The organism is Paracoccus pantotrophus, from assembly GCF_008824185.1.
Taxonomy (GTDB): Bacteria; Pseudomonadota; Alphaproteobacteria; order Rhodobacterales; family Rhodobacteraceae; genus Paracoccus; species Paracoccus pantotrophus.
Genome location: NZ_CP044423.1, coordinates 1,361,205 through 1,416,762 on the forward strand (window position 1 = coordinate 1,361,205; position 55,558 = coordinate 1,416,762).

General features: G+C 68.0%; 55 protein-coding genes, 1 other RNA gene and 1 pseudogene (2 of these 57 only partly in view). 20 read left to right on the forward strand and 37 right to left on the reverse strand.

The window, feature by feature from the left end:
* Together ESD82_RS06570 and ESD82_RS06575 are read left to right on the forward strand one after the other, a co-directional pair.
* Positions 1-545: the 3' portion of a dihydrodipicolinate synthase family protein gene (locus tag ESD82_RS06570; RefSeq protein ID WP_024845754.1), read on the forward strand. Its footprint begins 346 nt before the window's first position; only the last 545 of its 891 coding nucleotides appear in the window; its start codon lies beyond the left edge, outside the window; its stop codon occupies positions 543-545.
* A gap of 12 nt (positions 546-557) precedes the next feature.
* A complete protein-coding gene (locus ESD82_RS06575) occupies positions 558-1,697 on the forward strand; it encodes an alpha-hydroxy acid oxidase (RefSeq protein WP_147428726.1) in 1,140 nt (379 codons plus the stop codon).
* Between the two features lie 61 nt (positions 1,698-1,758).
* On the opposite strand, the gene ureG is transcribed toward ESD82_RS06575, so the two are convergent.
* The 8 genes from ureG to ESD82_RS06615 are packed head-to-tail and all read right to left on the reverse strand — an operon-like array spanning position 1,759 to position 7,199.
* The gene (ureG, locus tag ESD82_RS06580) at positions 1,759-2,388 is read right to left on the reverse strand and encodes an urease accessory protein UreG (RefSeq protein WP_147428725.1); all 630 of its coding nucleotides are present in this window, start codon (positions 2,386-2,388) and stop codon (positions 1,759-1,761) included.
* Positions 2,385-3,014: an urease accessory protein UreF gene (locus ESD82_RS06585; protein WP_024845757.1), complete on the reverse strand. Its 630-nt coding sequence runs from the start codon at positions 3,012-3,014 to the stop codon at positions 2,385-2,387. Before ESD82_RS06585 ends, ureG begins: the two co-directional genes overlap by 4 nt.
* Entirely contained in the window at positions 3,004-3,510 is a 507-nt protein-coding gene (locus ESD82_RS06590) for an urease accessory protein UreE (protein ID WP_147428723.1), read from the reverse strand. The genes ESD82_RS06585 and ESD82_RS06590 overlap by 11 nt, the downstream gene beginning before the upstream one ends.
* A gap of 2 nt (positions 3,511-3,512) precedes the next feature.
* Positions 3,513-5,204 carry an urease subunit alpha gene (gene ureC / locus ESD82_RS06595; protein WP_147428722.1) on the reverse strand — a complete coding sequence of 564 codons (1,692 nt, stop codon included), beginning with the start codon at positions 5,202-5,204 and terminating at the stop codon, positions 3,513-3,515.
* 1 nt (position 5,205) lies between these two features.
* A complete protein-coding gene (locus ESD82_RS06600) occupies positions 5,206-5,511 on the reverse strand; it encodes an urease subunit beta (RefSeq protein ID WP_024845759.1) in 306 nt (101 codons plus the stop codon).
* A 1-nt stretch (position 5,512) separates the two neighbouring features.
* The gene (locus ESD82_RS06605; RefSeq protein WP_024845760.1) at positions 5,513-6,067 is read right to left on the reverse strand and encodes a HupE/UreJ family protein; all 555 of its coding nucleotides are present in this window, start codon (positions 6,065-6,067) and stop codon (positions 5,513-5,515) included.
* An 11-nt stretch (positions 6,068-6,078) separates the two neighbouring features.
* On the reverse strand, positions 6,079-6,381 hold the full coding sequence (locus tag ESD82_RS06610) for an urease subunit gamma (protein ID WP_147428721.1): 303 nt from the start codon (positions 6,379-6,381) through the stop codon (positions 6,079-6,081).
* Positions 6,382-6,389: 8 nt separating this feature from the next.
* Entirely contained in the window at positions 6,390-7,199 is an 810-nt protein-coding gene (locus tag ESD82_RS06615) for an urease accessory protein UreD (RefSeq protein WP_147428720.1), read from the reverse strand.
* A 340-nt stretch (positions 7,200-7,539) separates the two neighbouring features.
* Here ESD82_RS06615 and ESD82_RS06620 point away from each other — a divergent pair, with 340 nt between their 5' ends.
* The 3 genes from ESD82_RS06620 to ESD82_RS06630 all read left to right on the forward strand — a co-directional run bounded on the left by ESD82_RS06620 (position 7,540) and on the right by ESD82_RS06630 (position 10,521).
* Complete coding sequence (locus tag ESD82_RS06620) at positions 7,540-7,857, forward strand: hypothetical protein (RefSeq protein ID WP_147428719.1); 318 nt, start codon at positions 7,540-7,542, stop codon at positions 7,855-7,857.
* Positions 7,858-7,859: 2 nt separating this feature from the next.
* On the forward strand, positions 7,860-10,157 hold the full coding sequence (locus tag ESD82_RS06625) for a caspase family protein (protein WP_147428718.1): 2,298 nt from the start codon (positions 7,860-7,862) through the stop codon (positions 10,155-10,157).
* A 61-nt stretch (positions 10,158-10,218) separates the two neighbouring features.
* On the forward strand, positions 10,219-10,521 hold the full coding sequence (locus tag ESD82_RS06630) for an aldo/keto reductase (protein WP_244314465.1): 303 nt from the start codon (positions 10,219-10,221) through the stop codon (positions 10,519-10,521).
* Between the two features lie 101 nt (positions 10,522-10,622).
* On the opposite strand, the gene putP is transcribed toward ESD82_RS06630, so the two are convergent.
* A complete protein-coding gene (gene putP / locus ESD82_RS06635; RefSeq protein ID WP_208852033.1) occupies positions 10,623-12,116 on the reverse strand; it encodes a sodium/proline symporter PutP in 1,494 nt (497 codons plus the stop codon).
* A 708-nt stretch (positions 12,117-12,824) separates the two neighbouring features.
* On the opposite strand from putP, the gene ESD82_RS06640 reads away from it, so the two are divergent.
* Positions 12,825-13,972, forward strand: a protein-coding gene (locus tag ESD82_RS06640) for an IS3 family transposase (RefSeq protein WP_407672796.1) whose coding sequence is annotated in 2 segments (ribosomal slippage) — positions 12,825-13,113 and positions 13,113-13,972 — 1,149 coding nt in all. Because the reading frame shifts where the segments join, the coding sequence is not laid out codon by codon here.
* Here the strand turns inward: ESD82_RS06640 and ESD82_RS22430 are convergent.
* The 6 genes from ESD82_RS22430 to ESD82_RS06665 form a co-directional block, all read right to left on the reverse strand.
* The gene (locus ESD82_RS22430) at positions 13,969-14,091 is read right to left on the reverse strand and encodes a hypothetical protein (RefSeq protein WP_276330384.1); all 123 of its coding nucleotides are present in this window, start codon (positions 14,089-14,091) and stop codon (positions 13,969-13,971) included. The two genes, ESD82_RS06640 and ESD82_RS22430, sit on opposite strands and share 4 nt — an antisense overlap.
* A 243-nt stretch (positions 14,092-14,334) precedes the next feature.
* Complete coding sequence (locus tag ESD82_RS06645) at positions 14,335-15,183, reverse strand: EamA family transporter (protein ID WP_024843512.1); 849 nt, start codon at positions 15,181-15,183, stop codon at positions 14,335-14,337.
* Between the two features lie 43 nt (positions 15,184-15,226).
* Entirely contained in the window at positions 15,227-15,895 is a 669-nt protein-coding gene (locus ESD82_RS06650) for a TetR/AcrR family transcriptional regulator (RefSeq protein ID WP_024843511.1), read from the reverse strand.
* Positions 15,896-15,926: 31 nt separating this feature from the next.
* On the reverse strand, positions 15,927-16,772 hold the full coding sequence (locus ESD82_RS06655; protein ID WP_147428716.1) for a sugar phosphate isomerase/epimerase family protein: 846 nt from the start codon (positions 16,770-16,772) through the stop codon (positions 15,927-15,929).
* The gene (locus ESD82_RS06660) at positions 16,772-18,508 is read right to left on the reverse strand and encodes a hydantoinase B/oxoprolinase family protein (RefSeq protein ID WP_147428715.1); all 1,737 of its coding nucleotides are present in this window, start codon (positions 18,506-18,508) and stop codon (positions 16,772-16,774) included. Before ESD82_RS06660 ends, ESD82_RS06655 begins: the two co-directional genes overlap by 1 nt.
* An 11-nt stretch (positions 18,509-18,519) precedes the next feature.
* On the reverse strand, positions 18,520-20,604 hold the full coding sequence (locus ESD82_RS06665) for a hydantoinase/oxoprolinase family protein (protein WP_208852034.1): 2,085 nt from the start codon (positions 20,602-20,604) through the stop codon (positions 18,520-18,522).
* A 221-nt stretch (positions 20,605-20,825) separates the two neighbouring features.
* Here ESD82_RS06665 and ESD82_RS06670 point away from each other — a divergent pair, with 221 nt between their 5' ends.
* Genes ESD82_RS06670 through ESD82_RS06680 form a run of 3 tightly spaced genes read left to right on the forward strand, consistent with a single transcriptional unit; the run spans position 20,826 to position 23,402 of the window.
* Positions 20,826-21,806: an ABC transporter substrate-binding protein gene (locus tag ESD82_RS06670; protein WP_123130233.1), complete on the forward strand. Its 981-nt coding sequence runs from the start codon at positions 20,826-20,828 to the stop codon at positions 21,804-21,806.
* A gap of 10 nt (positions 21,807-21,816) precedes the next feature.
* Positions 21,817-22,614: an ABC transporter ATP-binding protein gene (locus tag ESD82_RS06675; protein ID WP_024843506.1), complete on the forward strand. Its 798-nt coding sequence runs from the start codon at positions 21,817-21,819 to the stop codon at positions 22,612-22,614.
* On the forward strand, positions 22,611-23,402 hold the full coding sequence (locus tag ESD82_RS06680) for an ABC transporter permease (RefSeq protein WP_208852035.1): 792 nt from the start codon (positions 22,611-22,613) through the stop codon (positions 23,400-23,402). The genes ESD82_RS06675 and ESD82_RS06680 overlap by 4 nt, the downstream gene beginning before the upstream one ends.
* An 88-nt stretch (positions 23,403-23,490) precedes the next feature.
* Here ESD82_RS06680 and ESD82_RS21960 read toward each other — a convergent pair whose 3' ends face one another.
* From ESD82_RS21960 to ESD82_RS22440, 4 genes and pseudogenes are all read right to left on the reverse strand, one after another.
* On the reverse strand, positions 23,491-24,099 hold the full coding sequence (locus tag ESD82_RS21960; RefSeq protein WP_147428713.1) for a hypothetical protein: 609 nt from the start codon (positions 24,097-24,099) through the stop codon (positions 23,491-23,493).
* 5 nt (positions 24,100-24,104) lie between these two features.
* Positions 24,105-24,398: an ABC transporter permease subunit gene (locus ESD82_RS22100; RefSeq protein WP_322789430.1), complete on the reverse strand. Its 294-nt coding sequence runs from the start codon at positions 24,396-24,398 to the stop codon at positions 24,105-24,107.
* Positions 24,399-25,416: 1,018 nt separating this feature from the next.
* Positions 25,417-25,881, reverse strand: coding sequence for an ABC transporter substrate-binding protein (locus ESD82_RS22435; protein ID WP_322789432.1), 465 nt, complete (start codon positions 25,879-25,881; stop codon positions 25,417-25,419).
* A gap of 55 nt (positions 25,882-25,936) precedes the next feature.
* Positions 25,937-26,509 (reverse strand): annotated as a pseudogene (locus ESD82_RS22440) (ABC transporter substrate-binding protein); the annotation flags it as partial.
* Between the two features lie 736 nt (positions 26,510-27,245).
* Here ESD82_RS22440 and ESD82_RS22110 point away from each other — a divergent pair.
* Entirely contained in the window at positions 27,246-27,659 is a 414-nt protein-coding gene (locus tag ESD82_RS22110; RefSeq protein WP_244314504.1) for a FadR/GntR family transcriptional regulator, read from the forward strand.
* A 16-nt stretch (positions 27,660-27,675) separates the two neighbouring features.
* Here the strand turns inward: ESD82_RS22110 and recN are convergent, their stop codons facing one another.
* The 15 genes from recN to ESD82_RS06775 all read right to left on the reverse strand — a co-directional run bounded on the left by recN (position 27,676) and on the right by ESD82_RS06775 (position 43,876).
* A complete protein-coding gene (recN, locus tag ESD82_RS06705) occupies positions 27,676-29,334 on the reverse strand; it encodes a DNA repair protein RecN (RefSeq protein WP_147428712.1) in 1,659 nt (552 codons plus the stop codon).
* Between the two features lie 7 nt (positions 29,335-29,341).
* The gene (locus ESD82_RS06710; protein ID WP_024843501.1) at positions 29,342-30,184 is read right to left on the reverse strand and encodes an outer membrane protein assembly factor BamD; all 843 of its coding nucleotides are present in this window, start codon (positions 30,182-30,184) and stop codon (positions 29,342-29,344) included.
* Positions 30,185-30,312: 128 nt separating this feature from the next.
* The gene (gene lpxC / locus ESD82_RS06715; RefSeq protein ID WP_024843500.1) at positions 30,313-31,251 is read right to left on the reverse strand and encodes a UDP-3-O-acyl-N-acetylglucosamine deacetylase; all 939 of its coding nucleotides are present in this window, start codon (positions 31,249-31,251) and stop codon (positions 30,313-30,315) included.
* A 235-nt stretch (positions 31,252-31,486) separates the two neighbouring features.
* Complete coding sequence (gene ftsZ / locus ESD82_RS06720; RefSeq protein WP_147428711.1) at positions 31,487-33,097, reverse strand: cell division protein FtsZ; 1,611 nt, start codon at positions 33,095-33,097, stop codon at positions 31,487-31,489.
* Positions 33,098-33,317: 220 nt separating this feature from the next.
* Positions 33,318-34,652 (reverse strand): cell division protein FtsA, encoded by a 1,335-nt coding sequence (gene ftsA / locus ESD82_RS06725; RefSeq protein WP_147428710.1) that lies wholly within the window; start codon positions 34,650-34,652, stop codon positions 33,318-33,320.
* Between the two features lie 22 nt (positions 34,653-34,674).
* The gene (locus tag ESD82_RS06730; RefSeq protein WP_024843497.1) at positions 34,675-35,709 is read right to left on the reverse strand and encodes a cell division protein FtsQ/DivIB; all 1,035 of its coding nucleotides are present in this window, start codon (positions 35,707-35,709) and stop codon (positions 34,675-34,677) included.
* Positions 35,697-36,620: a D-alanine--D-alanine ligase gene (locus ESD82_RS06735; RefSeq protein WP_024843496.1), complete on the reverse strand. Its 924-nt coding sequence runs from the start codon at positions 36,618-36,620 to the stop codon at positions 35,697-35,699. The genes ESD82_RS06730 and ESD82_RS06735 overlap by 13 nt, the downstream gene beginning before the upstream one ends.
* 132 nt (positions 36,621-36,752) lie before the next feature.
* The gene (gene murB / locus ESD82_RS06740) at positions 36,753-37,673 is read right to left on the reverse strand and encodes a UDP-N-acetylmuramate dehydrogenase (protein WP_024843495.1); all 921 of its coding nucleotides are present in this window, start codon (positions 37,671-37,673) and stop codon (positions 36,753-36,755) included.
* 115 nt (positions 37,674-37,788) lie between these two features.
* Positions 37,789-38,283 carry a cell wall hydrolase gene (locus ESD82_RS06745; protein WP_147429171.1) on the reverse strand — a complete coding sequence of 165 codons (495 nt, stop codon included), beginning with the start codon at positions 38,281-38,283 and terminating at the stop codon, positions 37,789-37,791.
* A 50-nt stretch (positions 38,284-38,333) separates the two neighbouring features.
* Positions 38,334-38,705 carry a hypothetical protein gene (locus tag ESD82_RS06750; RefSeq protein ID WP_024843493.1) on the reverse strand — a complete coding sequence of 124 codons (372 nt, stop codon included), beginning with the start codon at positions 38,703-38,705 and terminating at the stop codon, positions 38,334-38,336.
* A gap of 12 nt (positions 38,706-38,717) precedes the next feature.
* Entirely contained in the window at positions 38,718-38,993 is a 276-nt protein-coding gene (locus tag ESD82_RS06755) for a DUF2484 family protein (RefSeq protein WP_024843492.1), read from the reverse strand.
* Positions 38,990-40,417: a UDP-N-acetylmuramate--L-alanine ligase gene (gene murC, locus ESD82_RS06760; protein WP_024843491.1), complete on the reverse strand. Its 1,428-nt coding sequence runs from the start codon at positions 40,415-40,417 to the stop codon at positions 38,990-38,992. Before murC ends, ESD82_RS06755 begins: the two co-directional genes overlap by 4 nt.
* Complete coding sequence (locus ESD82_RS06765; RefSeq protein ID WP_147428709.1) at positions 40,414-41,502, reverse strand: UDP-N-acetylglucosamine--N-acetylmuramyl-(pentapeptide) pyrophosphoryl-undecaprenol N-acetylglucosamine transferase; 1,089 nt, start codon at positions 41,500-41,502, stop codon at positions 40,414-40,416. Before ESD82_RS06765 ends, murC begins: the two co-directional genes overlap by 4 nt.
* Entirely contained in the window at positions 41,499-42,668 is a 1,170-nt protein-coding gene (locus ESD82_RS06770; protein ID WP_024843489.1) for a peptidoglycan glycosyltransferase FtsW, read from the reverse strand. Before ESD82_RS06770 ends, ESD82_RS06765 begins: the two co-directional genes overlap by 4 nt.
* A 227-nt stretch (positions 42,669-42,895) precedes the next feature.
* Positions 42,896-43,876, reverse strand: a complete 981-nt coding sequence (locus ESD82_RS06775) for a TerC family protein (protein ID WP_147428708.1) — start codon at positions 43,874-43,876, stop codon at positions 42,896-42,898.
* 271 nt (positions 43,877-44,147) lie between these two features.
* On the opposite strand from ESD82_RS06775, the gene ESD82_RS06780 reads away from it, so the two are divergent.
* The 7 genes from ESD82_RS06780 to ESD82_RS06810 all read left to right on the forward strand — a co-directional run bounded on the left by ESD82_RS06780 (position 44,148) and on the right by ESD82_RS06810 (position 50,860).
* Positions 44,148-45,050: a hypothetical protein gene (locus ESD82_RS06780; RefSeq protein ID WP_024843487.1), complete on the forward strand. Its 903-nt coding sequence runs from the start codon at positions 44,148-44,150 to the stop codon at positions 45,048-45,050.
* Positions 45,050-45,976, forward strand: coding sequence for a homoserine O-succinyltransferase (locus ESD82_RS06785; RefSeq protein WP_024843486.1), 927 nt, complete (start codon positions 45,050-45,052; stop codon positions 45,974-45,976). The genes ESD82_RS06780 and ESD82_RS06785 overlap by 1 nt, the downstream gene beginning before the upstream one ends.
* 2 nt (positions 45,977-45,978) lie before the next feature.
* Complete coding sequence (gene ppk2 / locus ESD82_RS06790) at positions 45,979-46,896, forward strand: polyphosphate kinase 2 (RefSeq protein ID WP_051419747.1); 918 nt, start codon at positions 45,979-45,981, stop codon at positions 46,894-46,896.
* 21 nt (positions 46,897-46,917) lie between these two features.
* Complete coding sequence (locus tag ESD82_RS06795; protein WP_147428707.1) at positions 46,918-47,865, forward strand: TPM domain-containing protein; 948 nt, start codon at positions 46,918-46,920, stop codon at positions 47,863-47,865.
* Between the two features lie 72 nt (positions 47,866-47,937).
* Complete coding sequence (locus tag ESD82_RS06800) at positions 47,938-48,990, forward strand: ABC transporter substrate-binding protein (protein WP_024843483.1); 1,053 nt, start codon at positions 47,938-47,940, stop codon at positions 48,988-48,990.
* A 174-nt stretch (positions 48,991-49,164) separates the two neighbouring features.
* Positions 49,165-49,518, forward strand: a transfer-messenger RNA (tmRNA) gene (ssrA, locus tag ESD82_RS06805).
* A gap of 70 nt (positions 49,519-49,588) precedes the next feature.
* On the forward strand, positions 49,589-50,860 hold the full coding sequence (locus tag ESD82_RS06810; protein WP_147428706.1) for a glutamate-5-semialdehyde dehydrogenase: 1,272 nt from the start codon (positions 49,589-49,591) through the stop codon (positions 50,858-50,860).
* Positions 50,861-50,903: 43 nt separating this feature from the next.
* Here the strand turns inward: ESD82_RS06810 and ESD82_RS06815 are convergent, their stop codons facing one another.
* On the reverse strand, positions 50,904-51,560 hold the full coding sequence (locus ESD82_RS06815) for a histidine phosphotransferase family protein (protein ID WP_147428705.1): 657 nt from the start codon (positions 51,558-51,560) through the stop codon (positions 50,904-50,906).
* Positions 51,561-51,600: 40 nt separating this feature from the next.
* Here ESD82_RS06815 and ESD82_RS06820 point away from each other — a divergent pair, with 40 nt between their 5' ends.
* Positions 51,601-51,795: a DUF3553 domain-containing protein gene (locus tag ESD82_RS06820; RefSeq protein WP_024843480.1), complete on the forward strand. Its 195-nt coding sequence runs from the start codon at positions 51,601-51,603 to the stop codon at positions 51,793-51,795.
* A gap of 24 nt (positions 51,796-51,819) precedes the next feature.
* Here the strand turns inward: ESD82_RS06820 and ESD82_RS06825 are convergent, their stop codons facing one another.
* Entirely contained in the window at positions 51,820-52,428 is a 609-nt protein-coding gene (locus ESD82_RS06825; protein ID WP_147428704.1) for a hypothetical protein, read from the reverse strand.
* A 278-nt stretch (positions 52,429-52,706) separates the two neighbouring features.
* Here ESD82_RS06825 and ESD82_RS06830 point away from each other — a divergent pair, with 278 nt between their 5' ends.
* Both ESD82_RS06830 and ESD82_RS06835 read left to right on the forward strand, forming a co-directional pair.
* Complete coding sequence (locus ESD82_RS06830; protein ID WP_024843478.1) at positions 52,707-53,486, forward strand: GNAT family N-acetyltransferase; 780 nt, start codon at positions 52,707-52,709, stop codon at positions 53,484-53,486.
* Positions 53,483-54,316, forward strand: coding sequence for a lysophospholipid acyltransferase family protein (locus tag ESD82_RS06835; protein WP_147428703.1), 834 nt, complete (start codon positions 53,483-53,485; stop codon positions 54,314-54,316). Before ESD82_RS06830 ends, ESD82_RS06835 begins: the two co-directional genes overlap by 4 nt.
* 148 nt (positions 54,317-54,464) lie before the next feature.
* Here the strand turns inward: ESD82_RS06835 and ESD82_RS06840 are convergent, their stop codons facing one another.
* Positions 54,465-55,558: the 3' portion of an SLC13 family permease gene (locus tag ESD82_RS06840; protein WP_147428702.1), read on the reverse strand. It continues 685 nt past the right edge of the window; only the last 1,094 of its 1,779 coding nucleotides appear in the window; its start codon lies beyond the right edge, outside the window; it ends in the stop codon at positions 54,465-54,467.

Consider the following 55,558-nt stretch of genomic DNA (forward strand, 5'->3'; position numbering starts at 1 on the left):
CACCGGCCGGGCTGCGCGACTATTTCATGCGCTATGCCGATGCCTCGCCGGTGCCGGTGCTGCTCTACGAGATCCCCTATCGCACCCGCATCGCCATCCCGCCCGAGGTCACGCATGAGCTGTCGCGGCACCCCAACATCATCGGCATGAAGGCGTGCAACACCGACATGTATCACTTCCTGCAGGTCGCGGCGGGGGTCGGCGACGACTTCGCCATCCTCGGCGGCGAGGACTCGCTGTTCCCCCTGCACATGGCCGCGGGCGCGAAGGGCGGGATCATCGTCACCGCCTCGATGCTGCCGGCCTTCTGGGTCCGGATGCACGACATGCTGGCCGCGGGCGACCTGGCCGGCGCGCTGGCCCTGCACCGCCGGGCCCAGCCGATGATGAACGCGGCCTTCGGCGAGACCAATCCCGGCCCGATGAAATCGGTGCTGGACCTGTTCGGCATCGACGCGCAAAAGGTGCTGATGCCGCTGGATGCCTGCCAGCCCGAACGCTCGGCCCGGCTGCGGGCCGAGGTCGAAAAGCTGCTGGCCGCATAGGGAGCGCCGCGGATGGCGCCGCTGAACACGGACGATTTCCGCGCGGCCGCACGGCGGCGCCTGCCCAAGGGGCTGTTCGACTATATCGACCGCGGCACCGAGGACGAGGTTTCGCTCTCTCGCATCCGCGCCTCGCTGGACGGGATCCGGCTCCGGCCGCGCATCCTGAACGGCGATTGCCCGGCCTCGCTGGAGACCGCCCTGCTGGGCCGGAGCCGCCCGACCCCGCTGGTGATCGCGCCGACCGCGCTGGCCGGCATGGTGGCGGATCGGGGCGAGACGAAGCTCGCCCGCGCCGCCAGCCGCTTCGGGATCCCCTTCACCGTCTCGACGCAATCGGTCGAGCCGATCGAGGACATCCGCCGCGGCGCCCCCGAGGCCGAGCTGTGGTTCCAGCTTTACGTCTGGAAGGACCGCGCCCGCACGGCCGATCTGCTGCACCGGGTCGCGGCTTGCGATTGCGATACGCTGGTGCTGACCGTGGACACGCAGATGCCGCCCAAGCGCGAATACAACCAGCGCAACGGCTTCGGCGTGCCGTTCCGGCCGACGCCCGGCAATGTCGCCGACATGCTGTGCCACCCGCGCTGGCTGTGGCGGGTGATCCTGCGGCCGGGCCTGCGCCGGGGGATGCCCAGCTATGGCCATTACCCGCCCGAGTTCCGCGCCGGCCTGCTGTCGCCGGTGATGGCCGAAGACCTGCGCCTCGACCCGGCGCTGACATGGCAGGATTTCCGCGCGCTGCGCGACGGCTGGCAGGGCCGGATCATCCTCAAGGGCGTACTGAGCGCCGAGGATGCCCGCCGCGCCAGGGCCGAGGGTGCCGATGCCATCGTCGTCTCGACCCATGGCGGGCGCAATTGCGACGCCCTGCCGACCACCGCCGAGGCCCTGGCGCGCATCGCCGCCGATCCCGGCGCGGTGCCCGAACTGCTGGCCGACAGCGGCGTCCGGCGCGGCTCGGACGTGCTGAAATACCTCGCGCTCGGCGCCGCGGCCGTGCAGCTGGGCCGCGCGCCGCTCTGGGGCCTTGCCGCCGGGGGCGAGGCCGGCGCCGCGGCGCTGCTGGACATGCTCCTGGCCGAGATGCGGACGGCGATGGGCTTTCTGGGCGCGCGAACGCCCGGCGATCTTGGCCCTTTCGAGGGCTGAGGCCACTGGCGAGGACAGAAAACACCCGCCCGGCCCGTCATCCCGCCCGGCAGCAGGACCGTCAGGCGCGGGCCGGATCGCCCAATCCGCCCAGCCTGCGAATCTCGGCCACGACCTCGGCCACGCCCTCGCCGGTGCGCAGGGAGCAGAAGCGCACCGGGCGCTCGCCCCTCTGGCGGGCCGCGTCACGGGCCATGCGCATGCGGTCGCAGCCGACGGCTTCGGCGATATCGATCTTGTTGACGACCAACAGGTCCGAGCGCGTGACGCCCGGCCCGCCCTTGCGCGGGATGTCGTCGCCCATGCCGCAATCGATCTGATAGACCGTCAGGTCCGCCAGTTCCGGCGAGAAGGTGGCCGAGAGATTATCGCCCCCCGACTCGATCAGGATCACGTCGAGATCGGGAAAGGCCGTCGTCAGTTCCTCGACCGCCGCCAGGTTGATCGAGCAATCCTCGCGGATCGCCGTATGCGGGCAACCGCCGGTCTCGACGCCGCGGATGCGCTCCAGCGGCAGGGCCTGGACGCGCATCAGGTATTCGGCATCCTCGCGCGTATAGATGTCATTGGTGATCGCGGCGACGGAGAGGTCTTGCGAAAGCGCCCGGCAAAGCGCCTCGGTCAGGCGGGTCTTGCCCGCGCCGACCGGGCCGCCGATGCCGATGCGAAGCGGGCCGTTCGGGCTGGTCATGTGCGATAGATCCTCGGTTGCAGCGTTTCGTGGCGGATGGCGGCCAGGTCGCCGCGCAGGGCGCAGCCGCCCAGCTCGTCCAGGCCGGCGGTCTCGGCCTCGGCCGCGACCGCCCGGATCAGCGGCATCAGCTCGGCCAGGACGCGCTGGCCCTGGAGCGGGCCGATGGGCACAGATTTCACGCAGGCGGTGACAAGGTTCGATGCGAAGGCTTGCAGGAAAAGCGCCAGCGTCTCGGCAAGCGGCACCCCCGCCCGCGCGGCGGCGATGCCGATGGCGACGGGATAGGGGGCGGCGGGCAGCGCATCCTCGACGGCCGAGACGGCGCGGGCGAAGCTTGCCCCCTGCTCGGCCGTCTCGCGGCGGCGCTCGGCGCAGCCCGACAGCGCCAGGGCAAGCTCGGCCACGTCCTCGCCCCGCCAGGCATGGGCCAAGAGGATGGCGTCGTTGCGGCCCGCCCCGTGGCGCAGAAGATCGGCGATCCAGTCCCGCACCGTCTCCGGCCCCGTCAGCCAGCCGTCGGCGATGGCCTGCTCGATCCCGTGCGAATAGGCGAAGCCGCCCACCGGCCAAGCGGGCGACAGCCAGGCGAACAACCGTTGCAGCGCGACAAGCTCAGCCGTCATGGGGGTGGGCCTGGCCATGCGCATGGTGGTGCCCGTACCCATGTCCATGCTCATGTCCATGCGAATGCGAATGACCCATGACCTGGGCCGGGCCATAGGCGCCGCCTTCGGGGATGAAAGGCTGCCGCGCCTCGGTCACGGTCGCGCCCAGGCCCTGCAGCATGGCGCGCAACACGTGATCGGCGCGGATAACTAGGTGGAAGGGCTCGATCTGGCAGGGCGTGTGGCGGTTGCCGATATGCCAGGCCAGGCGCGGCAGGTCGCCGGTGACGATCAGCACCGGCTCGGCTGCGGCGACGACCTCGACCGGGCCGGCATCGGTCAGCAGCGCATCGCCATGGGCCAGCGCGGTGACTTTCGGCAGATCGACCAGCAGGTCGGCGCCGGCTCGGGTGCGCAGCAGCTTGCGGCGCAGGAAGCGGGCATCGTAGTCCAGCTCGACCCGGTCGACTGGTCGGCCGGCAAGCGGGGGGCGAAGGACGGCGGTGGCTTTCATCGTCAGAACAGGAAATAGCGTTGGGTCATGGGCAGGCTTTCGGCGGGCTGGCAGGTCAGCAATTCGCCATCCGCGCGCACCTCGTAGGTTTCGGGGTCGACATGGATCTCGGGGGTGGCATCGTTCAGCACCATCTGCGCCTTGCCGATGCCGCGCGTGCCGCGCACGGCGACCGTGTCCTTGGCCAGCCCCAGCCGGTCCAGTTCGGCATCGCGGCTGACAAAGGTCACGGCGCTGCGTTCGACCGAGCGCCCGAAAGCCCCGAACATGGGCCGCGAATGCACCGGCTGCGGCGTCGGGATCGAGGCGTTCGGATCGCCCATCTGCGCCATGACCACGCTGCCGCCCAAGAGCACCATCTCGGGCTTGACGCCGAAGAAGGCGGGGTTCCACAGCACCAGGTCGGCGCGCTTTCCGGGCTCGACCGAGCCGATCTCATGCGACAGCCCATGCGCGATGGCGGGGTTGATGGTGTATTTCGCGACATAGCGGCAGACGCGGAAATTGTCGGCCGGGCCATCGCCCAGGGAGCCGCGCTGCACCCGCATCTTGTGGGCGGTCTGCCAGGTGCGGATCAGCACCTCGCCCACCCGGCCCATGGCCTGGCTGTCGGACGAGATGATCGACATGGCACCCATGTCGTGCAGGATGTCCTCGGCCGCGATGGTCTCGCGCCGGATGCGGGATTCGGCAAAGGCGATGTCTTCCGGAACCCGGCGGTCCAGGTGATGGCAGACCATCAGCATGTCCAGGTGTTCCTCCATCGTGTTGACGGTGAAGGGCCGCGTCGGGTTGGTCGAGGACGGGATCACGTTCGCAAGCCCGGCCACCCGGATGATGTCGGGCGCATGGCCACCGCCCGCGCCCTCGGTGTGGAAGGCGTGGATGGTGCGGCCGGCAATGGCGGCGATGGTATCCTCGACGAAGCCGCTTTCGTTCAGCGTGTCGGTGTGGATCATCACCTGCACATCCATGCGGTCGGCGACGGAAAGGCAGCAGTCGATGGCGGCAGGGGCGGTACCCCAGTCCTCGTGCAGCTTCATCGCGCAGGCGCCGGCGCGGACCTGTTCCTCAAGCGCCGCAGGCAGCGAGGCATTGCCCTTGCCCGCGAAGGCGAGGTTCATCGGGAAGGCGTCGGCGGCCTGCAGCATCCGCCCGATATGCCAGGGCCCCGGCGTGCAGGTGGTGGCCAGCGTGCCATGCGCCGGGCCGGTGCCGCCGCCCAGCATGGTGGTGATGCCCGAATGCAGCGCGTCGTCGATCTGCTGGGGGCAGATGAAATGGATATGCGCGTCCATGGCACCGGCGGTCAGGATGCGGCCCTCGCCCGCGATGATCTCGGTCCCCGGCCCGATCAGCACGGTCACGGCGGGCTGGGTGTCGGGGTTGCCCGCCTTGCCGATCACGGCGATGCGCCCGTCGCGCAGGCCCACGTCGGCCTTGTAGATGCCGGTCGCATCCACGATCAGCGCATTGGTGATCACGGTGTCCATCGCGCCCTCGGCGCGGGATTTCTGCGACTGGCCCATGCCGTCGCGGATGACCTTGCCGCCGCCGAACTTGACCTCCTCGCCATAGGTGGTCAGGTCGCGCTCGACCTCAATGACCAGCTCGGTATCGGCCAGGCGGACACGGTCGCCGGTGGTCGGGCCATAGATCGCCGCGTAATCGGCGCGGGAGAGGGTCACGGGCATCCTACAGCTTCCCCATCACGGCGGCACGGAAGCCGAAGACGCGGCGGTCGCCCGCGAAGGGGATCAGGCCGACGTCGCGGGTCTGGCCCGGCTCGAAGCGGATCGCGGTGCCGGCGGCGATGTCGAGGCGCATTCCCCGCGCGGCCGCGCGGTCGAAATCCAGCGCCGGGTTGGTTTCGGCGAAATGGTAATGGCTGCCGACCTGCACCGGGCGGTCGCCGGTATTGGCCACGGTCAGGGTCAGCCGGGGGCGGCCGGCGTTCAGCACGATCTCGCCCGCGGCGGGGATGATCTCTCCGGGGATCATGTCAGGCCACCGCCAAGGCAAGGCCGGCCGCGGCCGTCGCCGCCCCCAGCCAGCGCGCCAGCGGCAGCCGGCCCAGCGCGATGCCCGCGCCATGCAGGCCCGCCGTCGCCAGCGCAAAGCCCGCGGCATAGGCGGCCAGCCCTTCGGCCGGCCCCTCGACCCCATGCGCATGGCCGTGCATCAGGCCGAAGACCGCGATCACCGGCAGCGCCATGGCCAGGCCCGGCCGCAGGGCCAGCGCGATCGCCGCCCCGATGACGATGGACGAGGCCAGGATCGCCGGCTCGACCAGCGGCAGGTGGACCCCCGCCGCGCCCAGACCGCCGCCGGCGACCATCGCCGCGACGAAGGCCAGCGGCAACGCCCAGACCGCGCGCCCGCCGATGCCGGCCGCCCACAGGCCCACGGCCACCATGGCCAGCAGGTGATCGGCCCCGCCCAGCGGATGGGACAGGCCCGCCACCAAGGGCGCGCCCCCGGCATGGCCGGTATGGGCGCCGGTATGGGCAAGGGCTGCGGTCGGTGTCAGCAACAGGGCGGCAGAAAGCTTTTTCATCGCGGAGTCCTTCAGCGGATGGGATGGTGGACCGTCACCAGCTTGGTGCCGTCGGGAAAGGTGGCCTCGACCTGGATCTCGGGGATCATCTCGGGCACGCCTGGCATGCAGTCCTCGGCGCGCAGGATCTCGGCGCCATGGGACATCAGATCGGCGACCGAGCGGCCGTCGCGGGCGCCCTCGACCACGGCGTCGGTGATGATGGCGACGGCCTCGGGGTGGTTCAGCCTGACCCCGCGCGCCATGCGGTTGCGGGCGACGATGGCGGCCATGGCCACCAGCAGCTTGTCCTTTTCGCGGGGTGTCAGGTTCATCTCTTGCCTCACAATTGCCAGACGCGCGGCGGCGGGCCGGCGCGGAAATGCGCGATGAGCGGCACCAGCGCCGCCCGCAGGGCCTGGGCCGAGGGCGCCAGGAACCGCGCCACCAGCAGGCCCGGCAGCGCGCTGACGCCGGCCTCGGCGCCCTGGGGGATGGCCGCGCGGGCCGCGTCGAGCCCATGCTCGGCCCCCGGCGCGGCAAGGATCACGGTCGCGGCGGCGCGCACCCCCGCCAGAGTGGCCGGACCCGAGGGCATCCCGTCCAGCCGCACCGCCTCGGCATGGATCAGGCGCTCGCCGCGGCGGATGCGCCAATGGTCGCGCAGATGGAACCGGCACAGCGTTTCCCCATGCGCCGCGCGCCCGAAGACCAGGCTTTCGGCGGCCAGCAGCGTCGCGCCAGCCGCCATGTCCACGCTCAGCCGCCGCTCGAGGGCCGAGCCCTCGAACAGGATCGTCTCCTGCGGCAGCCAGTCGATACGCGCGCCTTCGCCAAGCGTCAGGAGGTTCGACACCTGCCCGGCCCCGCCCGCGCTGCGATAGATGCGCTCGGCCGCCTGCGTCGTCACCGTCAGGCTTTCGCCCCGGCCCGCATGGATGTCGAGCGCCAGCCGGTCGCCCCCGGTGATGCCCCCGGCGGTGTTGACGACCACCGCCTCGGACCGGCCCCGCATGCATTGGATCCGGGGCATCAGGATCTTCAGGCAGCCTTGCTGATGCAGCCGGCACAGCCGCCCCCGGTCGCGCGACAGCCCGGCCGAGCCATGGCTGCGCGGCAATGCCCGAACTGAACTGGAAAGGTCCAAAGCCATCAGCGGATCCCGGTATGCTGCCCCGACCTCGGCCACGAAACATGCCGCCGATCAACCGGCGGGCAGCCGCCGCGATGCGGCCAGGGCCAAATCGCCGGGCAATCTGCCCGAAACTTCGACAGGCAGACCGCTTTCCGGGCAGCCGCCGAACGCATGCCGCACGCCCGCTAGCGCCAAGCCAATCCAGCCCAGCGCAAGGGAACTGCCTGGCGGACGGTCGCGACCGGCATGCCGGACCGGGCCGCCCCTGGCTGGGCAGGGTGCGGCCGGGGCCAGGAATCTCTGGCTGGATTGCGCGATTCGGGCTATCATCGGTGCATTGCAATGCGGGGCGGCGGCGATGCGTACCCTTCTGGCACTCACGTTCTCGACAGCAACGATCGCGCTTGTTTCCGGTTGTGCCGAGGTTCCCGCTGCATCCGAACCCGGCCAGCAATCGCAACCGAGCGTTTCCTCGGCAGGGCCCGACGACACGGCAGGCAGCAGCGGCAGCGCGGGTGGCCGCAGCAATGGCGGCGGCAATGGCGGTTCCAGCGGCGGCAGCAGCGGCGGCGGCAACGGTAGCGGCGGCGGCAATGGCGGCAGTGGCAATGGCAGTGGCAATGGCAATGGGGGCGGTGGCAGCGGCGGCGATGACGGTGGAGGAGGCTGGAGCTAGCGATGTCCCCCAGGCGACCAGCACGCTCCCTGCTGCTGGCGGCGGCAGTCTCGTTGGGCCTGGCGACCTTGGCCGGGGCCGAAGGCGCCCGCATCGCGCTGGTCGTCGGCAATGGCAATTACCAGCGCATCCCGGCCCTGGACAATGCCGTGCGCGACGCCCGCGACATCGCCGATATGCTGCGCGGCTTCGGCTTTACCGTGCAGGAGGCCCATGATCTCGACCGGCCCGGCTTCGAAACCTTCCTGCGCACGGCCTTGCTCAACATTCCCGAAGGATCGGAACTGGTTTTCTTCTATGCGGGCCACGGCATCCAGATCGGGCGGCGGAACTATCTTCTGCCGACCGACGTGGCCTTTGAAAGCGTCTATGACCTGCCGGTGCAGTCCGTCACCCTGGACCGGGTGGTCGAACTGCTCTCGGCCCGCGGCGCAAGCCATGTCGCCATGATCGACGCCTGCCGCGAAAATCCCTTTCCGAACCTGCGCCTGGCGGCAAACCTTGATGCGACGCTGTTCGAGACCAAGTCCGGCTTCGAGGTTTTCTCGACCCCGATCAATTCGCTGGTCGCCTTTTCGACCTCGCCCGGACAGGTGGCCTATGACGGCGAAGCCGGCGGAAACGGGCCCTATACGCAGGCGATCCTGGCCTCGGCGGGGCAATATTCGGATGAAAACATCCTGACCATGCTGGCCGACGTGCGCCAGCGCGTCTATCAATCGACCAGCGGCCGGCAGGTGCCCTGGGAAAGCTCGACCCTGGTGCAGCCCTTCTATCTGGTCCAGGGCGGGACGGCCCCTGCCCCGGCCGCCCCGGAGGCCGCGATCTCCCAGCCCGACCGCAGCGCCGCGCCCGTGCAGGCGCTGGCCATAGACCTGACCCTGCCCTTTGCGCGCGAATTGCCGCTGGGCGACAAGCTGGCCGAGCAGGCCGGCATCCCGCTGGGCGATGTTTCGGTGATCGAGGCGCCGCAGCACGGGCAGATCGACCTGGCCGGCGGCGCCGTGACCTATCGCCCGCATCTGGCCGAGACCCCGATGGCGGACAGGACGGACCATATGCTGCGCGACCGCTTCAGCCTTGGCATCGGCGGTGCCGGGCCGGGCATCCTGAATGTCTCGGTCGGGATGCCGGCCCTGGCCTGCGACGTCCAGGCGGGCGACGCGCTGGACCTTCAGGGCGTGGGCCTTTACCGCCTGCCGAACCAGATCGAGCCCCGCCGCGCGCTGGCCGCCTGCGCGCAGGACGTGGCTGAAAACCCCGGCATGGCGCGGCTTCTCTACCAGCTGGGCCGTGCCCAGCAGGCCTCGGGCGACCTGCAATCGGCCCATGACAGCTTTCGCGCCGCAGCCGCGGCCGGCCATATCCGCGCCCGCCATGCCGCCGCCATGCTGCTGCTCAGCCCGCGCCTGGACCGCGCCGTGGTGCCCATTCCGCTGGACGAGGCGCAGGGCAATGCGCTTCTGGACGAGGCCATCGCCAGCGGCGATCCCTTTGCCATGCATAGCCGCGGCCTGCGCCTGCTGCGCAACGGCCCGACGGAAGCCGACCGCCAGCGCGGCTTCGAACTGCTGGAGCGTGCCGCCGAGCTTGGCCACACCTATTCCATGAACGAGCTGGGCGCCTATTTCCTGGATCCCGACAGCCGCTGGTTCCGCCCGGAGCGCGGGCTGACCTATCTGCGCGCCTCGGCCGAGCGCAAGGACATCTACGGCTACAACAACCTGGGGCTGGTGGCGTTGCGCGGCTATGGGGAGGTGAAGCCGGACCATGCCGCCGCCCGCGCCTGGTTCGAACGCGCGGCCGAGGGCGGGCATCCCTTTGCGCCTGCAAACCTGGGACGGATGATCATGCGCGGCCAGCTGGGCAAGCCCGATCCGCGCGCGGCGCTGCGCTGGTATGACATGGGCCTGGCGCGGGGCGACGGCTGGGGCGGTGCCAATGCCGCCGACATCATCCTCGGCGGCAATGCCCGGCCCCTGGGCCCCGCCGATGCCGCCCTGCGCGCCGCCAAGGCGCTGGACCTGCCGGCCGCCGAGGCCGCCAGCCGGGCGCAGGCATTGCTGGACGGGATGGCCGCCGCCGATCTGGACCGCGCGACGCAGATGATCCTGAACGAGCTGGGCGAAGCGGTCGCCGTGGACGGCCGGGCCGGACCCGTGACCATCGAGGCGCTGGCACGGGCCGGCAGCCGGGCGGGGCTGGAAGCCTTGCCAGCCGATGCGGGGGCGCAAGAGCGCCTGCGGATGGCGGCCCGGATCTGGTGGGCGCAAAATCCGCCGCGCGTCGATCTGTTCTGATGCAGGCCGGCGGCGTCGAGCCGGGCCCGGCGGGCGACGCGCCGGCTTCGACGTCCCGCCGGTGGCTCCGGGGCGCGGCGACGCCGCCATCGGCGTGATACGCGGCATCGCCGGGGAAAAGGGCTGCACGGTGGCCCAGGTGGCGCTGGCCGGGCTCCTGCACCAGCCGGTCGCGCCCGGCATCATCGTCGGCGCCAGGCGGGTCGGGCAGCTGCAGGGCAATATCCGCACAACCGAGGGGGCGCTTGCCCCGGACGATCTGGCGGCGCTGGACCCTGTGACCCGGCTTCCCGCAGGGTATCCGGGCTGGATACCCGAGCGGCAGGCACAATACCGCGCCCCTTTCCCGGCGCCGCAGCCCTGAGCCCGGACAGGAAGCCGGCCGATCCCAGGACAGGGCCTGGCCCGGCCCCGCCTTGTGCCGGCGGGCGCTCCTGTCGCTCCGCCGCCGGGTCGCGTGCTGTCCTAGATCTTGCCCAGGGCCGCCTGGCTGGCCTGCGTGAACTCGCGCTCGATTTCCTCGTTGTGGCGATAGGTCAGCCGGCTGACCACCACGCAGGTCGCCATGGCCAGCACGAAAGCGGGCAAGAGCTCGTAAAGCCCGGTATCCATCGCTTTCCAGACGAAAACCGTAACCGAGCCGACCACCATCCCCGCAAGGGCGCCAAAATTGGTCAGCTTGCGCCAATAGAGGCTGAGCAGCACGATGGGACCGAAAGCGGCGCCGAAACCGGCCCAGGCAAAAGCCACGAGGCCCAGGATGGTATCGTTGGGGCTGACCGCCAGCATCGCCGCGATGATCGCCACCACCAGCACGCCGGCGCGTCCCAGAACGATCAGCACGCGCTGGCTGGGAACGGGCCGGCTGATGGCGCGATACATGTCCTCGACCAGCGCCGAGGAGCACACGATCAGCTGGCTCGACAGCGTGCTCATGATCGCGGCAAGCACCGCCGCCAGCACGAAGCCCGCGACCAGCGGATGCAGCAGCACCTGCGACATCAGCAGGACAACGGTTTCGGCATCACGGGGTGCGTTGCCGAACTTGCTGAAATAGGCGATGCCGATCAGCCCGCTGGCAACCGCGCCCGACAGCGAGACGAACTGCCAGCTCGTGCCGATGATGCGGGCGGAGCGGGCCTCTTGCGGGGTGCGCAGGGCCATGAAGCGCACGATGATATGGGGCTGGCCGAAATAGCCCAGGCCCCATGCCAGCCCGGACAGGATCACCAGGATCGCGGCGCCCGGACTCATATGGCCCGCCCCGGTCAGCGACAGGTTGCCAGCGCCGACCTCGGTGACAAGACCGGCGGTCTCGGTCCAGCCGCCGATGGCCAGGATCGCGACGGCGGGCACGACGACCAGCGCCACGACCATCATCAGCCCCTGGACCACATCGGTCAGGGACGCGCCCAGAAAGCCGCCGAACAGCGTATAGGCCAGCGTCACCGCCGTCACCAGCAGCATGCCGGTCAGGTAATCGCCCCCGAAGGCGCTTTCGAAGAACTTGCCGCCCGCGACCATCCCCGACGAGGCGTAGAGCGTGAAGAACACCAGGATCACGATGCTGGAAAGGCTGCGCAGCAGGCGCGAGTTGTCGCGCAGGCGATTCTCGAAAAAGCTGGGCAGGGTGATGGAATTGCGCGAAACTTCGGTATAGGCGCGCAGATGCGGCGCGACCAGCCGCCAGTTCAGATAGGCGCCGATCAGCAGCCCGACCGCGATCCAGCCCTCGATCAGCCCGGTGGTGTAGATCGCCCCCGGCAGGCCCATGATCAGCCAGCCCGACATGTCCGAAGCCCCTGCGCTCAGCGCCGCGACCCAGGGCGGCAGGCCCCGGCCGGCCAGCATGTAGCCCTCGTGATCGCTGGTTTTCAGATAGGCCAGGTAGCCGATCAGCAGCATCACGCCGAAATACAGCGCCAAAGCGGCGTAGGTGTAGAGATTTCCAGACATCATGAATGACCTTTTGTGAATCCATCGGGTGACGAAGCCGGATGGCATTCCTGCGGTGCAAGCCGAGAAATGCCGCTGGCCAGTCGCTTCCGTGCCGGGTTTTGCCCGCCAGGATTACCGATTTTGTCCGGCAACCGAAAGTTCTTTTCATGCGCTTTCATGGCGCATCTCGGCCAAGCGGAGGATGCTCGCCCGCCGGCTTGGGGAGAGGCGCGCGCGACCGCTTCGCCCCACCAGCCCGCCGGATCCGGGAAACGATCCCGCGCGATGCGGGCGCCCGACGCCCCGTCCCCCCGGCGAACGAAACCGGAAGGCGGCGCCCCGGATCGTGCCGGTCCACGCTTCGGATCGCGCCTTGCCCAGGCCATGCCGCCCGATCCCGTCGCGCCGGGCAATGGCGGCTCCGCCCCTGTCCTTCGCCCTGCGGCCCGCCGGGCAATGGCCGGACGACGGAATGGCATTGCCATCCCAATGGAATATCTGCATACTATAGTATGTGACTTTACCTGCCCGGCTTGGGCATGCCCCGTCTTTCGGGCAGAGCAAGCCCGCCGGGGCCGAACGAGGATGGAATGGCGGCAAAGAAGCCCGATCCCACGAATGCCGCTGCACGGCACGGGTCCGAGACGAATGAGCTACTCCCCTGAAATCGGACAGTGACGGAAGCTACGATCTGACGTTTGCTGGTCTCCACGGACAAGGAGATTAGGAATGCGGAAGCGCAGGAACCATGACGCGGGCTTCAAGGCGCGCGTGGCGCTTGAGGCCGTGAAGGGCGAGCGCACTGTGTCTGAGCTGGCCGCCGAATACGGCGTGCATCCGACGATGATCCACCAGTGGAAGAAGGCGCTGCTCGACGGGGCTGCGGATATCTTCGAGCGCGGCGGCAGAAAGCCCGTTGCGGAAGTGGATGAGGAGACGGTCCGGTCGCTGCACGCCAAGATCGGGGAGCTGGCCGTCGCCAACGATTTTTTGTCACGAAAGCTCAAGCCGTGGACCGGCAAGTGAGGCGTGGGATGATTGAGCGGGACCATCCCGCGCTGTCGATCGTGGCGCAGTGCCGCCTGCTGTCGATCTCGCGCTCGTCGTTCTATCATGAACCGGCCGGAGAGACGGAGCGGAACCTCGGGCTGATGCGGCTGATCGACCAGCAGTTCCTCGATACGCCCTTCTACGGCGTCCGGCAGATGACCTGGCATCTGCAGAATGAAGGCCATGGCGTGAACCAGAAGCGCATCCGGCGGCTGATGCGGCTCATGCGCCTGATGCCGATCTACCAGAAGCCCAACACCAGCAAGCCGAGAAAGGGCCACAAGACCTGGCCCTACCTTCTGGGCGGGCTGCGGGTGGATCGTCCCGGCCAGGTCTGGTGCGCCGATATCACCTACCTGCCGATGCGGCGCGGCTTCCTGTATCTGGTGGCCATCATGGACTGGTTCACCCGCAAGGTTCTGGCCTGGCGCATCTCGAACACGCTGGAGGCCGACTTCTGCGTTGAGGCGCTGAACGAGGCCATCCACCGCTTCGGCGCGCCGGGGATCATGAATACGGACCAGGGTTCACAGTTCACGTCCTTCGCCTGGACTGATCGGCTGAAGCGCGTTGGCACCCGGATCTCGATGGACGGCAAAGGGCGCTGCATCGACAACGTCTTCATCGAGCGCCTCTGGCGATCCCTGAAGTATGAATGCGTCTACCTGCACGCCTGGGGCACAGGATCCCAGGCAAAGTCTGCCATCGGTCGATGGATGACCTTCTACAATCACCGACGGCCCCACACCGCCCATGGCGGGCAGCCGCCCGCCGTGGTCTACTTCAACAGCATCGAAACCGATCAGCAGACGAAGGCAGTAGCTTAAATCAGCCGGAAAGCTGTCCAAGGATCGGGGAGTAGCTCACGAGCAGGATGGCCGCGCAGCACATCAAGCCGCCGCAGCTTCGTCACGATCTCGTCGGGCTTGTGTCGCTTCTCGGCCATGATCGTCCTCCTTCACGGTCGGAACCGCACCGGGACGCCGAAGGAAGCCGAGCCCGGCCCCTGCACCCTTGCAGGCCGGGAAAACAGCCTGGTGGGCCGTTTTCCGCTCTGCCCTGCTCCATCCCGCCCGTCCGGGTCCGGGCTTCCCGACCGGCAGGCTTGCCTTTCGTCGGCACGGGCATCGCCATGATCTTCGCCGGCGGCGGGAAATGCCGGCGGCATCGGCTTGCCCGGCAGGCGACCTTATGCCCGACCCCTTACCGAAAGGCCGATGGACAGGAAAACCAGCACCACGCCCAGCACCTGCTGCACGTCCAGCGTCTCATCCATGATGCCGATGCCAAGGACCAGCGCCACCACCGGGCTGAGAAAGGCCAGCACCGAAACCCGGCTGCCCAATCGCTGCACCCCGCCCACCCAAAGCCAATAGCCCAGGGCGGTTGCGAACAGCACCAGATAGCCCAGGCCCAGCGTGTTTCGCATCTCCCAATGCACGGGCAAGCCCTCGACCAGCAAGGCAAAGGGCAGGATCAGGATACCGCCGATCAGCAATTGCCATGTCGTCATCTGCACCGGCGGCGCAAGATCGCGCCAGCGTTCCATCAGCACGATGCCGAGCGCCATGGACAAGGCCGCACCGATCCCCGCCAGCACGCCGGTCGGGTCGAAGGCAAGGCCGCCGTTCAGCACCATCAGCCCGACGCCGGCCATGCCCAGCACCGCCAGCCCGATCTGGCCCATCCCTGGCCGCCGTCCCAGCAGCGGCCATGCCAGCAGCGCGACCAGCAGCGGCTGGCAGGCGGCCAGCGTGGCGGTGATCCCGCCCGGCAGCCGGGCCGCGCTGATCAGCAGCAACGCGAAGAACAAGCCGATATTGGTCAGCGCCAGGACGGTGACGGGAAACAGGATGCGAAGCGGCGGCAGGCGCCGGACCAGCAGCAGCATCAGGAGCCCGGCCGGCAGCGCCCGCAGGGCAGAGATCAGGACCGGGTGATCCGTCGGCAATGCCCCGACAAAGACGACATAGGTCGTGCCCCAAAGCATCGGCCCGATGGCGGTGCCGATGAAGCGGCCGGCATTCCGGTCAGCCATGCCAATCCTCGCGGTCGGGATGATCCTTGCCGGCGCGCCGGGTTCAGCGCGCCAGGTCCGGCGTCCAGTCTCCGGGCTCGGGCTTGCGCGTCAGATAGCTGATCACCATGTCGACCAGATGCGCCTGGCGGTGCTCGATATTCTCGGGGGCGCTCAGCTTCCGATTGAACAGCATCGACAGCGTGTGCCGGTTCGACAGGTAGAAATAGCCCAGGCCCGAGATCGAGATATACAGCTCGACCGGATCGACGCCCTTGCGGAAGACGCCCTGTTCTTCGCCCTGGCGCAGGATCTCGCGCAGGTTTTCCGACAGCCGGTCATACATGCTGCGGATGATCGTCGACTTGGCGATATGCCGGGCGCGATAGAGGTTCTCGGTGTTCAGCATCACGATCACGTCCGGCTCCTCGACGAAGACCCGGAAGGTGTTCTCGCACAGCCGGATCATCGCGCTGAGCGGGTCGAGTCCGTTCACCGGAACATCGCTCTGCCGGCGGCGGAGCGTCTCGTAGGTGCGTTCGAGGATGCGGATATACAGATCCTCCTTGCCGCGGAAATAGTGGTAGAGCAGGTTCTTGCTGACCTTGGCCCGGGCCACGATGGCATCCACGCGCGCGCCGTCATAGCCGCGGCGCGCGAATTCCGCCTGCGCTGCCGCCAGGATCCTTTCCTGCGTCCGGATCGCATCCCGGATAGCGGGTTTCTCCGCCATCTGCCCCCCACCACTTGCATCGAAGGGCCGTTCAGCACGGCACCTTCCGCCTTTCCGCCACGAAGGGCGCACAACGCTCGACCGAAGCGGCGACCGTTTCGTCGCCGTCGCGCAGCCACCAGTCGAACTTCGAGAACAGCTCGATCTCGAAGGGACCGTCATAGCCGATCTCGTCGAGAAGCGCCTTGTAAGCCGCGAAGTCGACCACGCCGTCGCCGATCATGCCCCTGTCATGGTATAGATCGCGGGTCGGCACAAGCCAGTCGCAGAGGTGGAAGGTCAGGATATTTTCCGGCCCCGCCTCGCGCAGCCCCGGCATGAAACCGGCATCCCACCAGCAATGATAGGTATCGGCGACGATGCCCGCGCTGTCGCCCAGGCTGCGGCAAAGATCCAGGCAATGCGCGAAGTTGTTGAGGCAGCTGCGATCGGCGGCATACATCGGATGCAGGGGCTCAAGGCCCAGCTTGACCCCGACCTGCCGGGCATGGGGCAAAAGCTCTTCCAGCGCCCCGATCACCCGCGACCGCGCCGCCGCCAGATCCTTTTCGCCCGTCGCCAGCCCGCCCGGCACGATCACCAGGCAAGGCGCGCCGATCTCGGCCGCCGCGTCCAGGCGGCGACGGTTTTCGGCAAGAGCGGCGGCAAAGCCGCCCTTGTCCGCGATATTGACCCAGGCGCTGGTGCAGAGGCAGGGCACGAACAGCCCGGCATCGCGGATCAGCCGGGCGCCCTGCCCGATCCCGGCGGCGTCCAGATATTCCATCCAGACCCCGATCCCGGCGACGCCCTGCCGGGCATAGCCGTTCACCGCCTGCTCAAGGGTCCAGTCGCGCGTGGTGATCTGGTTGATCGCAAAACGGCGCAGATCGGGCATCAGGCCAGTTCCGGTTGCAGGTTGCGCAACTCGGCCGTGGCCTTCTCGTTGATGCGGCCATCCTCGATCACGACGCGATAATGCTCGCGGGCAAAGGCCGGGGTGATCTTGCCGTCCAGCGCGTCCTCCAGCACCTGCTCCAGCGGGCGCAGCAGCGGGTCGCCATAGCCGCCGCCCCCGGCCTGTTCGTGCCGGATCACGTCGCCTTTTGCGACATTGCGCGTGACCTTGCTGTCCAGCAGTTCGAACGCGCCACCGTTCAGGCTGAGCAGGTTGCGCGAGGGCGCCGCCGGATTGCCGCCGAACAGCCCATAGGGCCGATGCTCGTAGCGGTCGGCGCGCAGCTGCAGCACCGCGTCTTCGGCCAGCAGGCGATACTGGCGCACCACGCCCAGGCCGCCCCGCTGCCTGCCCGCCCCGCAGGAATCGGTGCGCAGCGAATATTCCTCGATGCGGATCGGATAGGTCGATTCCATCAGCTCGACCGGCATGTTCGACATGTTCTGCGAGGGGTTGGTGATCGCGTCGATGCCGTCCTTGCTGGCGCGCGCGCCCAGGGCGCCGTTGATCATGTCGACCATGACGAAGGGCTGGCGGGTCTCCTTGTCATAGCCGCCCAGACAGACCACCGAGTTGCCGCCTTCGCCCGCCGCGGCGACGCGCGTCGGCACGATCTTGGAAAGCGCGCCCAGCACGGTATCGACCACGCGATAGCCGGTCAGGGCGCGCGCCGCCACCGGCGCCGGGAAATGCGGGTTCAGGAAGCAGCCCTTGGGGGCCGCGATGTCGATGGCGCGATACATGCCGGAATTGTTCGGCACCTCGCTGTCCAGCGTGCAGCGGATCGCCAGATAGGTCGCCGATTTCACGAAGGACAGGGTCGAGTTGATCGCGCCCTTGACCTGCGGCGATGAGCCGGTGAAATCCACGTCCAGATGGTCGCCCTTGACGGTGATCGTCACCTTGATCGGGATCGGCGCCGGGTCGAAGCCGTCACCGTCGATGTAATCGGTGAACTCGTAGCTTCCATCCGGCCAGTTGGCGATCTCGTTGCGGGTCAGGCGCTCGCCGTAATCGAGGAAATCGGCCAGGAACCGGTTGAAGGTCGGCGCACCGTATTTGTCGACGATGCGCAGCAACTCGCGCTCGCCAAGCGCGCAGGTCGCCAACTGCGCTTCGAGGTCGCCGATGACCAGATCGGGCAGGCGCACGTTGCGCTCGATGATCTGGAACACGATGTCGTTGCGGACCCCGCGGTCATAAAGCTTCAGCGGCGGCAGGCGCAGCCCCTCCTGGAAGATCTCGGTCGAGTCGCTGGCGTTCGAGCCGGGCACGCGGCCGCCCACGTCGCAATGGTGGCAGATCACCACCGAGAAGCCGAGATGTTCGTCGCCGTGGAAGATCGGCTTGAACATGAAGATGTCGGGCAGGTGCATGCCGCCGTCATAGGGATCGTTGAAGATGATGACGTCGCCGGGATGCAGGTCGCCCTGGAACCGCGCCAGCAGCGCCTCCATGGCGTCGGGCACGGCCCCCAGATGCAGCGCCACGGTCTTGGCCTGCGCCAGGATGCGGCCCTTGGCGTCGCACATGGTGGTCGAATAATCCAGCACGTCGCGGACGATAGGCGAACGCGCCGTCCGCATCACCGTATAGGCCATGTCGTCGACGATGGATTCGACGGCGCTTTTCAGCACGGCGAAGGTGATCGGGTCATTGGCGGAAATCTCGGCCATGGCTGCGCTCCTTACGAAAGGCGGATGTGAAGGTTCAGGAAGTCGTCGCGCTCGACGGTGGCATCCGGCGGCACGACCACGGTCGAGTCGTTCGATTCCAGGACGACCGGGCCGGTCAGCCGGCGCGGCGAGCGGGTGCGGTCATAGACCGGGGTTTCGATCCAGCCGGCATCCTTGCCGAAATAGACCCGGCGCTGCGAGACCGGCCCCGCCTCTTCGTGATCCGGAGCCGAGAGCTTGCGGAAGTCCAGCCGCCCCTGCCGCAGCCCGCGGCCGGTCATGCGGATGCCGACCACCTCGACCGCGTCGGAGGACACATAGCTGTAGATCGAGCGATAGGTCTCCAGGAAATCCTCGCGCACGCGGACCGGATCGAAAGGCTCGGCAAAGGGGATGGCCAGCGACATTTCCTGACCGCGGAAGCGCATGTTCGCCTCGGGCAGCAGTTCCATCGCCTCCTCAGGGATGCCTTCCTCGCGCAGGTTGGCGATGGCCTGCCGGCGCAGATCCTCGGTCGCCTCGGCAAGGCGCGCCAGATCGACATCCTCGACCACGCGGCCGATGGGGGCGGTGAAATAACGCTCGATATCGCCCGAAAGCATGCCCATGGCGGTGAAGACGCCGGGGGTGGCCGGGATCAGCAGCTTGTCCATCGACAGGAGCGAGGCGATGGCGGCGGCATGCACGGGGCCCGACCCCCCGATGGCGACCAGCGTGAAATCGCGCGGGTCGACGCCGCGCTCGACGGTCACGGCGCGGATGGCGCGGGCCATGTTGGCGTTCACCACCTCGCGGATGCCATAGGCGGCATCCTCGGCCTCAAGCCCCAGCGGGTCGCCCAGCCGCGCCGCGATGGCGGCCTCGGACGCGGCCTTGTCCAGATGCCGCGCCCCGCCGGCCAGTTCCTCGGGCAGGTAGCCCAGCACCAGGTTCGCGTCCGTCACCGTCGGCGCCTCGCCGCCCAGGCCGTAGCAGACCGGCCCCGGATCGGCCCCGGCCGAAAGCGGGCCGACCCGGATCAGCCCGGCGCTGTCCAGCGCGGCGATCGAGCCGGCGCCGCTGCCCACCTCGGCCACGTCGACGGTCGGCACGCTCATCATGTAGCCGCCGGCCTTGATGAAGCGCGAAGGCGTCGAGATGCCGGCGCGGAATTCGTATTCGCTGACCCGGCTCAGCTCGCCGCCATTGACCAGCGTGGCCGAGGCGGTGGTGCCGCCCATGTCGAAGATGACCAGGTTTTCCTGGGCCAGCGCCTCGCCCAGCCTGGCACCGCCGACGGCGCCGGCGGCCCGGCCCGAGGAGATGAAGAACACCGGCTTCTCGCAGGCGGTCTCGGCCGAGGCCAGCGCGCCGTTCGAGTTACTGACCAGCAGCGGCGCGTTCACGCCCAGCCTTTTGATGCCGGTCTGCAGGCGCTCCAGATAGGCGGCCAGAACCGGGCCGACATAGGCGTTCACCACCGTGGTGCTGGTGCGTTCGTATTCCTTGGCCTCGGGCAGGACCGAAACCGAGGTGGTGACCTGGACCTTCGGGAACCGCGCGCGGATCAGTTCCTCGGCGCGCTGTTCGTGGGCGGGGTTGCGATAGCTGTTCAGGAAGCAGAGGGCGATGGATTCCACCCCCGCCTCGACCAGTGCGGCGGCAGCGGCGACGACGCTTGCCTCGTCCAGCGGCGTGATGACGGTGCCGTCGGCGGCGATGCGCTCCTGCGCCTCAAGCCGGTAGCGGCGCGGGATCAGGGGAACGGGCTTGTCCCATTGCAGGTCGAACATGTTCGGCGTGCGCAGCCGGCCGATCTCCAGCACGTCGCGGAAGCCCGCGGTGGTGATCAGCCCGGCCCGCGCGCCGACCTTTTGCAAGAGCGTGTTCGAGCCGACGGTGGTGCCATGCACGATCTCGCGCACATCGGCGACCGAAATTCCCGAAGCCCGCACCAGGTCCGAGATGCCGGCGATCACCGCCTCCTCGGGCGCGGCGGGGGTCGAGGGCACCTTGGCGTGATAAAGCCGCCCGTCGCCTTCGATCATCACGAGATCGGTGAAAGTGCCGCCGATATCGACGCCGATTCGCGCAGTTCTGGTCGCTGAAGTCATCATGATTCCTACCCTTATTGGACTAGTTGGTTAGTTTGGTAACACGCATACCTCCAAACCAACAAGCGATTTTTTATTTCATATATTACAGTATGTTGGCAACTGTTTTGCCGCGATACCCCAAAGAAACTTGATTATAATTGGACTACTGGTGCTATTAATAATCCAGACAACAAGAACACCCCCGGACGATTCGCCGCGGGCCACATGACAGGAGAGGACGAATGAGAAAGATGCAGATTTTGCCGTCAGCCGCCGTCACCGCGCTGCTGATCCTCGCCGGGCCGGGCCTGGCGCAGGACAAGCTGACCGTGCGGCTGGACTTCTCGCCCTGGGGCAGTCACGCCGCCATGCACCTTGCGCAGCAGCAGGGCTGGTTCAAGGAGGCGGGGCTGGACGTGGACGTGCAGGACGGGCGCGGCTCGGGCAATACCTTGCAGCTGGTCAATGCCGGGCAGGCCGATGTCGGCCAGATCCAGCTGGGCCTGATCCCCGCGGCACGCCAGGGCGGCGCCAAGGTCAAGGGCATCGCCGGCTGGGACCGCCGCACCGATCTTTGCGTGCTGGTCGACAAGGACGCGCCCGTCGAGCAGATCACGGACCTCAAGGGCAAGAAGATCGTCGTCTTCGCCGCCAGCCCCTGGACGCCCTATATCGACACCTTCCTGGCCGCAGGCGGGCTGGATCGCGACAACACCACCATCGAATTCGTCGATGCCTCGGCGCTGTGGGGCACCTATACCTCGGGGCGTGCGGACGCCATGATGTCCACCGTCGCCTCGGCCCTGCCGCTCGCCGAGGCGCAGCGGCCGTCCAAATGCCTGACCTCGGATTCCGCCGACCTGTATTTCCCCAGCTACGGCCTTGTCGCCTCGGACGACACGATCAAGAACCGGGCGGATGCACTGAAGAAACTGGTCGAGGTCCAGCAGCGCGCCTGGGCGGAAATCGCCAGCAATCCCGACCTGGGCGTCGAGGCGATGCTGGCCCAGCGTCCCGATGCGATGCTGAACCCGGACGTCCTGCGCGAGCAGATCCGCCTGACCGTGGAATATTTCGACACGCCGGCGACCGAAGGCAAGCCGATCGGCTGGCAGGCGGACGAGGATTGGGAAGCCGCGCTGAAGGGCATGGAGCGCGCCGGCGTGGTCGACCCCGGCTGGCAGGTCGCCGACTATTTCACCAACGACCTGATCCCGGAATGAGGCGGTGAGCATGAACATGATGGCCGACACCACCACCGACACCTATCTGCGCATCAAGGGCGCGGGCAAGACCTATCCCTCGCAGCACGGGCCCGTCGTCGCGCTCAGCGACATCAACCTGGACGTGCGCCCGGGCGAGTTCCTCAGCATCGTCGGGCCCAGCGGCTGCGGCAAGAGCACGCTGCTGAAATGCCTGGCCGGGCTGGAAAACATCACCTCCGGCGGCATCACCGTTTCCGGCAAGCCGCTGTCCGGCCCGCCGGACCGCATGGGCGTGGTGTTCCAGCGCGACGTCCTGCTGGACTGGCGCACCATCCTGGACAACGTGCTGTTGCAGGCCGAGTTCCTGGGCCATCCGCGCGAGCAATACCGCGAACGCGCCCTGCAGCTGCTGGAACGCTTCGGGCTGAAAGGCTATGAAAAGCGCCACCCCTGGGAGCTGTCGGGCGGCATGCGGCAGCGCGCCTCGATCTGCCGGGCGCTGCTTTGCGATCCCGACCTTCTGCTGATGGACGAGCCTTTCGGCGCGCTGGACGCGATGACCCGCGACGACCTGAACGTCGAGCTGGCCCGGATGTGGCAAGAGACGAACAAGACGGTGATCTTCATCACCCATTCGATTTCCGAGGCGGTCTTCCTGGCCGACCGCGTGGTGATGATGTCGCGCACGCCCGGCCGTATCGTCGATGTCTTCGACGTGGACCTGCCCCGGCCGCGCCCGCTGTCGGTGCGCGAATCCGATGCCTTCGGCGTCTATGCCCAGCGTATCCGCCACCATTTCGCCGAATTGGGAGTGCTCAAGGAATGAAAAACAGCCTCATCGCAAAAATCATGCGGGACAACCGCTCGCTGGACATCGTCCTGGTGCTTCTGGGAACCATCCTGCTGTGGGAAATTGGGGTGCGGCTCTTCAATCCGCCGGCGATCATCCTGCCCGCCCCCTCGGCGATCTGGGCCGCTTTCATGCAAAGCCCCTGGGTGTTCATCCGCAACATGCTTTACACGCTGATGACCACCGGCCTGGCCTTCACCATTTCCGTGGTGCTGGGCGTGGTCATGGCGGTGGGCATCGTGCAGTCGAAATTCCTTGAGCGTACGGTCTATACGCTGCTCATCGCCATCAACTCGGTTCCCAAGGTGGCGCTGGCGCCGCTGTTCGTGATCTGGCTGGGCACCGGCATGTCGTCGCAACTGGCGGTGGCGGTGATGTTGGCGATCTTTCCCATCGTCATCAACACCGTCCTGGGCCTGCGCTCGGTCGATCCCGACATGCTGAACCTCGCCAAGGCGACGCGGGCCTCGAAATTCGACATCATCTACAAGATCCGGGTGCCGAACGCCCTGCCCTCGCTGTTTTCCGGCATGAAGGTCGGCATCTCCTTCGCGCTGGTCGGCGCCATCGTCGGAGAGTTCGTCGCCGGCGGCCGCGGCCTGGGCTTCCTGGTCCTGACCGCCCAGGGCCAGTTCGACACCACGCGGGTCTTCGTCTCGCTGGTGCTCTTGGGGGTGATGGGCACGATCCTGTTCTATGCCGTCGACGTGATGGAGCGGATCGCCCTGCCCTGGCACAGCTCGCAACGCCAGCCTAATGCCTGAGCACTTAGGGGGGCTTGCTGCCCCCCTTTTTCCGACCGATGCGATCCAATCGGGAATGAAGCCTCTGGCCCGGCCCGGAGCCGCGGCGTCAGGCCAGGCCACTAGCCCAGCACGCCGCCAGCAATCGCCGCGCCTCGCGGCGGCGGGCCTGCATCTCGGGATCGGGATCCAGGCCCGCGGCCAGCAGCGCCTGGGTACAGGGCTGGCGCGGCCCTCGAACACCAGACGCACCGGACCCGGCGCGACGGCCTTGCCGCGCTGCATGACCATGACGTAATCGGCGAAATCGCGCACCACCGGCAGGATATGGCGAAAGATGATCCGCCCCGAGGATGCGTCCATGACGCGGGCGGCCGAAACGAACATGCTCTGCTTGACCTCCAGCACCTCGGCGCGGGTGGTGCGCAGATAGACCGGAATGCGGGTGATCCGCCAGGACGATGATCCGGTTCAGCACCGAGGGGCCAGGGATACAGAGCACGATCACCGCGATCAGCAGCGACGGGAAGGACATGATCATGTCGGCCAGCCGCATGATGACCTGGCTGACCCGCGGCCCGGCATGGCCCGCAACCAGCCCAAACGCCGATCCGATGTCGGCCGAGAACAGCACCGCGCCGGCGGCGACCGTCATGGTGTTCCGGGTGGCGACGATGATCCGCGCCAGCAGCGGGCGGCCAAGCGCATCGGCGCCCATGATCCCTAACCACCCGCGCTCCCATTCGAAGGGCGGGGCATTGCGGCCGCGCAGGTTCTGCTTCTGTGCCCCGCATCCAGCCATGACGGGCCGATGATCGCCAGCGCCATGACCATGATCGCCGCCAGCACCACGTTGAAATCACGTTGCAGGATAGCGTCGATCATCAGCTTGCCGACGCCGGGGAAGCCGAAGATCGTCTCGGCCACGACGGCCCCGTTCAGCAGCGCCGCCGCCTGGTCGCCGATCACGGTGACGACCGGCAGCATGGCGTTGCGCAGGGCGTGGACGAAGATGATGGGGGGCGAACGCGCCCCCTGGGCGCGGGCGGTCTTTACCTAGGCGGAGGACAGGGCCGAGATCATCGAGCCGCGCACCGCCTGCACGATCAGGCCAAAGGGCCGGATGAACAGCACGGCGATCGGCAGGATCCGGTGCCAGACGGTACCAGTGCCGGATGTGGTCAGCCAGCCCAGGCCCACCGAGAACACCACGAAGGCGACGATGGCGACCCAAAAAATCCGGCCCCGAGGCCCCGATCAGCGAAGTCAGCGGGGCGATGCGGTCACACAGGCCGCCCGCCCGGAACGCAGCCAGCAAGCCGACGACGATGACCGCGACTGCGACCAGGGTCATGGTGATGACCGCCAGTTGCAAGGTCCAGACGAAGGCCTCCAGCACCACGTCGATGGCGGGACGGGCGCGGCGGATCGAGGCGCCGAAATCCAGGTGCAGCGGATCCCAGACATGGCGGCCGAATTGCGTCAGCAGCGGATCGTTGAACCCGTGCAGCTGGCGAAATTCCTCGCGCATCTGTTCGGTCGCATCGACCGGCAGGAACAGCGACGCGGAATCGCCGGTCAGGCGGGACAGGAAGAACACCATCACCACCGGACCCAACAGGGAGACCAGGTTGGCAAAGGCCCGCTTGCGGATGAAACTCGACATGGAAGGCTCCTGTCAAAGACGGGACGGGCGGGGACGCGCCCCGCCCGGCGGCGGCTCATTTGAAGGCGATCCCGCCAAGGGGCAGCGACAAGGTGGTGGACATGTTCGGCCTCCACTCCAGGCGCGGCGCGACGCGGACAAAGCGGACCGAATGGAACAGCAGCACATCGGCGACCACATCGTCATGCAGATAGGCTTGCAGTTCCGACCACAGCCTGGCGCATCCCTCGCCCGTCGCGGCCGAGGCGCGGGCGATCAGGTCGTCCGCCTTGGGGTCGCTGATGCCCGATTGCAGGCCTTCGGAGGCATATTTGAAGAACATCGTGAAGGAGGGGTCGCCCTTGGAATTGTCATGCATCGCCGTCGCCATCATCGGACCGCGATCGGTCGGATAGGGCTTGGAATACAGTTTCTGGAACTCGGCGATCTCATAGAATTGCAGATCGACGCTGAAACCCCCTCGTGCAGCTGCTGCTGGATCGCCTCCATCACCTCGGTGAGGTTGGGGAAGTTGCCGGGGCGTGCCACCAGCGTCATCTTGGTATCGACCGGCACGCCATCGGCCCCGGCTTCCTCCAGCAGCTGTCTGGCGCCCTCGGGGGCGTATTTCCGGGACTGCACCTCCTCGTTCCAGCCCAAGAAGGGCGGCGGGAACAGCGCGGTCGCCTGCAGCGTGCCTTCGGGCAGCAGGGTGCCGATGAACGCCTCGCGATCGATGGCCATGTTCAGCGCCTTGCGCACGCGCAGGCCGTTGATCGGCGGCATCGAGTGATCCAGGCTGATACAGATCGCCTCGCTGTCCAGATACGAGAAGTCGGCCCGGGTTGGTCGCATCCGGGGCGGCAATCGAGGGGGCGATATCCGCCTCGCCGGCCGCGATCATGGCGGCGCGCACGGCCGGATCGGTGCGGAACAGATAGGTCGTCTCGCTGACGGCAGGCTTGTCACCCCAGTAGCCCTCGCGCTCGGCCAGGACGATCTGCTGGCCGGGGGTCCAGTCCCTCAGCACATAGGGGCCGGTGCCGACGGGCGCGCGGGTGAATTCGATCGGGGTTCCCTCGGGGACGATCAAGTCCAGCGACAGCAGCGGCAGGATCGGCTGGACCGGATCGGCCTTGAAGTCGATGGCATGGTCGTCGACCACTCCGGCGCTGACGGTCATGCCGCCGAAATAACGCTTGGCCTCGCAGGTGATCTGGTCGCTCATCACCCGGTCGAAGGAATGCTTCACGTCCCTGGCATCGAAGGGGGTGCCGTCCGAGAAGGTCACACCCTGGCGCAGCTCGAACCGCCAACTGCCGTCGGGCAGCTGTTCCCGGCTTTCGGCCAGTTTCGGCTGCAATCCGCCGCAGCCGCCCACATCGAGATAGGTCAGCGTTTCGCTGATGTTCTGCAACAGCGCCGCGCCGATGGTCGATTGCGTGGACATGCAGGGCTCCAGCAGGTCCACATCCTCGGCCATGACGATCCTGACGGCCCTGTCCTGCCCATGGCCGCCGCGGTCAGGCAGGTCGCCAGCAGCAGCCCTCCCAGCATTGCGGTCTTGCGGATCACGATCTTTCCTCCCAGAGGCAGTTCATCGATGTTCAGCGAAAGCCATGCGGCAGGAGCAGCGGATGCGCGCCAGCAGTCGCAGGCGCCGGGGTGCCGCGGGGCGATCTGGACGATCCCGCAAGCCTGTCCGGCGCCGCCGACCTGCTGGTGCAGGCCACGCCAGGCGATGCTTCTGACCGGCGGCGCCGCAGCCGAGGCCGTGCTGGCCGAAATGGGCGCGGACGGCGCTGGAGTTGCGCGGGGAATGCCTGCCGGTCGCCTTTGCCGGGGACCGCCGCATCATTGCGAAATCAGGCGGCTTCGGCGATGAAAAAACCCTTGCCACCATTCTGGCGATGTTTCGGGGCGAGTAGTGATGCCAGCAGTGGAAAAGACCGCACGGAAAAGCCTTGGCGAAATCGTCTATGAACGTATGGAGCGCGCGATCAAGTCCGGCTCCTACAAACCGGACGAGCGGCGGCCGAGTTCGAGGTCTCGCCCCGCGTCATCCGCGATGCGCTGAAACCTCTGCGCTAACACGGGCTGATCTATTCGCGCCGTGGTGCGGGCAGTTTCGTGCGCGCGATCGGGCTTAAGCAGCCGCTGGGCTTTGGCCCGTTGAAAACGTCCCGGACCTGCTCAGCTGCTATGAATCCCGCCTGACGCTGGAACCCTCAGCCGCCGTATTCGCGGCCGAACGCCATGACCCGCAAACCCTGGCGCAGATCCGCGACGCGCTGGAGCATAGGCGCGACGCGACCAATCCTCAGGTCCATCGAGAGGATGCGGATTTCCAGTTCCACCTCGCCATCGCCATCGCGGCGGAGGACAGCTATTTCTCGACCGCGATGGCGGCCCTGAAGGACCATATCACCGTGGGGATGCGCTTTCACGGCGTGTCGGTCAAGCGCGAGGCCAGCGGGCTGAGCCGCGTCTTCGACGAACATTTCGCGATCTTCGAGTCGATTCGGCAGAGACACGCGCAGCAGGCCCACGATCTCATGCATGCCCGCCTGTCGGAATCGCGCGACCGGCTGTCCGAGAAGAAGGAGCCGGCCCAGGCAATGAGCGCGGGCTAGCCCCCAGGATGCGGCATCAGGAGCCTACGACCTTGGGCTCAAGCAGCGCGCGCGCGGCCGCCTTGGCCGCAGCGGTGATCTCTTCGCCGGCGAGCATGCGGGCGATTTCCTCGATGCGCTGGCTGGCGGTCAGCGCAGCGACGTTCGAGGTGGTCATGCCGCCCGCGACCGATTTCGCCACTCGGAAATGATGCCCGCCAAGCGCCGCAACCTGCGGGCTGTGGGTGACGACCAGCACCTGCGCGCCCTCGGCCAGCCGCGCCAGGCGACGGCCGACCGCATCGGCGGTGGCGCCGCCGACGCCGCGGTCGATCTCGTCGAAGATCAGCACCAGCGCGTCATTGCCGCGCGCCAGGCAGACCTTGAGCGCCAGCAGGAAGCGCGACAGCTCGCCGCCCGAGGCGATGCGGTCCAGCGGCCCGGCCGGGGCGCCGGGATTGGTGGCGACGGTGAAGGCCACGGCATCGCAGCCCTCGGGGCCCGGCTCGGCCGCGGAAAGCCGGGTCTCGAAGACCGCCCGCTCCATCTTCAGCGGCGCGAGTTCGGCCGCCATCGCGGCATCGAGCCGCTTGGCGGCCGCGGCGCGCTGCTCCGACAGGGCCGCCGCGGCCGCGCCATAGGCGGCGTCGGCCGCCGCCACGGCCTCGCGCAGGCGCGCCAGGTCGCCTTCGCCCGCGTCGATCCGGCCCAGCCGGGCCCGCAAGGCATCGGCCAGCCCTGCCAGGTCGTCGGCCAGCACATCGTGCTTGCGCGCCAGCGCCCGCAACGCGAACAGCCGCTCCTCGGTCGTCTCCAGCTCGCGCGGGTCGAAATCCATCGCCTCCAGCGCCGCCTCGACGCCCGAGACCGCCTCGCCCAGCTCGATCAGCGCCCGCTGCAGCGCGGCGGCGGACGCCTCCAGCCGGCCCTCGGCCCGCTCGGCGGCACCGTCGAGCCAGCGCGCGGCATCCAGCATCGCGCCCTCGGCCCCTTGCGGCCCCAGGGCCTGCAAGGCCCGCGCCACGTCCTCGCGGATGCGTTCGGCGCCCTGCATGGCGCGGCGGCGCGTGTCTAGCTCCGCCTCCTCGCCCGGCTGCGGATCGAGCTTGTCGAGTTCGGCCACGGCATGGCGCAGGAAATCCTCTTCGCCCTTCGCCGCCGCCAGCGCCGCTTCGGCCCGTTCCAGCGCCGCGCGCGCCTCGCGCCGGGCGGCCCAGGCAGCACGGACCGGCCCCAGGTCCACCCCGGCAAAAGCATCCAGCAGCAGCCGGTGGCCGCGCGGGTTCAGAAGGCCGCGGTCGTCATGCTGGCCATGCAGCTCGACCAGCAGTTCCGAAAGCGTGCGCAAGACCTCGCCCGAGGCGCGGCGGTCGTTGATCCAGCCGGTCTTGCGCCCGTCCCCGGCATTCACCCGGCGGATGATCAGCTCGTCCGAGACCGGAAAGCCCGCCTCGTCCAGCAGGGTGCGGGCGGGGTGGCCGGGCGGCAGGTCGAAGACCGCCGTCACCTCGCCCTGGCTTGCGCCGGCGCGCACCAGATCGGCGCGGCCGCGCCAGCCCAGCACGAAGCCCAGGCAGTCGAGCAGGATCGATTTGCCCGCCCCCGTCTCGCCGGTCAGCACGTTGAGGCCCGGCCGGAACTCCAGTTCCAGCCGGTCGATCAGCAACATGTCGCGGATGTCGAGATGCCGCAGCATCGCCGGGCTACAGCCACTTGCCCTGGATGACCTGGCGATAGACCCGCGTCAGCCAGCTGTCGCCGCGCGCTTCGGCCTGCAGGCCGCGGCCGCGCAGCTGCGCAAAGGCATCCTGGTAGAAGGGTGAGGACTGGAAGTTGTGGCCCAGGATCGCGCCCGCCGTCTGTGCCTCGTCGTTCAGGCCGAGCGCCAGATAGGCCTCGACCAGGCGCATCAGCGCCTCGGGGGTGTGGGTGGTGGTCTGGAACTCCTCGACCACGACGCGGAAACGGTTGATCGCCGCGGTGTAATGCCCACGCTTGAGGTAGTAGCGGCCGATCTCCATCTCCTTGGCGGCAAGATGGTCGAAGGCCAGGTCGAATTTCAGGATGGCCGAGCGGGCATATTCGGTGTCGGGATATTGCTCGATCACCTCGCGCAGCGCCTGGAGCGCCTGGAAGGTCAGGCCCTGGTCGCGGCCGACCTCGTCGATCTGGTCGTAATAGCTGAGCGCCAGCAGGTATTTCGCATAGGCCGCGTCCTCGTCGCCCGGATAGGTGTCGATGAAGCGCTGCGCGGCGCCGCGCGCCTCTTCGTAGTCGCGGGCACGGTGATAGGCATAGGCCTGCATGATCAGCGCGCGCTTGGCCCATTCGGAATAGGGGTAAAGCCGCTCGACTTCGGAGAAATACTGCACCGCATCCTTGGGGCGGCGGGAATTCTCCAGCTCGTATTCGCCGCGCTTGTAGATCTGTTCGGCGGTGAAATTCTCGAATGATTCGGGCTTTTTCCCCGCACCGCCCGAACAGCCCGCCAGCAGGCCCAACGACAGCACAGCCGCGACCAAGGAACCCGATCTGATGCCTGTCATTCCATCCCGCCCGTCAGAAATTCACGTTCCCGCATGGGCAGAAGGCCCGCGCGGCCCGGCCGTCCTAGCACAGAAAATCGGGCTGCGCAAAATGCCAAAACGGCTAAACCGGCGCAGGGCCGCCACCTTCAGGCGACGGCCAACTGGCGGTTGCGAGGGGCGAGGCGCGCGGCCGAGGCGATCACCCCGGCGCCGGGCAGACGGCTTTCCATCGCCGGGGTCAGCGTGACCCATTCCCAGGCCTCCGGCTGGGCGAAAAGCGCGCGCAGCAGCTTGTTGGTCATGGCATGGCCGGCGCGGTGGCCGGTATAGCGCGCCAGGAGCGGCGCACCGGCCAGCGCCAGGTCGCCCACCGCGTCCAGCATCTTGTGACGCACGGCCTCGTCGCGGTGGCGCAACCCGCCCGGCGACAGCACCCGGTCGCCATCCACGACCACCGCGTTCAGATAGGTGCCGCCAAGCGCCAGCCCGTTCCGCTGCATCTGCACCACATCGGCCTGGCGGCAGAAGGTGCGGCTGTCCATCAGCTCGTGCACGAAGCTGCCATTTGCCATGTCGAGGTGCTTTTCCTGGCGGCCGATCGCCGCGTCGACGAAGTCGATGTCGAAATGGATCTCCAGGTGGTCGGCGGGCGAGAGGCGGGCGAAAGCCTCGCCCTGCCGCACCTCGACCTCGCGCAGCACGCGGATCGCGCGCAGCGGCGCCGCCTGCCGGCGCAGGCCGGCTTCCAGGATGCCCTGCACGAAAGGCGCCGAGGAACCGTCGAGAATCGGCACTTCCGGCCCGTTCACCTCGACCACGGCATTGTTGATGCCGGTGCCCGACAGCGCGGCCATCACATGCTCGACCGTCGAGACGGTGGCGCCGCGGCCGTTGTCCAGCAGGGTGCAAAGCTGCGAGGGGGTGACATGGTCCCAGCGCGCCGGGATCCGGGCGCCCCCCAGGTCGGTGCGCACGAAGACGATGCCGTGATCCGCCGGCGCCGGCAGGATCGTCAGCCGCACGGCCGCACCCGAATGCAGTCCGACGCCGCGGAACTGGGCTTTCTGAGCGATGGTGGTCTGCATGGTCTTGCCTGCCGATTCTTGTGAACTGAGCGTGCCACGGCAAGAAATCCGCGGCGCAAGGATCAGTTAGGCATCCCCCGCCGATTGCTCAAATAACCTTTTGTAACGGGGTGAAACAATCGGCCGCGGCTTGCGCCCCGCCCCCCACCTGCATCGGTAACGCCATGATCAAAAATGAAAAAAGGACCGCCGAAGCGGTCCTTCACGAAGTCGTCGCCGGAAATTTGTGATCGGCTCAATTCGCCTGGCGGCGCAGGAAAGCCGGGATTTCGACATTGTCGCCGGCCCGGTCGGGGCTGGCCAGATCGTCGAAACCGGCGTCGAAACCGCCGCGGTTGCGGGCCGCGACGCGCTCGTTCACGCGTTCGGCGATGGTCGAGGGCGCGGGCTTGTCCGCCTGCTCGCCATGGCCCGAGATGCGTTCCAGCATCCGGCTGAGCCCGCCCATGCGGCCCTGGGCGCGGCCCTGCTCGGCCGGCTGCTGCTGGGCGGCGCGATTCTGGGCCGCGGCCTGGCGCTCGGGCGCCTTCTGCACGGCAGCGGCCAGGCGCTGCATCACCGCATCCGACGGCGTGCCGGCCGGGGCCTGCGGGCGGGTGGGCGCGACGAAGCCGCCCGCATCGCCGTTCAGCGCGTCGCTGGGCGCGGCGGGCTGGCGCAGGTCCGGCTGATAGGCCGGACGCGGCATGTCGTCCTCGTCATAGCGTGCCGCCGGAGCCGAGGGCTGGACGCGCGCCGCCGGGGCGGGCTCGACCAGGGGCGCGGCGCGGCGCGGCGGAACCGGCAGCTCTTCCTCGACGGGCTTTTGCGCGACGGGCGGGTGCTGGGTCAGCGGCTCCTTCATGCCGCGGCGCGGCACGGGCAGCTCGGCCGCCGAGGCGTCGATGCCGGTGGCCACCACCGAGACGCGGATCGAGCCTTCCATCGACGGGTCCAGCGTCGAGCCGACGATGATGTTGGCGTCGGGATCAACCTTCTCGCGGATCTTCTCGGCCGCCTCGTCCATCTCGAACAGCGTCAGGTCATAGCCGCCGGTGATGTTGATCAAGACGCCCTTGGCGCCGTTCAGGCTGATCTCGTCCAGCAGCGGGTTGGCGATGGCCTTCTCGGCGGCCTGCACGGCGCGGTTCTCGCCCGAGGCCTCGCCGGTGCCCATCATCGCCTTGCCCATCTCGTCCATCACGGCGCGCACGTCGGCGAAGTCGAGGTTGATCAGGCCCGGGCGCACCATCAGGTCGGTCACGCCCTTGACGCCCTGGTAGAGCACGTCGTCGGCCATGGCGAAGGCTTCAGTGAAGGTGGTCTTTTCGTTGGCCAGCCGGAACAGGTTCTGGTTGGGGATAATGATCAGCGTGTCCACGACCTTCTGGAGCTGCTCGACGCCCTCCTCGGCCTGACGCATTCGCTTGGTGCCCTCGAACTGGAAGGGCTTGGTCACGACGCCGACGGTCAGGATGCCCATCTCGCGCGCGGCCTGGGCGATGATCGGGGCGGCGCCGGTGCCGGTGCCGCCGCCCATGCCGGCGGTGATGAAGCACATATGCGCGCCCATCAGGTGATCGACGATGTCCTCGATCGTCTCCTCGGCGGCCTTGGCACCGATCGAGGGCTTGGCGCCAGCGCCCAGCCCCTCGGTCACTTTCGGGCCGATCTGGATGCGGCTTTCGGCCTTGGAGGATTGCAGCGCCTGGGCGTCGGTATTCGCCACGACGAACTCGACCCCCTCCAGCTGCTTGTCGATCATGTTGTTGACCGCATTGCCACCCGCGCCACCGACGCCGAAGACGGTAATGCGCGGCTTCAGTTCCTGGTCATCATTCAGCATCAGGTGAATCTGCCGTTCCATCTCTCGCCTGCCTTCATCTGTTGCGCCGGACATAAGCGCAGTCCGGTCGAATCCCCGTATACCAGCCAGCCTAGCCAGATTCGCGCCGAGCGTCACCCGAAAAACACAGTTCGCACACCAAATATCGCGGTGGACGCTGGTGTTTTCGGCGGCATCTTGCCCATTCTGCTGCATGTGGTGGAGGCGCCCGCCCACACCACCGCATCCGGGTTCCGCGCCCCTACCAGTTGTTGCGGAACCAGCGATAGGCCCGGCGCAGGCTGCGCGCCGGATAGTGCTCGGCGGGCATGTCGAAATCCCACCATTCGTCCTGCGGATGCGCCGTCAGCAGCGCCAGTCCGATGGCCGAGGAAAAGCCCGGCGCGGTCGCGTTATGCGGCAGGCCCTGGATGCGCAGCGGCCGGCCGATGCGCACGTTCTGCCCCAGCATGCGCGCGGCCAGCGCATCGAGCCCCGGAATCTGGCTGCCGCCGCCGGTCAGCACGATCTGGCGCGAGGGCATGCAGTCGAAGCCGGCCGCGTCCAGGATCTCGCCCACCTTTTCCAGGATCTCCTCGACCCGCGGGCGCATGATGCCGATCAGGTCGGCGCGGCTGACGCTGCGGCGGTCGGTGTCCCAGTCGCCGGTCTCGCCGCCCAGTTCGATCATCTCGCGGTCGTCGCGGCCGGTGGCCTCCAGCCCGCCATGCAGGGTCTTGAGCCGCTCGGCCACGGCATGGCTGACGCGCAGCCCCTTGGCGATGTCCTGGGTGATCAGCTCGCCGCCGAAGCGGACGGCATCGGCAAAGATCATGTGCTTCTTGATGAAGACCGAAACCCCGGTGGTGCCGCCGCCCAGGTCGATGCAGGCGGCGCCCAGCTCCTGTTCGTCCTCGACCAGCGCGGCAAGGCCCGAGGCGTATGAGGCCGAGGCCACGCCCGCCAGTTCCATGTCGCAGCGCCGGATGCAATGCACCAGGTTGCTGGCCGCATCGCCGTCGATGGTCAGCACATGCATGTCGCAGGCCAGCCGGCTGCCCGACTGGTCGCGCGGGTCCGACAGACCCGAGCGGCCGTCCAGCGCAAAGTTCACCGGCTGGGCGTGCAGCACCTCGCGCCCGCGGCCGAAATCGGGCACCTCGCAGGCGGCCAGGACGCGGGCCACGTCGCCCTCGCCGACCTTGCCGGCGGGCAGCACGATCTCGCCGGCCAGGCCATAGCTGGCCGGGCGCGCGCCCGAGATGCAGGCGATGACGTGATCGACGCGCACCCCCGCGACCTTCTGCGCCGACTGGATCACGGTGCGGATGGCGCGCTCGGTCTCGGCCATGGTCTCGATCTCGCCGTAGCGCATCCCGCGCGCGCGGGTGGTGGCGGTGCCGATGACGCGGAAATTCGACTGGCCGGCCATGGGGCCGACGCCGTCGGTCTCGCGGAACTGGCTCGGGCCGTCGAATTGCAGCACCAGGCAGGCGATCTTCGAGGTTCCGATGTCCAGAACCGCGATGACGCCGCGCTGCATGGCCTGGCGGCGCATGTTCCGCATTGCCCGCTGGCCCTGATACAGATCCTTCATCTCACCTGCCTCCTTTGCGCTGTCAGCCGCTTTTCCGCGCGGTCTTTGCCGCCTTGCCCGCCGTCGCCCCCGCCGCGGCGTCGGGCGGCAGCGGCAATCCGTCCGCGCCCAGTTCCGGCTGGCCGCGGGCGCGGCGGATGGCGTTCTGCGCCTCCAGCCCCAGCCGCACCACGGGCCGCGCCTCCTGCCGCAGGTCGACGACCGAAAGGTCGCGGTCCAGCATGTGCAGCGCGCGGTCCAGCGCGATGGCGCGCTCCAGCGCCTGCAGCGCCTTGTCCTCGGGCAGCTTGATACGCTGGCCGCGGTCCAGCACCACGTCCCAGCGCCGCTCGCCCATGCGCTCCAACCCGCGCAGCCGCGGCAGGATCGGCCCGGCGGCATCGATCAGCGCCAGCGCCTCGGCCGCGGCGCGGTCGGCGCCCTCGCCGGCGACGATGGGCAGGTCGCCCCGCACCTCGCGCCCCGTGACCGAGGCGACGCGGTGCCCGGTCTTGTCCAGCAGCTCGATGCCGCGGGCATGGCGCCACAGCAGGGCCGGCACCCGTTCGGTCACGACGGCCGACAGCACCCCCCCCGGCTTGATGCGCAGGTCCACCGCCTCGACGGCATCCAGCTTCAGCACCCGCTCGCGCAGCTTTTCCAGGTCGATGTCAAAGCTCGAGGCCGGCAGGTCCACCGGCAGCATGGCGCGCAGCCCCTTGTCCACCGCGGGCGAGGCGCCCTCGATGGTCATCATCCTGACCATGAATTCGTCGCGGTGCTGGATGCGGTCCACGATGGCGTCGATGCCGCCGGTCAGGTTGGCGCGGCGCGTGTCGTCCGACAGCCAGATCCCCGCCACCAGCGCCGCCAGAAAGGCGGGCAGGCCGACATGCACCAGCCGCCGCACCAGCGGCCGCAGCATCATCCGGTTCAGCCGGTAGGCCAGGCGCGAGGGCGCGGGATCCTTGCGCGGCGTGCGCGGCGCCACCGGGGCGGGACGCGCGGGTGCGGGACGCACCGGCGCCGGCCGCCCGCCCGGCCCCTGGCCGCGGTGAAAGGGGTTCAGGCCCTGCATAGCGCCTCCTCGACGATCCAGCGGCAAAGCGCGGGAAAGTCCATGCCGGCATGGGCCGCCTGCTCGGGGGCAAGCGAGGTGGGGGTCATGCCGGGCTGGGTGTTCACCTCGAGGATAATCAGCCCGCCCAGCCCGCGGCTTTCGTCCCAGCGGAAATCGGTGCGGGTCAGCCCGCGGCAGCCCAGCGCCCGATGCGCCCGCACGGCCTGGTCGCGGCAGGCGGCGGCGATTTCCGGCGGGATCTCGGCGGGGATGACATGGCGCGAGCCGCCGGGCTTGTATTTGGCGTCGTAGTCGTACCAGCCCTCAGTCACGATCTCGGTCACGCCAAGCGCGCGGTCGCCCAGCACGGCCACGGTCAGCTCGCGCCCCGGCGCATAGGTCTCCACCATGACCCGCGCGGGCATCCGGTCGGAAAGCTGCGGCGGGCCGTTGGCGGCCTCGTGCACGATATAGACCCCGACCGAGGAGCCCTCGTCGTTCGGCTTGACCACATAGGGCGGCGCCATGACGTGACGGGCGCGCACCTCGGCGGCATCGGCGATCAGGCTGTCCAGCACCGGCAGGCCGGCAAGGCGCAGGATCTCCTTGGCGCGGGACTTGTCCATGGCCAGCGCCGAGGCCAGCACGCCGGAATGGGTATAGCGCCAGCCCAGCCATTCCAGCAGGCCCTGCACGCAGCCATCCTCGCCCCAACGGCCATGCAGGGCGTTGAAGACCACGTCCGGCGCATGTTCGGCCAGACGCGCGGGCAGATCCCTGCCCGCATCCAATTCGACGACTTCATAGCCCGCCTGCCGCAGCGCAACCGCGCATTCACGCCCCGACGAGAGCGAAACCTCGCGCTCGGCCGAGGGTCCGCCCATCAGGACTGCGACTTTCGGGGCCGACCTGCTCGACCTGCCCGCCAATGTTCTGCCTCATGTTCCCCGGTTGGTCCGGGTAATTATGCGGTCAGGATAGCCGCTTGGGCGGAATCACAAAAGTCCCTTTTCGCGTCTTGCGCGATATTTCCGGCGATGACGGCGGGTTACGGCCGGTTCCTAGGGCTGGCCTACGCGGATGACTTCCCATTGCAGCTCGTGCCCGCTGGCCTCGCGCACGCGGGCGCGCACCAATTCGCCCAGGGCCTCCAGCTCGGCGGCGGTGGCGCCATCGGCGTTCAGCAGGAAATTGGGGTGCTTTTCCGACATCTGCGCCCCGCCCAGGCGGTGGCCGCGCAGGCCGGCAGCGTCGATCAGCGACCAGGCCTTCAGCTCGTGGCTGTCATCCGCCCGCCCGGTCGAGGAAAACCCGGCCGGGTTGCGAAAGGTCGAGCCGGCGCTGCGTTCGCGCGTGGGCTGGCTCGCATCGCGGCGCGCCAGCTGTTCCTCCATCCGCGCGGCCAGTCCCGCGGGATCGCCCGGCGCGGCGCGAAAGCGGGCCTCGGTCACGACCCAGCCCTCGGGGATCTCGGAATGACGATAGGCCAGACGCAGGTCTGCGGCCGCGATTTCGTGCAGGCTGCCGTCGCGGGCCACGGCGCGGACCGAGATCAGGTGGTCGGCGACATAGCTGCCATAGCAGCCCGCGTTCATCCGCACCGCGCCGCCGATGCTGCCGGGGATGGTGCGCAGAAAGGTCAGGTCCAGCCCCGCCTCGGCGGCGCGGCGCGCGACATGGGCGTCCAGCGCCGCCGCGCCCGCGGTGACGATGCCGCCCTCGCAGGAGATGCCATTGAAGCCGCGTCCCAGCCGGATCACCACGCCGCGGATGCCGCCGTCGCGCACGATCAGGTTCGAGCCGACGCCCATGGCAAAGACCGGCAGCGCCGGGTCAAGGCCGCGCAGGAAATCCGCCAGATCCGCTTCGTCCGCTGGCTGGAACAGCCAGTCGGCCGGCCCGCCGACCCGCAGCCAGGTCAGATCGGCAAGGGCTCGGTTCGGGGTCAGGGCGCCGCGGGGCGTGGGAGGCGTCTGGGTCATGGCGCGGTGGTTAATCAGCCTTGCGCGCGCCGTCAATCCGGCCCGCATGGCACAACCGCTTTCCGGCGCGGTTCGCCAGGGTTCCGGCTGCGGCCCGCCGAGACGCGCCGCGCCTCTAGCGCAGCCCGTCCACCGGGGCCGGAGGCACGGGCTGGGTCACAAGATGGCTCTTGCGCTTTTCGTAAAAGGCATTGCCCCCTGCAACCAGGACGTAATGCATGTTGTCATAGGAGAAGCGATGATCCTTCTGGTGGAAGAACATGGCATTGCCGATCCCCGGCTGCCTTTCGCCGCGCAGGACCGCGATCGCGGCCTCGCGCACCGCCGGCAGGGATTTCGAATCCATTCGCCGGGTCAGGACGCCCGGCGCGAACTGGCCCTTTTGCCCGACCACGCCGCAGACCGTGTTGGGATAGCCCTGCGCCCGGACGCGGTTCATGACCACGTTGCCGACGGCGATCATGCCGTCGCGGCTCGAACGGTTCGCTTCGAAATAGATCACCCGCTCCATGCATTCCAGCTCGCTCATGCCGCCGCGGCCGCAGCCGGCAAGCCCGGCCAGGGCAAGCGCCAGCATCGCGCCCAGACCCGCCCGCGCCCGGACCCGCATCCTGGTTTCCGTCACCGTCATCCCGCCCCCCTTTCTCGTCCCGTCTCCGGCTATTCCAGCGCGCTGAGGATTACCGCCAGCGCGGCGAAGCAGCCAAGCCCGACGATGTCCCAGGGCCGCGCGAACGGTGCGCGCATGCCTGCCGTCGGCCGCAAGCGGTCGTAAATCCAGCGCAGCAGCGCGCCCGCGACCAGACCTCCCGCCGCGATCAGCAGCAAGAGTGACAGCAGCGCGCCGATGATGCCGGCCAGATAGCCGCCGCCGGTCTTGCCATCGCCGATCAGATAGCAAAGCCAGGCCGCGCCGAGCAGCAGGGCCAGTTCGGCCCCCAGCACCCGGAACGAGCGGGCAGCGGCGCGCCGGATGCCGATGGCGGCGGCCAGCGCCACCGTGACGAGGACGATCAGCCATGCCGCGATCATCGCCGGCGGTTCCTAGCGCAGGCCGCGCTGCGTCAGCGCGCGCCGGCGACGGCGCGGATCGAAGGGCGGCCAGACCAGCAGCGACAGCCCCAGCGCCAGGAACAGCACGCCGAAGCCGGGCCCGCAGAGATAGGTCATCCAGCCCAGCACCGGCACGCCGCACAGCACCAGCGCCCAAAGCGCCGAATGGCGCCAGCGCAGCCGCAGAAAGGGCAGAAGGCAGGCCATCACGCCCCAAAGCAGAGCGCAAAGCGCCGCGGTGGCGGGATGGCTGGCCAGCGCGATCACGCGGCCTTCTCCGTCAGCCGCTCGGGCAGGTTGTTGGCCCAGGCCGAGATGGTGCCGGCGCCCAGGCAGACCACCATGTCGCCCGGCCGCGCCTGTTCGCGCACCAGCCGCTCCAGGTCGCCCTCGTCCATTACCGCGCGGGCGTGGCGGTGGCCATGCGCGATCAGCCCGGCGACCAGGTCGTCGCGCGAGGCGCCGGGGATCGGCTCTTCGCCCGCGGAATAGACCTCGGCGATGGCGACGACATCGGCCTCGTTGAAACAGGTGCAGAAATCGTCGAACAGGTTGGAAAGCCGGGAATAGCGATGCGGCTGATGCACGGCGATCACCCGGCCCCTGGTCGCCTGGCGCGCGGCCTTCAGCACCGCCGCGATCTCGACCGGGTGATGGCCGTAATCGTCGATGATGGTCACGCCGTTCACTTCGCCCACGCGGGTAAAGCGGCGGCTGACCCCGCCGAAGCGCGCCAGCGCCTCGCGGATCTGGGCACGCTTCATGCCCAGGTGGCGGGCGACGGCCACCGCGGCCAGCGCGTTCGAGACGTTGTGATCGCCCGGCATCGGCAGGGTGCAGCCCTCGATCACCGGCACCTCGCCGTCGTTCAACTCGGCCTCGCCTCGCAGGGCGATGTCGAAATGCGCCACGCCGTTTTCATAGCGCAGGTTGATCGCGCGCACGTCGGCCTGGGCGTTGAAGCCGAAGGTGGCGACGCGACGGTCGGAGAGCTTGCCGACCAGCGACTGCACCTCGGGGTGGTCGGTGCAGCAGACGGCAAGGCCGTAGAAGGGGATGTTCGAGACGAAATCCTGGAAGCCCTTGCGCAGCGCATCGAAGCTGCCCCAATGCTCCATATGCTCGGGGTCGATATTGGTCACGATGGCGATGGTCGCGGGCAGGCGGTTGAAGCTGCCGTCCGATTCGTCGGCCTCGACCACCATCCATTCGCCGGCGCCGGCGCGGGCGTTCGAGCCGTAAGCGTGGATGACGCCGCCATTGATCACCGTCGGATCGAAGCCCCCCGCATCCAGCAGCGTCGCGACCATGGTGGTGGTCGTGGTCTTGCCATGGGTGCCGGCGATGGCGACATTGGATTTCAGCCGCATCAGCTCGGCCAGCATCTCGGCCCGGCGCACGACGGGCAGGCCGCGGCGGCGGGCCTCCTCAAGCTCGGGGTTGCCCTTCTTGATGGCGGTCGAGATCACCACCACGCCGGCTTCGCCAATGTTTTCAGCACGTTGGCCTTCGAAGACGGTGGCGCCCAGCGCCTGCAAGCGGTCGGTGATCTTCGAGCGTTTCGCGTCAGAACCCTGCACCTGGTAGCCCAGCGTCATCAGCACCTCGGCGATGCCGGACATGCCGATGCCGCCGATGCCGACGAAATGGATGGGGCCAAGCTCGCCCGGAAGTTTGGTCGCTGCGTTCATCGGGTCAGTTCCGTCACTAGATCTGCAAGGCGCTGCGCCGCGTCGGGGCGGGCAAGCGTTAGCGCGGCAGCGGCCATGGCGGTGGCGCGGGCGCTGTCGGAAAGGATGTCCCGGATGTCGCGCCTCAGGCTCTCGGCGTCAAGCACGGATTCGGGCAAAAGGATCGCCGCGCCGGATTCCGCAAGGGCACGGGCATTGGCGGTCTGGTGGTCGCCGGTCGCCGCGGCATAGGGGATCAGGATCGCCGGGCGGCCGATCACGGTGATGTCGGCGATGGACGAGGCCCCGGCCCGGCTGACGGCCAGCTGGCACTCGGCCAGCCGCCGGGGCACGTCGTCGAAGAAGGGCCGGACCTCGGCATCGACGCCGGCCGCGGCATAGGCGGCAGTGACGCGCGCGCCATCCTCGGCGCGGGCCTGGTGGCTGACCGACAGGCGGGCGCGCATCTCGTCGGGCAGGCCGGCGATGGCCTCGGGCACCATGTCGGACAGCACGCGCGCGCCCTGGCTGCCGCCGATGACCAGCAGGCGCAGCGGGCCCTCGCCCGGCGGCATATAGGGCGCGCCGGCGCGGTCCAGCACCGCCTGGCGCACCGGGTTGCCGGTATGGATGCCCTGCACGCCGGCCGGCAGCCGGGTCGGCCAGGTGCCGCAGGCCACGCGGTCCACCCGGCGGGCGAAGGCCATGTTCACCCGGCCCATGATGCCGTTCTGCTCGTGGATCATGCGCGGGATGCGCAGGACCAGCGCCGCCGACATGGCGGGGATGGTCGGATAGCCGCCGAAGCCCACCACCACGGCCGGACGGTCGGCCCGCATCCGGCGCATGGCCGAAAGCACGCCCGCGCCGATGCGGAAGGGCACGGCGAGCTTGGCCAGCGTCCCCCCGCGCGCGGTGGTGGCAGAGCTGACCACCTCGCGCGCGACCTCGGCCGGGAAGGCGCCGGCATAGCGCGCGCCGCGTTCGTCGGTGGACAGCTTCACCCGCCAGCCCTGCGCCAGCAGCACCTCGGCCAGCGATTGCGCCGGGAACATGTGGCCGCCGGTGCCGCCGGCAGCGATCAGGCAAAGCGGGGCCGCGCTCATCCCCGGCCCCGGCCCAGCACGTCGCCGATGCGGCCCTGCGGGCGCGAGCGGGTCAGCGCCAGCAGCATCCCCATGGCGATGCCCGAGGCGATCACCGACGAGCCGCCATAGCTGACGAAGGGCAGCGTCATGCCCTTGGCCGGCAGAAGCCGCACCGCCACGCCCATGTTGATCAGCGCCTGCACGCCGAAGGCGCAGGCCAGCCCGGTGCCGGCGATGCGGGCAAAGGGATCGCGCTCGCCCTGAAGCCGCAGAAGCGAGCGGATGACGATGGTGGCGTAAAGCGCGATGATGATCAGCACCAGGATCAGCCCGTATTCCTCGGCCGCAACGGCGATGATGAAATCGGTATGGGCGTCGGGCAGCGACCACTTGACCGAGCCCTCGCCCACGCCGACGCCGAAGAAGCCGCCCTCCTGGATGGCGTTGGTGGCATAGCCCAGCTGGGTGCGCGGATCGACCTCGGCCGCAAGGAAACCGTTGATGCGGCGGGCGAAATGCTCGGATGCGCCATAGGCGAAGACGCCGCCGACACAGGCCAGCCCCATCACACCGCCCAGAAGGTAAAGCGGCGCGCCGGCGATGAAATACATCACGCACCAGGAAAACAGCACCAGCGAGGCCTGGCCAAAATCGGGCTGCATGGCCAGAAGCAGCACCACGACCACCGCAAGCCCGAAGGAGAAGGACTTGCCGGGCGGGCCGCCGACCTCCTGGCTTGCGGCCATGAACCAGGCGCAGATGGCGACGAAGCAGGGTTTCAGGAACTCGGAAGGCTGCACCGACATGCCGCCGGGCAGGCGCAGCCAGCGCACCGCACCCTTGCCGAAATCGGTGCCGATGAAGGGCAGCGCCATCAGCACCACCAGCGCGACCAGAAAGCCCAGCACGCCGATCCGCCGCACCATCCTGGGCGAGAAGGTCGAGATCACCAGCATTGCCGCCAGCGCCATGGCGCCGAAGACCGCCTGGCGGGTGACGTAATAGAATTGCGGCAGGCCGTTCTTTTCGGCCAGGGGCACCGAGGCCGCCAGGCCCAGCAGCAGCCCGACCGCGAACAGTCCCAGCACGCAGGCCAGGGACCATCGGTCCAGCGTGCGCCACCAGCGTGGAAGAATCGGATCACCTGCCCGCAAGGGCGTGGTGCCAAAGACCATCTCGGTCATGGGTTACCGCCGTCACTGCCTCGTTTGCATCGCCCGTTTGCCGGGTCTGGGCGGAAGCATAGCGCGATTGGCCGTGGCGCGCTACTGCGGATTGAGTGACGTGGTGGCAGCCCGGATCACATCGCGCGGAAGACGGCCGGGTTTCGCACCCCGCCGCCCCGCCTTCTCCGTTCTTCAAATACCCGACGGCAACCGCGCGGCCGGGCGCGGCGGCGGAAATCTGGCGCTCAGGCGCGCGCCACGTCCTTGCGGGTGCGCCACAGCGACCAGCCGACGCCGGCGCCGAGGATGGCGAGGGTGATGCCCAGCGACGCGGCGGGCGGGAATTTCGCCAGCCCCATCAGGTCGGCCAGGAATACCTTGGAGCCAATGAAGATCAGCAGCACCGCCAATGCCTGCTTGAGATATTCGAAGCGGTGGATGATCGCCGCCAGCGCGAAGAACAGCGCGCGCAGGCCCAGAATGGCAAAGATGTTCGAGGTGTAGACGATATAGGGGTCGGCGGTGATGGCAAAGACCGCCGGCACCGAATCGACCGCGAAGATCACGTCGGCGATCTCGATCATCACCAGCGCCAACAGCAGCGGCGTGGCGTAACGGCGGATGCGGCCGGTCGCGGGGTCGGACCTCTTCACGACAAAGGCATGGCCGTGCAGTTCGTCGGTCAGCCGCATCCGGCGGCGCAGGAACTTCAGGACCGGGTTCGATCCCATGTCATGCTCCTTGTCGCCGATGAACAGCATCTTGACGCCGGTCAGGATCAGGAAGCCGGCAAAGACATAGAGGATCCAGCCATATTGCGCGACCAGCGTCGCACCGACGCCGATCATGATGCCGCGCAGCACGATCACGCCCAGGATGCCCCAGAACAGCACCCGGTGCTGGTAGCGGCGCGAAATCGACAGCGTGGCGAAGATCAGCGCGATGACAAAGACATTGTCCATCGCCAGCGTCTTTTCCACCACGAAGGCGGTCATGTATTCGGCGGCGGCATTGCTGCCCAGCTGATACCAGACGAAGCCGCCGAAAAGCACGCCCAGCGTGATGTAGAAGCCCGAGAGCTTCAGGCTTTCGGCGACGCCGATTTCCTTGTCGCCGCGGTTGAGCACGCCGAGGTCGAAGGCCAGCAACGCCGCGACGAGGCCGACGAAGACCAGCCACAGCCAGATCGGCGTACCGAGAAAGAGGGTCAGGTAGAAAGGTTCCATGCCAGGCTCCACATTGAACGCAAGCCGGTGCGAAGCCTTGGAAGGGAAAGGGTTCTGGGCTGGCACCGAGCAAGGCTCAATGCGGTCCGACATCACGACTGGCGTCGTCAGAGGGGCCCGGTCCGCCCGCCCCAGATAGGGGCTCGGGGCCGCGATGCAAGACCGGGCCAATCGCTTTTCCGGGCGGCGGGCCGATCGGCGGGAACAGCCACCCCTTTTCCTTGGCCCTGCGCGGGACTAACTATCGCCAAGCCTCGCAAAAGGATCGCCCATGCTTTACCAGACCAAGGCCGAATGGCTGGCCGCACCCCGCAAGCGCGTGCTGTTCTTCGGCATGTCCGGGCTGGGCAAGACCTTCCTGGCCTCGATGCTGCGCGGCTCGGGGGAATGGTTCCACTATTCGGTCGATTACCGCATCGGCACCCGCTACATGGGCGAGCTGATCGCCGACAACTTCAAGCGCGAGGCGATGAAAGTGCCCTTCCTGCGCGAACTCTTGCTGTCGGATTCGGTCTATATCGCCAGCAACATCACCTTCGAGAACCTGGCGCCGCTGTCCACCTATCTGGGCAAGCCCGGCAGCGTCACCCGCGGCGGGCTGGAATTTGACGAATACATGCGCCGCCAGGACCAGCACCGGATGGCCGAGATCGCGGCGCTGCTGGATACCGGGCATTTCATCCGCCGCGCGCAGGAGATCTACAACCTGGGCAATTTCGTCTGCGATTCCGGCGGCTCGGTCTGCGAGGTGGTGGACCCCTTTGCCAAGACCGACCCGGTGCTGGACGCGCTGGAGCGCGAATTGCTGCTGGTCTGGATCAAGGGCTCGGACGCGCATACCGAGGAACTGGTGCGCCGCTTCGACCGCGCGCCGAAGCCGATGTATTACCAGCCGGATTTCCTGGACCGGGCCTGGACCGACTACCGGGTCGACAAGGGCCTGCGCGAGGATCAGGTGAATCCCGACGATTTCATCCGCTGGACCTATGCCCGCGCGCTGGCCCATCGCCAGCCGCGCTACGAGGCGATGGCCCGGCGCGGCGTGACGCTGCTGGCCGAGGAGGTGGCACGGGTGACAGGCCCGCAAGACCTGATCGCGCTGATCGGCCATGCCATAGACCGACGGCCCGCCGGCGCCGCCCTTGCCGGAACGATCGACAGAAAGGACGCATGATGCCCATCACCCTGCCCAATGACCTGCCGGCCTATGACATCCTGTCGAACGAAGGCGTCATGGTCATGTCGCCGGGCCGGGCGGCGACGCAGGACATCAGGCCCTTGCGCATCGGGCTTTTGAACCTGATGCCCAAGAAGATCCAGACCGAGAACCAGTTCGCCCGGCTGATCGGCGCCACGCCCCTGCAGATCGACTTTCAGCTGATCCGCATGTCCGACCACGAAAGCCGCAACACCGCGGCCGATCACCTGCAATCCTTCTATCGCCGCTTCTGCGAGGTCGAGGAAACGGGCGAGAAGTTCGACGGGCTCATCATCACCGGCGCGCCCATCGAGCACCTGCCCTTCGAGGCCGTGACCTATTGGGACGAACTGACCCGCGTCTTCGACTGGACGCAAAGCCATGTGCATTCGACCTTCGGCGTCTGCTGGGGCGGCATGGCGATGGCCTGGCATTTCCACCGCCTGGAAAAGCACATGCTGGACCGCAAGGCCTTCGGCTGCTTCCGCCACCGCAACCTGGCGCCCTCCAGCCCCTATCTGCGCGGCTTTTCCGACGACGTGCTGGTTCCCGTCAGCCGCTGGACCGAGGTGCGCCAGGACGAGGTGGACGCCATCCCGGCGCTGACGACGCTGATCGCCTCGGATCAGGTCGGGCCCTGCCTGCTGCAAGACCCCTGCCATCGCGCGCTCTATGTCTTCAACCATTTCGAATATGACAGCACGACGCTGAAGGACGAATACGACCGCGACGCCGCCTCGGGCAAGCCGATCGAGGTGCCGGTGAACTACTACCCGGACGACGACCCGTCGCGCGCGCCGACGAACCGCTGGCGCAGCCATGCGCATCTGCTCTATGGTAACTGGATCAACGAGATCTACCAGACCACCCATTTCGACCTGAACCGCATCGGCGAGGCGTAAGCATGGCCAGCAATGGCGCCAAGGACGGGACCGGCAAGCGGGGATCTCTGCCCGACCTGCCCTTTGTCGGCGCAATCACCCGCTACCTGGAACAGGACGCGCCCGAGGCGCTGCGCAAGACCGTGGCGGCGGCGGACGGCAAGCGCATCCCCGATCCCTCCTATCCTTATGCCGAGGAGATGAAGGGCAAGGATTACGACGAGCGGATGGCCGGGCTGCAATTGCAGCTGGTGCGGCTGATGCGCGACGTGATCCATACCGGCAAGCGCATGGTGGTGCTGTTCGAGGGCCGCGATGCCGCCGGCAAGGGCGGCACCATCGAGCGGGTGCGCGAGAACCTCAACCCGCGCTCGGCCTATATCGTCGCCCTGCCCAAGCCCAGCGAGCGTGAGGCCGGGGAATGGTATTTCCAGCGCTATGTCGACTGGCTGCCCGCCAGGGGCGAGATCGCGCTCTTCGACCGCAGCTGGTACAACCGCGGCGTGGTCGAAAAGGTCTTCGGCTTCTGCACGGATGCACAGCGCGAGACCTTCTTTCGCCAACTGCCGCTGTTCGAGACCATGCTGGTCGATGACGGGGTGATCCTGGTCAAGCTGTGGCTGGAGGTCAGCCGGGCCGAGCAGCTCAAGCGGTTCCTCGACCGCGAGCAGGATCCGCTGAAGCAATGGAAGCTCAGCCCCATCGACGTCGAGGGGCTGGCGAAATGGGACGATTACGGTGCCGCGATCCGGGACACGCTGCTGCGCAGCCATTCCGGCATCGCACCCTGGACGGTGATCCGCGCCGACGACAAGCGCCGCGCCCGCATCGCGGCGATCCAGGCCATCCTGCGCGCGGTCGATTTCGCCGGCCGCGACGACGAGGTAATCGGCCAGCCCGACCCGCAGATCACCGGCGGCCCCGAGATCCTGCCGGGATAGCGGGCAAGGCAGGGGGCGACGATGGATCGGCCGTTCAGGACCACCCCGGCCAACGCGATCGCCCGCAAGGCGGCATGGCTGTGCGCGCTGATTTGGCTGGCGGTCCTCGCCCCGGTCCAGGCACAGGCACAGGCACAGGCACAGGATCTGCCCGACTGGCAGAACCTGCATGTCAACGATTTCGCCGGGCTGCTCGCGCCCCAGGATGCCCAGGCCCTCGACAGGGCCCTGGCCGGGCTGCGCAAGGATGCCGGTATCCAGGGCACGGTCGTCACCCTGACCGACCGGGCGCGCCACGGCGGGTCCGACGGGCTGGAGCCCTTCGCCACCCGGCTCTTCAACCATTGGGGCGTGGGCGACGGTGCGCGCAGCGACGGCTTCATGGTCCTGGTGCTGGCCGAGAACCGCGAGGCGCGGATCGAACTCGGCCGCGGCTATGAAAACGACGCCGACATCCTGGCGCAGGAGATCATGCGCAACACCATGCTGCCCGCCTTTCGCGACGGCCGGATGTCGCAGGGCATCCGCGACGGCACGCTGGCGGTGATCACGCTGATCGCCCGTCCCGTCGCGACGGGTCAGCCGCTCGGGACGCGCGAACGCGGGCTGATGGACCGTATCGTCCCCCTTGCCTTCGGCGGCGCCTGGCTCCTGATCCTCGGCGCCATCGCCCGGCAGCTCTGGCAACGCAACCGCTGCCCGCGATGCGGGCACCGCGGCCTGGAAACGCAGGTCGCGCCCCTGCAAACCCCGCTGCCCGAGGGCGGCCACATGGTCTCGCATGACGATGTCACGCGGCGCTGCCCGGCCTGCGACTGGTCCGAATCCCGCCAGCGCCTGCGCCGGCAAACGGTCTGGTACGACCCGAACGGCGCCGTGCTGCGCAGCCGGACCAACAGGGCCGCGGGCGGCAACTCGGGCTTCGGCGGCGGCTCGTCGCGGGGCGGCGGCGCCTCGGGGCGCTGGTAGCACCGCCGCGCTTGCGAGGTCGCGGCGGGACGGCTAGCGTCAGGCCAGACTGCCTTCAAGGAAAGCTCCGACATGAAACTTTTCCGCTTCCCCGCCCTGGCGCTCGCGCTTGCCAGCACCAGCCTGACGGCCGCCTGGGCCGCCGATCCCGAACTGACGGTCTTCGACTGGGCCGGGTTCGAGGAGCCGGTGATTTTCCAGGGCTATATCGACAAGCATGGCACCGGCCCGACCTTCGTCTTCTACGGCGACGATGACGAGGCCTATCAAAAGCTCGCCTCGGGCTTCAAAGCCGATGTCGCCCATCCCTGCTCGCAAATGGTGTCGAAATACCGCGATGCCGGGCTGATCGAGCCCTGGGACGTCTCGAAGATCCCCGCCTTCGAAAGCCTCGATGCGAAATTCCTCGATTCGGAAATCTTCAAGGACGACGAGGGTGTCTGGTACATCCCGACCGACTGGGGCGCGACCGCGGTGGCCTATAATACCGAGACCGTGCCGGCCGAGGACGTGGCCAGCCTGAACATCTTCATCGACCCGAAATACCAGGGCCGCACCTCGCTGCCCGATTCGGCCGACGATGTCTGGGCGCTGGCCTATCTGGCCACCGGCACCACCGACTGGACCGAAGTGACCGACGAGCAGTTCGCGGCCGCCGCCGACTGGCTGCGCCAGGCGCATCAGAACGTCGCCGCCTATTGGGCCGACCCGGCCGAACAGGCGCAGCTGATGGCTTCGGGCGCGGTGGACGTGGCCTGGTCCTGGAACGACGGCGTGGTGCTGCTGGAAAACGACGGCTTCCCGGTCGGCTTCCAGCGCGCGGCCAAGGAAGGCAGTTCGACCTTCTTCTGCGGCTTCATCAATTTGAAGAGCGGGCCGGGCAACGAGGACAAGGCCTACGACTTCATCAACGCCTGGCTCGCCCCCGAGGCGGCCAAGGGCCTGCTGGACACGATCGGCTACGGCCATACCTCGACCGTCGCCATGGAGACGATCAAGGACGAGCCGGCGGTGCAGGAAGGGCTGTCGCCCGTGGACGCCCCGATCCTGGCCCAGACCCCGAACGACCCGCAGCAACGCGAAAGGCAGCTGCAGGAATTCGAAAAGATCAAGGCCGGCTTCTGACCGACCCTTGCAGCGCCCCGCCCCGAAAGCGGGGCCTTCCGCCGACGGCACGGCCGCATGGGTATTTCAGGAACGAAGAAGGCCGGGGCGTTGCGCCCCGTTATTCTCCGTTTTCCAAATACCCCATGGGGTGAATTGGTCCGCGCAGCGGGACAAGAGGGGAACAGCGTTCCCCTCCTTGCGCGCGAGAATGGCGGCGCCTATATTCGGCTTGTCCGGGTTCGCCCGGACTATGGACATAAACGCGCAGGTAATAAGCGGATCGGACCCGGGGGCGGTACCCGGCGGCTCCACCATCATCCCTCGTTGGGGGCGCATGGGGCCGAAACAGGATCGACGAACGTCTAAAGCTGTTTGCTTTGTCTCGGTGAGCTACCACCGTCATCGGTGCAAAATGTACAGTTGCCAACGACAACCGTGCTCCGGTGGCTCTGGCTGCGTAAGCAGCTCGGGCAACCGAAACTCAAGCCCTTCCGCCTAGCAGCGTAAGGCGGGGCCCGCAGGAGCCTGGCAACAGAATCCTGCACCTTCCCCCTTTAATCTCTGGTTTTTCGGCGCGCCCGGGCCTATCTCAGGCCACATGCAAGGGAATGCCGCCATGAAAGACCTGACCTCCTCCGATGCCGATGCGCTGATCGCGGATCTGGGCGCAAAGGCGCGCGCCGCCGCCGCCCTGCTGGCCGAGGCCTCGGCCGAGCGCAAGCATGCCGCCCTGATCGGTGCCGCCGATGCGATCCTGAGGGCCGAGGACGCCATCCTCGACGCCAATGCCGAGGACATGCATTACGCTGAGGAGAAGGGCCTCTCCCCCGCCATGCTCGACCGGCTGAAGCTCGATCCCGCGCGCATCCGCGCCATGGCCGAGGGGCTGCGCTCGGTCGCGGCGCAAGCGGACCCCGTGGGCCGCGTGCTGGCGGAATGGGACCGGCCAAACGGGCTGCATATCCGGCGCGTCGCGACCCCCCTGGGCGTCATCGGCGTGATCTACGAAAGCCGCCCCAATGTCACCGCCGATGCCGCGGCGCTGGCGCTGAAGGCGGGCAATGCGGTGATCCTGCGCGGCGGCTCGGAAAGCCTGAACAGCTCGGCCGCGATCCACCGGGCGCTGGTGACGGGCCTGACGCAGGCCGGCCTACCCGAGGCGTCGGTGCAGATGGTGCCGACCCGCGACCGCGAGGCCGTCGCCGCCATGCTGCGCGCGCAGGCATTCATCGACGTGATCGTGCCCCGCGGCGGCAAGGGCCTGGTCGGGCTGGTGCAGAAGGAAGCCCGCGTGCCGGTCTTTGCCCATCTGGAGGGCATCTGCCATGTCTATGCCGACCGCGACGCCGACCTGGACAAGGCGCGCCGCGTGGTGCTGAACGCCAAGACCCGGCGCACCGGCATTTGCGGCGCCGCCGAATGCCTGCTGATCGACTGGCAGTTCTACACCAGGCACGGTCCCGTGCTGGTGCAGGATCTGCTGGACGCGGGCGTCGAGGTCCGTGCCGAAGGCGAGCTTGCCAAGGTGCCGGGCACCGTGCCGGCCGAGCCCTCGGATTTCGGGCAGGAGTTCCTGGACAAGATCATCGCGGTAAAGCTGGTCGACGGCGTCGAGGAGGCGATCGCCCATATCCGTCGCTATGGCTCGGGCCATACCGAATCGATCCTGACCGAGAACGACGCCACCGCCGAGCGTTTTTTCAACGGGCTCGACAGCGCCATCCTGATGCAGAACGCCTCGACGCAATTCGCCGATGGCGGCGAATTCGGGATGGGCGCCGAGATCGGCATCGCCACCGGCAAGATGCATGCGCGCGGGCCGGTGGGCGCCGAGCAGCTGACCAGCTTCAAGTATCTGGTCACCGGCGACGGCACCATCCGGACCTGACGCCAACACAAGCCGGGCACTGAAACCCGGTGGGATCCGGGCCTCAGAACGAGATCTCGCCGCCGCTCTCGTCCAGTTCCCAGGCCAGCGGGCGATTGGCGGCGCAGGCGAAACCGGCCAGCAGCGGGAAATGCACCTCGGAGGCGCCCGGTTCGGGCCGCGCCCGGTGCCGATCGGGGCCGAGCCAGGACCACAGCGTCGGATCCGGCCTGATGCGGCTGCTTTCGGCGACCAGCCGCCAGCCCTGGGCACCGCGGCAGACCAGCACGCTGCCGCCCCAGGGCATCGCCGTCTCAAGGCACATCAGCGCCAGCAGGATCAGGCGCGCCTCGATGCGCGGCAGATCGCCCTCGGCCTCCAGCCGCAGGCGGATGCGCCCGCCCCTTTCGACCTCGGCCAGCAGCGCGGCCAGTTCGGCCAGGCCAAGGCGCTGGTCCGGCGCAGCATGGCCGAAGGCCACGCGGAACCAGCGTATCCGCGCCCGCGCCGCCTCGACGCTTTCGGCGATCAACTGCATCTCGGGGCTGTCGTCGATGCCTGGCCAGGCGCCCGAAAGCTGCAGCAGCTCCAGCCCGTTGCCGATCGCCCCCAGGGGCGAGACGATGTCATGGCACAGCCGCGAACCGACCAGCGCGGCAAGCCGCTCGGGCGGCAGGACGTCGGGAGTGCCGAGCGGGCAATGGATTGTCAGATCGTCCATGGAAGGCTAGCCTGCATGATGCTTCAGGAAGGGGCCTAAGATGAATGAAATCCTGGAACCCGGCATGATCGTGCGCCACCCCGGCGCACCCGAATGGGGCACCGGCCAGGTGCAATCGCGCGTCGGCGACCGCATCACCGTGAATTTCACCCATGCGGGCAAGCAGGTGGTGGATGGCAGGCATATCATTCTTATTCTCCTTCCGCCGCTATCGTCCCAATCGACAACCTCCTGAGGCTAGGGTTGCCGAGGCTGGATATCAGTTCTTCTTGGTCAGATAGTCGAAAATGGATTCAGCAACGCCGAGCCTTACATTCCTGACGAGACAAGCATTCTTGGCACCACACCTAAATCCAACCCTGAACCGCCTGGCAATATTACCCTCATATGCCGCACCTTGCAGCGCGGTGACAGAGCCGACCAAAGCTGCCGACGAGACCGCAGCACTGGCGGCCATAGTCCCCAAGACACCGCTTCCCCCGTCGATGAAACCAATGGGTTTGGATGTCACAGGACCGGATTTGTCAGCCGGATTGTCGAGAAAGATCTCCTTGACCCCTCCAAAGTCGTAGCGCCGGCCATCAACAGAGAACCCGTTGGAATATATTTTGAATTCCTTGGTCTTTCCAGAAGTAAACAGATATATCGCGAGAAGCGTCAAGCCGAAAGTTATGGGGTAGAACAGGACGACGTTTTCAGTCCCGCCTGCCGTCACAAACAAGAGAGAGATGACAAGCCAAAACGGCAGAACAAGGACAATCCTTGCGATCCAGCCCATTCCGGCGGTCTTATAAGAGACGCTCATCGAGCCGTCGCCATTCCTCACCTCGGCGAACCCACGGTCGATCTTTGCCGGCGCTTCAGTCATTCGTTATACCCTGCTTTCTATACTTCCTTGAATCGCAAATTGCTTTTGCATCATACTGATCCAATCGCGATCTCCCGCATATGCGGCCATCATTAAAACTGTGTTGCCGGCCGCAACTGCTCGCAGCCGGGCTCTCTGCAAGGGTCAGTGCAGAGTAATTGAACTTTTCCGGCTGTCAATCGCCCCTGAGTTGCCGGGCGGTGCGGCAGTTGCAATGTTCACCGCACCCGCCTAGACACGGAACCAGACGCAACCAGGCAGGGTTCCAGGCCGCAGAGATGACGCCAGAGACGTCCTATTTCACCACAGGCCTGGCCACAGACGAGGCCGACCTTCTGGCCGCGCAGCGCCTGCGCTATCGCGTCTTCGTCGAGGAACTGGGCGGCGACGGCCCGCTGGTCGATCACGTGAACCGCTTCGAGCGGGATGAGTTCGACCCGGTGGTGGATCACCTGGTGCTGGTGGACCACCGCCGCTCGCGCGAGGCATTGGACCATGTGGTCGGCGTCTATCGCCTGTTGCCGGGCGACCGGGCCGAGGCCTTCGGCCGCTTCTATTGCGACAGCGAATACGACCTGGCGCCGCTGCGCGCCTCGGGGCGGTCGCTGCTGGAACTGGGCCGGTCCTGCGTCGATCCGGCCTATCGCGGCGGCTCGGGCATGTTCCTGATGTGGAATGCGCTGGCCGATTACGTGCTGGCGCGCGGGATCGAGATCCTGTTCGGCGTCGCCTCGTTCCACGGCACGGATGTGGAGGCGCTGGCCCAGCCGCTCAGCTGGCTGCACCATCACCACCTGGCGCCCGAGGCGATCCGGCCCCGCGCCCGGCCCGACGGCTATCGTCGCATGGATCTGATCACGCCCCAAGAGCTGGACCGCCGCGCCGCCATGGCTGGCATGCCGGCGCTGATCAAGGCCTATCTGCGGCTGGGCGGCATGGTCGGCGAGGGCGCCTGGCTGGACCGCGCCTTCAACACCACCGATGTCTTCCTGATGGTCGATACCCAGGCCATGTCGGCCAAGCATCGCAAGTTCTACGAGGCCCGGCAGGGGCAATGAGCCAGGGCAACCGCGCCACCTGGCGGGACGAGATCGCGCCGCCGGCCATTCCGCGTCCCGGCGCGCTCGGCTGGCTGCTGGTGCTGCTGCGCGGCGGCGGCATCGTGCTGGTGCTGGCGCTCGGCGTGCTGCTGATCCTGCCGCTGCGCCTGGCCGAGCGGCTGCTCACCGGCCCGCGCCGGCCCCTGACCGGCCCCTGGGTGCAGGGCGTCTGCCGCATCTGCCTGTGGATCATGGGCCTGCGCTGGCGCTGCGTCGGCCGGCCGATGCGCAGCCCCGGCGCGGTGGTGGCGAATCATTCCAGCTGGCTCGACATCTTCGTGCTGAATGCGGCGATGCCGGTGTTCTTCGTCTCGAAATCCGAGGTGGCGGGCTGGCCGGGCATCAATATCCTGACCCGCGTCACCGACACGCATTTCGTCGCCCGCGACCCCCGGCTCGCCCGCGCCCAGGCCGAGGAATTCGCCGCCCGCACCCGCGCCGGCCACCGCCTGCTGTTTTTCCCCGAGGGCACCAGCAGCGACGGACGCCGCGTGCTGCCCTTCAAGCCCACGCTGTTCCAGGGCTTCCTCGACCCGGCCCTGCCCGAGGGGCTGGCGATCCAGCCGATGAGCGCCGCCTATCGCGCGCCCAAGGGCCGCGACCCGCGCTTCTACGGCTGGTGGGGCGACATGGACCTGGGGCCGCATCTTCTGGCGGTGCTGGCGCAATATCCGCAAGGCTCGGTGACAGTGCGGCTGCACGCGCCGATCCCGGTGGCGGAAGAAACCCGCAAGACGCTGGCCGCCAAGGCCGAGGCCTCCGTCCGCGAAGGGTTCGCGGCAGGTTGAACTCTGCCGCATAGCCGGCGCGCGCGCCGCCTGTGACGAGGCCGGCGGGGTATTTGCATGACGGAAAGAACCTGGCGCAGGGCCTCATGCTTTCCGTTTTGCAAATACCCCTGCGGCGGCGACACAGGTCCAGCCGGATCCAGATATTTCAAAGCGGCCAGAACAGCGGAATCGTCAGGCAGGCGACGATGCCGCAGATGATGTCCAGAGGCACCCCGACCTTGACGAAATCGCTGAACCTGTAGCCGCCGGGGCCATAGACCATCAGATGCGTCTGATAGCCGATGGGGGTGGCGAAGGCCACCGTGGCCGCGAACATCACCGCCACGACATAGGCGCGCGGATCGTGGCCCAGCGATTTTGCCAGGGCGATGGCCACTGGCGTCAACAGCACTGCGACGGCATTGTTCGACAGCACCTCGGTCATGACGAGGCCGAGGAAATAGACCGCGATCAGCGTGGCAAAGGGCGGCAGGCCGGCAAGATAGGGCGCCACCGCCTCCACCACCAGGTCGACGGTCCCGGTATGCTCCAGCGCCTCGCCCACCGCCAGCATGGCGAAGATCATCGCCAGGAGCCGGGCATCGACAAAGGAGAAGGCCTCTTCGGCATCCACGCAGCGGGTGATCAGGATGATCGCCGCCGCCATGAAGGCCAGCGCCATGATCGGCGCCACGTCCAGTGCCGCCAGCGTGACCACCGACAGCAGGCACAGGATCGCGATCGGCGCCTTGGAGCGGCGAAACGGCCGGGCCGAGGGGCGCGAGACATCGACCAGTTCCATGTCGGCGGCCAGCCGGGCGATATCCTCGGGCGCGCCTTCCAGCAGCAGCGTGTCGCCGACCTGCACCACCAGGTCGTCGAGCTGGCGGCCGATGTTCTGGCTGCGGCGATGTGCGGCCAGCACGTAGACGCCATAGCGCCGCCGCAGGCGCATGTCGCCCAGCCGCCGCCCGACCAGCCGCGCGCCGGGCGAGATCAGCACCTCGACCGTGTCGGTGGCGACCGAGCTGAGCTTGTCGACCATCTGGAAATTTTTGTTGGCCTGCATCTCCAGCAGATCGGCCATTTCCGAGCGCAGCACCACGCGGTCGCCCGGTTCCAGCACCACCTCCGCCAGGTTGCGGCGCAATGAGGCATCACCGCGCAGCACGTCGATCACCCGCACTGCCTCGCGCTTGAAGATCGGCGCCGTCAGCACCGGCTGGCCGGCCAGGCTGGAATCCTCGGGGATGGCGACCT

Excerpts from the sequence above, each read along its gene's own strand:
- ESD82_RS06575 (WP_147428726.1), top strand. The coding sequence starts at position 558 with ATGGCGCCGCTGAACACGGACGATTTCCGCGCGGCCGCACGGCGGCGC.
- ureG (WP_147428725.1), bottom strand. The coding sequence starts at position 2,388 with ATGACCAGCCCGAACGGCCCGCTTCGCATCGGCATCGGCGGCCCGGTC.
- ESD82_RS06585 (WP_024845757.1), bottom strand. The coding sequence starts at position 3,014 with ATGACGGCTGAGCTTGTCGCGCTGCAACGGTTGTTCGCCTGGCTGTCG.
- ESD82_RS06590 (WP_147428723.1), bottom strand. The coding sequence starts at position 3,510 with ATGAAAGCCACCGCCGTCCTTCGCCCCCCGCTTGCCGGCCGACCAGTC.
- ureC (WP_147428722.1), bottom strand. The coding sequence starts at position 5,204 with ATGCCCGTGACCCTCTCCCGCGCCGATTACGCGGCGATCTATGGCCCG.
- ESD82_RS06600 (WP_024845759.1), bottom strand. The coding sequence starts at position 5,511 with ATGATCCCCGGAGAGATCATCCCCGCCGCGGGCGAGATCGTGCTGAAC.
- ESD82_RS06605 (WP_024845760.1), bottom strand. The coding sequence starts at position 6,067 with ATGAAAAAGCTTTCTGCCGCCCTGTTGCTGACACCGACCGCAGCCCTT.
- ESD82_RS06610 (WP_147428721.1), bottom strand. The coding sequence starts at position 6,381 with ATGAACCTGACACCCCGCGAAAAGGACAAGCTGCTGGTGGCCATGGCC.
- ESD82_RS06615 (WP_147428720.1), bottom strand. The coding sequence starts at position 7,199 with ATGGCTTTGGACCTTTCCAGTTCAGTTCGGGCATTGCCGCGCAGCCAT.
- ESD82_RS06620 (WP_147428719.1), top strand. The coding sequence starts at position 7,540 with ATGCGTACCCTTCTGGCACTCACGTTCTCGACAGCAACGATCGCGCTT.
- ESD82_RS06625 (WP_147428718.1), top strand. The coding sequence starts at position 7,860 with ATGTCCCCCAGGCGACCAGCACGCTCCCTGCTGCTGGCGGCGGCAGTC.
- putP (WP_208852033.1), bottom strand. The coding sequence starts at position 12,116 with ATGATGTCTGGAAATCTCTACACCTACGCCGCTTTGGCGCTGTATTTC.
- ESD82_RS22430 (WP_276330384.1), bottom strand. The coding sequence starts at position 14,091 with ATGGCCGAGAAGCGACACAAGCCCGACGAGATCGTGACGAAGCTGCGG.
- ESD82_RS06645 (WP_024843512.1), bottom strand. The coding sequence starts at position 15,183 with ATGGCTGACCGGAATGCCGGCCGCTTCATCGGCACCGCCATCGGGCCG.
- ESD82_RS06650 (WP_024843511.1), bottom strand. The coding sequence starts at position 15,895 with ATGGCGGAGAAACCCGCTATCCGGGATGCGATCCGGACGCAGGAAAGG.
- ESD82_RS06655 (WP_147428716.1), bottom strand. The coding sequence starts at position 16,772 with ATGCCCGATCTGCGCCGTTTTGCGATCAACCAGATCACCACGCGCGAC.
- ESD82_RS06660 (WP_147428715.1), bottom strand. The coding sequence starts at position 18,508 with ATGGCCGAGATTTCCGCCAATGACCCGATCACCTTCGCCGTGCTGAAA.
- ESD82_RS06665 (WP_208852034.1), bottom strand. The coding sequence starts at position 20,604 with ATGATGACTTCAGCGACCAGAACTGCGCGAATCGGCGTCGATATCGGC.
- ESD82_RS06670 (WP_123130233.1), top strand. The coding sequence starts at position 20,826 with ATGAGAAAGATGCAGATTTTGCCGTCAGCCGCCGTCACCGCGCTGCTG.
- ESD82_RS06675 (WP_024843506.1), top strand. The coding sequence starts at position 21,817 with ATGAACATGATGGCCGACACCACCACCGACACCTATCTGCGCATCAAG.
- ESD82_RS06680 (WP_208852035.1), top strand. The coding sequence starts at position 22,611 with ATGAAAAACAGCCTCATCGCAAAAATCATGCGGGACAACCGCTCGCTG.
- ESD82_RS21960 (WP_147428713.1), bottom strand. The coding sequence starts at position 24,099 with ATGGGCGCCGATGCGCTTGGCCGCCCGCTGCTGGCGCGGATCATCGTC.
- ESD82_RS22435 (WP_322789432.1), bottom strand. The coding sequence starts at position 25,881 with ATGCGACCAACCCGGGCCGACTTCTCGTATCTGGACAGCGAGGCGATC.
- recN (WP_147428712.1), bottom strand. The coding sequence starts at position 29,334 with ATGCTGCGGCATCTCGACATCCGCGACATGTTGCTGATCGACCGGCTG.
- ESD82_RS06710 (WP_024843501.1), bottom strand. The coding sequence starts at position 30,184 with ATGACAGGCATCAGATCGGGTTCCTTGGTCGCGGCTGTGCTGTCGTTG.
- lpxC (WP_024843500.1), bottom strand. The coding sequence starts at position 31,251 with ATGCAGACCACCATCGCTCAGAAAGCCCAGTTCCGCGGCGTCGGACTG.
- ftsZ (WP_147428711.1), bottom strand. The coding sequence starts at position 33,097 with ATGGAACGGCAGATTCACCTGATGCTGAATGATGACCAGGAACTGAAG.
- ftsA (WP_147428710.1), bottom strand. The coding sequence starts at position 34,652 with ATGAAGGATCTGTATCAGGGCCAGCGGGCAATGCGGAACATGCGCCGC.
- ESD82_RS06730 (WP_024843497.1), bottom strand. The coding sequence starts at position 35,709 with ATGCAGGGCCTGAACCCCTTTCACCGCGGCCAGGGGCCGGGCGGGCGG.
- murB (WP_024843495.1), bottom strand. The coding sequence starts at position 37,673 with ATGACCCAGACGCCTCCCACGCCCCGCGGCGCCCTGACCCCGAACCGA.
- ESD82_RS06745 (WP_147429171.1), bottom strand. The coding sequence starts at position 38,283 with ATGCGGGTCCGGGCGCGGGCGGGTCTGGGCGCGATGCTGGCGCTTGCC.
- ESD82_RS06750 (WP_024843493.1), bottom strand. The coding sequence starts at position 38,705 with ATGATCGCGGCATGGCTGATCGTCCTCGTCACGGTGGCGCTGGCCGCC.
- murC (WP_024843491.1), bottom strand. The coding sequence starts at position 40,417 with ATGAACGCAGCGACCAAACTTCCGGGCGAGCTTGGCCCCATCCATTTC.
- ESD82_RS06765 (WP_147428709.1), bottom strand. The coding sequence starts at position 41,502 with ATGAGCGCGGCCCCGCTTTGCCTGATCGCTGCCGGCGGCACCGGCGGC.
- ESD82_RS06770 (WP_024843489.1), bottom strand. The coding sequence starts at position 42,668 with ATGACCGAGATGGTCTTTGGCACCACGCCCTTGCGGGCAGGTGATCCG.
- ESD82_RS06775 (WP_147428708.1), bottom strand. The coding sequence starts at position 43,876 with ATGGAACCTTTCTACCTGACCCTCTTTCTCGGTACGCCGATCTGGCTG.
- ESD82_RS06780 (WP_024843487.1), top strand. The coding sequence starts at position 44,148 with ATGCTTTACCAGACCAAGGCCGAATGGCTGGCCGCACCCCGCAAGCGC.
- ESD82_RS06785 (WP_024843486.1), top strand. The coding sequence starts at position 45,050 with ATGCCCATCACCCTGCCCAATGACCTGCCGGCCTATGACATCCTGTCG.
- ppk2 (WP_051419747.1), top strand. The coding sequence starts at position 45,979 with ATGGCCAGCAATGGCGCCAAGGACGGGACCGGCAAGCGGGGATCTCTG.
- ESD82_RS06795 (WP_147428707.1), top strand. The coding sequence starts at position 46,918 with ATGGATCGGCCGTTCAGGACCACCCCGGCCAACGCGATCGCCCGCAAG.
- ESD82_RS06800 (WP_024843483.1), top strand. The coding sequence starts at position 47,938 with ATGAAACTTTTCCGCTTCCCCGCCCTGGCGCTCGCGCTTGCCAGCACC.
- ESD82_RS06810 (WP_147428706.1), top strand. The coding sequence starts at position 49,589 with ATGAAAGACCTGACCTCCTCCGATGCCGATGCGCTGATCGCGGATCTG.
- ESD82_RS06815 (WP_147428705.1), bottom strand. The coding sequence starts at position 51,560 with ATGGACGATCTGACAATCCATTGCCCGCTCGGCACTCCCGACGTCCTG.
- ESD82_RS06820 (WP_024843480.1), top strand. The coding sequence starts at position 51,601 with ATGAATGAAATCCTGGAACCCGGCATGATCGTGCGCCACCCCGGCGCA.
- ESD82_RS06825 (WP_147428704.1), bottom strand. The coding sequence starts at position 52,428 with ATGACTGAAGCGCCGGCAAAGATCGACCGTGGGTTCGCCGAGGTGAGG.
- ESD82_RS06830 (WP_024843478.1), top strand. The coding sequence starts at position 52,707 with ATGACGCCAGAGACGTCCTATTTCACCACAGGCCTGGCCACAGACGAG.
- ESD82_RS06835 (WP_147428703.1), top strand. The coding sequence starts at position 53,483 with ATGAGCCAGGGCAACCGCGCCACCTGGCGGGACGAGATCGCGCCGCCG.